Source organism: Chryseobacterium sp. POE27, assembly GCF_039727685.1.
Lineage (GTDB): Bacteria > Bacteroidota > Bacteroidia > Flavobacteriales > Weeksellaceae > Chryseobacterium.
The window spans coordinates 2,545,343-2,603,013 of record NZ_CP152475.1 but is presented as its reverse complement, the minus strand read 5'-3'; the positions used below and the strand labels follow the sequence as shown (position 1 = coordinate 2,603,013).

Below are 57,671 nucleotides of genomic sequence, written 5' to 3'. Positions count from 1 at the left end.
ATGCCTGCGGAAAATACGGAGGCTTCTATTTAGGATCTATTGGTGGTCCTGCGGCTATTTTAGCAAAAGACAATATTCTTTCCGTTGAGGTTGTGGATTTCCCGGAATTAGGAATGGAAGCAGTAAGAAAGATTGAAGTGAAAGATTTCCCTGCATTCATTATTACTGATGACAAAGGGAATGATTTCTTTGCTGATCTTGCCCATTAAAAAAAGTAAAATTATTTTACTATAAATACTACTTTGTATTGCAAGGTATTTTAAAATACAATACATTTGCAATACAAAATAGTATAACTATGAAAAAAATCTTGTTCTTATTAGTATTGTTTATTGCTGGCTGCAATGTATTTTTTGCACAGCTTAATGGGAAGATAGACAGTATAATACAAAAAGAATTCAGCGATCGTAACGGACCGGGCGGTGTATTTCTTATTTCTCAGAAAGGGAAAACGATCTACGAAAAAGCTTTTGGGAAAGCAAACCTGGAACTCAGTGTAGATATGACTTCTGATAATGTTTTTCAGATTGGATCCATGACAAAGCAGTTTACGGCGATTTCAATTCTTATTCTGGAATCTCAGGGAAAACTTAAAGTGAGCGATGCGATTTCAAAATATATTCCGGATTATCCCGCAGGTAATTCAATTACAATACATCACCTTCTTACCCATACTTCAGGGATAAAAGATTTTACCAAAATGAAAACTCTTTCTGACATCGCACAGAAAGAAATGACCCCTAAAATGATGGTCGACTTCTTTAAAAATGAGCCTGTTGATTTCAAACCGGGAGAAAAATTTGAATATAATAATTCAGGCTATGTGGTTTTGGGGTATTTAATAGAAATTGTTTCGGGGGGAGAAGTATGAAGATTTTGTCAAGAAGAATATTTTCGACAAAGCGGGAATGAGCAATTCTCAATATGCAAGCGACAGAAGAGTCATTAAAAAAAGGGCTTATGGATATCATCAGAAAACCGACGGCTATGTCAATAAAACCGTTATAAACTTTAGCGTTCCTTTCGCTTCCGGATCATTGATGTCGACTGTGGAAGATATGGTAAAATGGCAGCAGGCACTCAATAAAAATCTCATTCTTGATGCGGCGCATAGTCGTGAAGCTTTTACCAAATATAAGCTAAATAACGGAGAGGAGTTCACATACGGTTACGGCTGGCATTTGAAGGATATCAATGGTGTTCCAACCAGGGAACATGGCGGAAGTATTTTCGGTTTCAAGTCTATGGGTGTTTATATTCCGAAAGAGGATATTTACGTAATCGGATTCAGTAACTGCGACTGTAATTCGCCGACCCAGGTGGTGAAAGATATTGCGAAAGTTGCTCTTGAGAATTTGGAAACCGGCCCGAAAAAATAGTCATTAGTTTAAAATTAAAATAAATAATAAAAATAGGGCGTATATCTTTTGTGTAAAAAAATAAAAAGTCCTATTTTTGCCTAAAATCTTTTAGAAATGATAATGATTTTATCAGCATTTTGGCCATTTTACCAGTTCCTTTGGACTGTATTCTTCATTATAATGTTCCTTGTAGGATTCTGGTGTATTTTTATGTTCTTCGGTTTTGTAATTCCTTTATGGTTAACGGAAGGCCTGAAAGAATATTTCGGTAAGGTGAAACCTTTTGATCCTGAAGAAGTAAGAAGCAAAATGGTTTTTGAGCAGGAAGGCGCAGAAGTAATCTACAATGAGCCTAAAGGTCATGGTCCATTCATTCACGATCATAGCCACGACAGCCACGGACATCATTAATTGATTGTCATTGTTTTCCCACATGAATTCCGGGAAAGCAATATCAAAGCAAAACAACATATATTAAAACCACTTATCTCGGTAAGTGGTTTTTATTTATTCATTCCTTAATTTTTCAGGAGAAATTCCAAATTTCTTTTTGAAAGCCCGCGTAAAATTCTGTACATATTCGTAGCCGCATTCTATTGCAATTTCTTTGATTAAAACTTCCTTGTTGATGATAAGTTTTTTAGCTTTCAGCATTCTTAATTCTGCAATATAATCATTGACGGTCATATGATATTGCGCCTTGAATTCTTTTCTGATCTTATTCTGATTGATACCAATCATATTACCGATTTCTTCCACTTTGATATTTTTGTGAAAATTTTCATCTACAAACTTTTTAATCATAAAAGGAATTTTAGGAGAGTCCTTCACTGTGTTTTTTTCACTGAACTGTTCGAAAATCAGCATTAAAAGTTTGATGATTTTTGCTTCAATGAATAATTTCTGCAGCATTCCTTTTTTAGAATAGCTTATAATTTCCTTTACAATCATATGCATTTCAACAGTCATATAAGGCGGAGTCTGCTTATGAAGAAAAATATAATTGTTCCGTGTGAGATTCTCCAAAATATCTTCACTTTCTGTATTTGAAACAGGGTTAATAAGGTTAAAAATATAATCATACATGATTTCAATCTGCATATATTTCAGAGGATCATTGTTTTCTGTCCATAGTTCTGCCATGCTTTCATCGTGGGAATAATGGAGTACATATTGATTTTTTTTAAATAAGAAATTAGTTCCGCAATCCTGTGCCTCAAGATTGATATTGGAGCTCAATAAAAAAAGTAAATTAAAACTTGACCGGCTCTCTATCATGTCAATTCTTGAAAATTTTTCATTCACTGAGCCTTTCTGAAACAAAATTTTGATGGCTTCCGAGCTGAATAATACTTCTTTAGATGGCAGATTCTTCATGATGGTACAATTGGATAAGCTAAATATCAGATAACAAAAAGTTCGGAAATGATAACTTTAGACTGAACTTCTGGACTAATTTTGCGCAAAATTAATTATAATTTAGAATAAATAAAAATAATAATCTGTTATGTGTAGAAAAATATTTTTTTAGAATGTTTAATCTCTGCTGCGCATTATTTTCCTTAATTTCGGTTGGTGCATACGCTCAACAATGGGAAAATGTAGGTGGTTTGTCAACTGTTTCCGCTGGGGGCAGCAGTTTTAATAATCTGGTAATAAGCAATGGGAAATATTATGTTTCTTACTACGATACTTCCGTTGCAAAAGGTTCTGTACAGGCTTTTGATGGAAATTCATGGTCGTATGTCGGGGGTAGTCCGGGAATTACGAATAGCTATGCAACTTATAATTCTTTATCATCGGCACCAAATGGAAATATATACTATACCAATCAGGGCAGTGGCCTGGAAGTCCGACAGTTTGATGGATCTGCATGGACACAGCTGCCAAGTGCTACAACGTCTGCGATTAATTACCATGCTTCGGCAGTTTCGGCTTCAAATATTCTGTTTACTTATTCTACAGATAGTTCAGGGATGGTAAGACGATATGTCAACGGTACGTGGGAGCAGGTCGGAAATGCAGGATTTTCCAACGGAGCTACTTTTGCTGAAATGGTGATCGGGACAAACAATAAAGTTTATACCTGTAATGTTTCCGGTGGAGTGCGGGTTTATGAGAATACAATAACCGCAACAACTTCAGACAATTGGATGTTGCTAGGAGGAAGTATTGTGGATGCAGCCTCTTCAAGCGAACAATATAATTCTGATATCGCAATTGATGGCAGCAATAATCTGTACGTTGCTTACGTTTCCAATTCGACAAACGGACAGAAACTGAATGTGAAAAAGTTCAACGGAACAAGCTGGACACAATTGGGAAATGCCAACTTTTCAGAGGGAAAGGTTCAACATGTGGCAATTGCCGTGAGTGCATCAGGAAATCCTTATGTTGTGGCAAGCCGTTGGGAAAATGATGATTTTTTAAAGAATAAGGTTTATCACTTAAACGCTTCATCCCAAACGTGGGAGGCGCTTGGCGGAAGTTTTATTTCAGACGGGCAGGCTACTTATAATGATCTTGCTTTTGATAATTTTAATAATGCTCTTGTGCTGGTATATTCCCAAAATGGAACAAAGGTGAAAAGATTTTCCCTAAATCCAGTTTGTAATAATACAGATCCGGGAACCAATACGGGTGATCTGGGTTGCGTTAAATTTACCTATAACGGGCAGAATGTAAGTTATACAACAGTAAGAGGTGCCGACGGAAAAATATGGCTACAGCAGAATTTGGGCAGTTCCCGGGTGGCAACGGCTTTAGATGATACAAGTGCGTATGGAGATCTTTTCCAGTGGGGAAGATGGGACGACGGACATCAGTTGAGAAATTCCGCCACCACGACAGCTCCTTCTGCGAATTCGCCTGACGGACTTTCAGGAATCGGTTCTTTTATTTTAGGATCAGGTTCTGCTTCATGGTGGGCTACCAACGCCACCAGTGATGCCTGGAATGCTGCCTCGTTATCTGATATGACATCTGCTGTCGGAATAGATCCTTGCAAAGCTGTCGGACAAGGCTGGAGACTTCCTACTCCCGCAGAATGGACAGCACTGGTAGCCGTCGAAGGAATAGCAAATCCCGCTACGGCATATGCAAGTTATCTTAAATTACCCGCAGCAGGATACAGAAGCAATACAACCGGCGGATTTACCTATGAAGGAACAAGAGGCTATTATTGGAGCTCGGGGACAGCCAACAGCGGAGGAAAATACCTTTACATAGGATCATCTATTGCTAATCCCGGATCAGGCGCTCCCAGAGGACAGGGAGAATCAGTGAGATGTATAAAAGATTTTTCAGGTCTGGCAACATCCGATATCCGTCTTACTGTAAATTCAGTCGGATTCTATCCTAATCCTACGAAAGGAATAGTTAATATCAAAGCGGATTCTTCGATTGAAGCGATAAAGGTTACCAATGTCGTTGGGCAACAAATCAATATTCGTTTTTCTCAAAATCTGTTGGATATGAATGGACTTCCTAATGGTTTGTATATAATAGAATTGAAGCTAAAAAACGGACAGTCAGTCTCTAAAAAAATAATAAAAAATTAGGTTAAATAATTTTGCCTGATTATTAATATCAAATAGTTCATTCAATTACATTGAGAATCCGGCGCGGGACGAAGTCCCGCGCCGGATTCTGTTTTTATAAAATATAGTTAACCAAAACGTTTATATTGAAATACATTTTCAATCTGTTGCATAATATTCTAATACGTTAAAATTGATCTTAACAAGTCAACTTCTCTAAAAATAAATTACTTTAGTATTATCAATTAAAAAATATTTATGAAGAAACTTTATTCTGGTATTTTATTGCTTATGATAGCTATAATATCAGGTCAGATAAGCTATACCATTACTCCAAATCCTTTTAATGAAACGGATGCCATAACTTTAACTATTCCCGGAAGCCAGATTGACGAATCGGCCTGGGGCATTTCAAACAATGCGGTCTACTTTTGGTCGTGGTCGCTGGATGCCAATTATCAGAATAGTCAGGATTGCCCTACCAATGGCAGCTGGAACAACTCCAACGAGCTGAATAAGTTTAATTATAATTCCACTGCCGACACCTATTCTTTATCGTTTACGCCAACGGCGTTTTATGGCAGAACCGGCATCGGAAGATTCGGCTTTTTGTTGAAGGATAAAACAGGAGCGCATCAGACTACAGATGTTTTGGTAAACGTAGGAATTCTGAATATCAGTATGACTAATCCTGCGGCAAACAGTCTTACGTCAGTACCTTCAGGAAATTCTATTAATATTGCCGCTACGGCAAATGTTAATGCAACATTTCAGCTCAAGGCTAACGGATCCGTAATAAATACGACTTCTACACCTTCAACCTCTTATTCTTACAGCTACACGGTAACCGGAGATGCCAATATGGAACTCATCGCTACAGATGCTAATTCAAATGCAAAAAATGCGACATTCATTCTTCAGGTTCCCCGTAATGTGGTTTCTGAAGCCATTCCAAGCTGGATCCGACAGGGAATAAATTATCATCCTACAGACCAGACAAAAGTGGGATTGGCATTGTATGCGCCATTCAAAAATTTCGTTCACGTTATCGGAAGTTTTAATAACTGGACGGTAAATGATACTTATCTCATGAAAAGGGATACCGCCAATCCGGATCTGTACTGGATTGAATTGAGTGGTCTTACTCCTCAACAATTATATACTTTCCAATACCGAACCAATGATCTTAAAAAAAGTTGCCGATCCGTATTCTCCGCAGATTCTGTCTTCTTATGATGATCAGTGGATTTCATCTTCAACCTACCCTAATTTACCGGTATTTCCGGCAGGACAAGGTTTTGAAGTTTCTATGTTTAAAACGGGGCAGACTCCTTACAATTGGCAGGTTGCCAATTTTCAGCGACCTGCAAAGGATAATCTCGTAGTTTACGAATTGTTGCTGAGAGATTTTACTCAGGAAAAAAACTGGCAGTCATTAATTAATAAAATAAATTATTTGAAAGGCTTAAATATTAATGCTGTTGAACTAATGCCTATCATGGAATTCGAAGGAAATCTTTCGTGGGGCTATAATACATCATTCCATTATGCTTTAGACAAAGCTTACGGAACTCCGGAAAAGTTTAAAGAATTCGTTGATCTTTGCCATCAGAACGGTATTGCTGTTATTTTAGATGTTGCTTTTAATCACGCAACAGGTCGTTCACCATTAGTAAGGCTGTGGAATGTAGATCCGGATAATGACGGCTATGGCGACGTTGCCTCTAATAATCCATATTTCAATACAGTACCAAAACATTCATATAACGTATTCAATGATTTCAACCATACAAGTTCCTCAACTAAATATTACGTTGAAAGGTGTCTTCAACAATGGCTTACCGAATATCATATCGACGGTTTCCGCTGGGATCTTACCAAAGGATTTACCCAAAGCTGCTCTGAAAATGATGAAACCTGTACCAATGCCTACCAGCAGGACAGAGTAGATATTTTAAAATATTATGCAGACCGACAATGGGCAATAGATCCAAATTCTTATATGATTTTTGAGCATCTGGGAACAGATGCAGAAGAGCAGCAGTGGGCAAATTACAGGATCGCAGAAGGAAAAGGTGTCTTGCTATGGAATAAGCAGACAGATCCTTACAACCAAAATACGATGGGATACAAGGATAACAGCAATTATGACAGGATGAATCATTCACTTCACGGTTTTACCAATATGTCGGCGGTTGGTTATGGCGAAAGTCATGATGAAGAACGATTGATGTTTAAAAATCTGTCCTATGGCGCAGTAAACGGAAGCTACGATGTGAAAAATCTTAATACGGCTTTAGATAGGATGAAAACTTTTGGGGCAACATTTTTTACCATTCCCGGACCAAAAATGATATGGCAGTTTGGTGAGCTGGGCTATGAATTCAGCATCAACAGATGCAGTGACGGATCAATTAATCCGGGTTGCAGAACCGATGAAAAACCAATTGCATTTAACCTGGGCTATGATACTAATGTAAACAGAAAAGACATTTACGATACATGGGCTAAAATTATCAATATTAGAAATACATATCCGGTTTTCAGGTCAAAAACCTACACTATAGAATCAAACAATCTTACAAATGATCCGAATGGGCTTATCACAAGGATCTATGTGTACGACAATACCATTACAAACGGAGTGAAAAACATTGTTGTACTTGCGAATTATACCACCGCTGTTCAAAGTGTGGTTCCTTATTTCCCGTATACCGGACAGTGGCAGAACCTTATGGATACTACGGTTTCAAATGTTACTTCTACAACCGCGGCAATCACATTGCAGCCTGGAGAGTTCAGGATTTTTGGAAACTACGCAGGAAGTTTGTCAACGGCTGATGAAAATGCAGCGTCAAGATTGTCTTTACAGGTTGCAGACAATCCTGTGAAAAATAATATCGCAAAATTAATCTATCATAAAGCTAAAAACGGAGAAATCACCATCTATGAAATGAGTGGCAAAAAGCTTGATCGCTTTAAACTTAAAAATGAAGATGGAACCTATGAATTAAGAATAATCTATCCGCCGGGAACATATCTTATTCATTTAACATCTGATTCAGGAGTTGCCATCCAGAAAATGATCGTAAAATAATACTTAGGCCGCTTTTCAGCGGCCTTTTTTTATGCGAAATAATAATTTATTCATCAGCCGGCAATTATACGTCAGTCATTTCATTCTAAATTAGCACATCTACAAATCAATCCGTATCTTTGCCAACTAAATTTTTACTATGTCTAAGAGTTTAATTCCAAAATTAGAAGCTATAAAACAAAGATATAATGAGGTGGCAGACCTTATTATTCAACCTGATGTTATTTCGGATCAGAAAAGATATTCTTCTCTGAACAAAGAATATAGTGATTTGGGGAAAATTGTGAGAGTTTACGATCAATATAAAGGCGCTTTGGATACGATTGAAGAATCCGACGAGATCATTGCTGACGGGTCCGACAAAGATTTTGTGGAACTAGCAAAAATTGAGAAAAACGAAGCTTTGGAAAAAATTCCCGGCCTGGAAGAAGAATTAAAAGTATTGTTGATTCCTAAAGATCCGGCAGATGATAAAAACGTTATTGTGGAACTTCGTGCCGGAACCGGTGGTGATGAAGCTGCGATTTTCGTAGAAGATATCTACAGAATGTATTCTATGTATTTCAAAACAAAAGGATGGAGACATGAAGTGACAGATTCTAACGAAGCGGCAAAAGGCTACAAGGAACTGATCATGAAAGTGGAAGGAGAAGGCGTGTACGGAATCATGAAATTTGAATCCGGAGTGCATCGTGTGCAGCGTGTTCCTGAAACCGAATCTCAAGGCAGGGTTCACACTTCCGCCATTACGGTAGCGGTCCTTCCGGAAGCCGAAGAGGTGGATTTCGAACTGAATCCTGCGGATATCGAAATGCAGACTTCCAGATCCGGAGGAGCAGGAGGGCAAAACGTGAACAAGGTTGAAACCAAAGTTCAGCTGACGCACAAACCTTCAGGATTGGTGGTGGTTTGTCAGCAGGCGCGTTCCCAGCTGGCTAACCGTGAATTGGCAATGGAAATGCTGAGAACCAAACTCTACGATATCGAGCTTCAGAAAGTTCAGGGCGATATTGCTGCCCAGCGTAAGTCGATGGTTTCCACGGGAGACCGTTCGGCAAAGATTAAAACCTATAATTATCCGCAGGGAAGGGTTACAGATCACCGAATCAACAAATCCATGTACAACCTGGATGCCTACATGAACGGAGATATTTCTGAAATGATCGATGCCGTGATCATGGCAGAAAACGCCGAAAAAATGAAAGGCGAAGAAGAAAATTTATAAAATCTTTATCATAAAATCTTTGTAAAGTCTCCGGGGAACCGGAGATTTTTGTTTTTAAATAAATATTCTGCTGCGAGGTATTTCATTTAGTTTCCTTATTTTTGGGAAAATAGCTTAATATGAAATTCAGACCAATATTACTAACCGCCGGAGTCTTGTTTTCGGCAACATTGTACTCACAAAAAATGATGTATCCCAAAGCCTTAAAAGGAAATCAGACCGATAATTATTTCGGAACTGCTGTGGCAGACCCATTCAGAGATCTTGAAAATGATTCCGAAGCCACCAGAAAATGGGTCGATGAAGAAGTGAAGCATAGCCAGGATTACCTTGCAAAAATTCCTTTCAGAGAAGAAATCAGAAAACAGCTCACCGATATCTGGAACTACGAAAAAATTTCGGCTCCTTTCAAAGAAGGCGATTATACGTATTATTACAAAAATAACGGACTACAGGCACAATCTGTTCTGTACAGAACCAACAACAAAACAAAAGCAACAGAAGTCTTTTTAGATCCGAATAAATTTTCTGAAAAAGGAACAACTTCACTTTCTCAGTTATCTTTTAATAAAAAAAGAAATCTGGCCGCTTATTCTATTTCAGAAGGAGGAAGCGACTGGAACAAGATCATCATCATCGATGCCTTATCCAAAAAACAGATCGATGAAACGCTGGTAGATGTAAAGTTCAGCGGAATTTCGTGGCAGGGTGATGAAGGCTTCTATTATTCGAGCTACGACAAACCGAAAGAGGGAACCGTACTCTCCGGAATGACAGATAAACACAAAGTATATTTCCATAAATTAGGAACCAAACAATCGGAAGACCAGTTGATTTTCGGAGGCGATAAAACACCGAGAAGATATCTTGGAGCCGGCGTGTCTGAAGATCAGCGCTATCTGATTATTTCCGCGGCGAATGCCACCAACGGAAATGAACTCTACATAAAAGACCTTAAAAACGGCGGTGACTTTATTCAGATCAATAAAGGTTTTGATATCAACGTCGATATCGTAGATACACAAGGAGACGATTTATATATTTTTACAGATAAAGATGCACCGAATATGCGTCTCGTAAAAACAACCATTAAAAATCCTTCTCCGGAAACATGGAAAGATGTAATTTCTGAAACGGAAAATGTGTTGGGAATTACAACCGGCGGCGGATATTTCTTTGCTACCTACATGGTGGATGCGATTGATAAAGTTAAACAATATGACAGAGCCGGAAAACTCATCCGTGAAATAGCGCTTCCGGGTAAGGGAAATGTTTCAGGTTTCGGAGGAAAAGAGGATGAGAAAGAACTGTATTTTTCTTTTACCAACTATATTACGCCGGGGACAACCTATAAATTCAGTGCAGATTCCGGAAAGTCGGAGGTATATCAGAAGCCGAAGGTGAAATTTAATCCTGAAGATTATGTTTCAGAGCAGGTGTTTTACACTTCAAAAGACGGCACAAAAATTCCGATGATGATTAACTATAAAAAAGGGACAAAGCTCGATGGTAAAAATCCTACCATTTTATATTCTTACGGAGGTTTTAATATCAGTTTGCAGCCCGCTTTCTCTGTAGTGAATGCCATCTGGATGGAAAATGGCGGGATCTATGCCGTTCCGAACATCCGTGGCGGTGGTGAATATGGAAAAAAATGGCACGATGCCGGGACAAAAATGAATAAGAAAAATGTATTCAATGATTTCATTACTGCCGGAGAATATTTACAGCAGAAAGGGTACACTTCCAAACAGTTTATGGCTCTTTCGGGAAGATCAAATGGCGGACTGCTGGTAGGGGCAACAATGACGATGCGTCCCGACCTGGCAAGAGTGGCTTTCCCGGGAGTTGGCGTTCTGGATATGTTGAGGTATAATAAATTTACTGCCGGAGCAGGCTGGTCTTACGATTACGGAACCGCTGAAGACAGCAAAGAGATGTTTGAGTATTTAAAATCCTATTCTCCAGTTCATAATGTAAAAGCCGGAACATGCTATCCTTCCACGATGATCATCACCAGCGATCATGATGACAGGGTGGTTCCTGCGCATTCTTTCAAATTCGGTGCTGAGCTTCAGGAAAAGCAGGCATGCGATCATCCGATTCTTTTAAGGATTGAAAAAAATGCAGGTCACGGAGCAGGAAGATCTACAGATCAGGTAATCGGAGAAAACGCAGACTTGATTTCTTTCGCTTTATTTGAAATGGGGATAAAAAATTTAAAGTAAAAAGATTAAAAAATTATAAAAACGGATGTTTTTTTTTAAAGTGTTCGTTTTTTTTTTGGTAAAAATTTTACAAATATTTAATTTAGACAATTAATTAATTACGAACATGAAATCTAAAGCTTTACTTATTTGCTCATTCATAAGTCTCAGCACTTGTGTTTTTGCACAAAAATGGGAACCTGCATCACTGAAATTTTCAGAAATAAGAAAAGGAGTGGATGTAAGGTACTCTTACACATTTGATATTGCTGAGTTACGAAATATGCTGCTGAATGCAGTAGAAACTGGAAATGGTGCTAAACCGGTGATCATTTCCCTGCCCACAGCGGAAGGGAAAATTGAGAAATTTGCTGTTTATAGCAATCCTGTTATTGAAAAATCAATGGCGGACAGGTATCAGTTAGGCTCTTATGTAGGAGTAGGAGTTGATGACCCTTCAAAGTATCTGAGATTTAGTACTTCTCCAACTGAAATTCAATCCATGATTATTAAGGATGGTGCATTTCAGTTTATAGAGCCTATCAGCATTGATAAAAAAACCTATGGTGTATTCTATAAAACGAAGAGAACGAAAAGCGACAACGGCTTTGAATGTACTACTGATGAAAAGAATGTCAAAGACATTAAAGTATTAGAAAAAAACGGAAAAAATAGCCTGTCTAATGTAGGAATTACCAACAGGCCTGCTACTACAAAATATAGAACCTACAGGCTGGCATTATCAACTACAGGTGAATACACGAAGAAATTTGACCCTTCCGGAGGAATCACAAACACCGTGATACAAATGAATGCTACGATGACTCGTGTAAATGGTGTGTTTGAAAAAGAATTCGGAATTAAATTAATTATTCAGGATTTGCCAAATATCATCTTCACAGATCCCACTTCAGATCCCTATACAAATAATTTAAATTTACAATTACAACAGACATTAACGTCAGTGGTAGGCAATGCTAATTATGACATGGGACACGTATTTAATGCTTCAGGTGGTAATGGTAATGCTGGATCTATTGGTTCAACATGTGTAAATCCAGCAACATCTACTTCTTTGGCTAAAGGTTCTGCTTTTACTCAAAATACAGATCCTACAGGAGATCTTTTTGATATTGATTATGTTGCTCACGAAATGGGGCATCAATTAGGAGCTAATCATACCTTCTCTCACGTTTCTGAAGGGTCGGGAGTAAATGTGGAACCGGGAGGCGGAACAACTATCATGGGATATGCAGGAATTACCGGAGATAATGTACAGGATTATACTGATGCTTATTTTCACTATTCCTCAATCAATCAGATATTAAACAGCTTAGATAGCAAGACATCTTGTGGAACATCAGAAACGATTACAACAAATGTTCCTCCGGTAATTTCTCCTCTTACGGCTTATACTATTCCTAAAGGGACTGCTTACTATTTGGAAGCATCCGCTACAGATACTAATCCAATTAAATATGCGTGGGAACAGTACGACAGTGTTGATTCTTATAATTCCATTTCCGGGGATAGCGGATGGGGCTACAATGCTCAGGGGGGCTATAGCGAGATCATATTTCGGAACAACCAGCGGAAGAAGATATTTCCCAAGTCTCCCTAGTGTGATGGCGGGTAATCTGACAGATAAAGTAAAATGGGAAACCGTTTCATATATTCCTAGAACACTCAACTATGCAGTTACAGTGAGAGATGAAAATACTACCAGGCCATTGCTTATTTCATCCGAAACTACCGTTACTGTTGGTGGTGATGGGCCGTTTAAGTTTTCGGGCCTTACGCCTTCTACCATTTTGTATAATAATGCATCTAACACTATAACTTGGGATGTGGCTAGTACTAATACAGCCCCATATAACGTAGCCAATGTAAAAATTGAATATACAACCGATCTTGTAAATGGAACAACGTGGACAGAGTTGGTTGCTTCAACCCCAAATACCGGAAGCTATACTTTGCAAATGCCTTCCAGCTTAACGGGTGCAGTCAAACTTAAGATTTCTGCTATTGGAAATATATTCTATGCTGTTTCTCCTCAAGTAACTATTGGTACTGCTCCAACATCAACTTCCGCAGCTCCGACAGGTGTAGCAGCATTAGGCACTGAAATAATGAAAACAACAGCAAGACTGTCATGGAACAATGTGCCTGGAGCAACGTATTCAATACAATATAGAAAAATAGGACAGACCAACTGGTCTAATACGACAAGTACTATAAACTCTGTTTTGCTAACAGGACTTGAGGATGAGTCTGATTATGAAGCTCAGGTCGCAACTGTAGTTAATACTGTGGTTGGAACTTATTCCCCAAATTACACTTTTAAAACGAAAGGATTGAAAACGGGGGTGGATTACTGCTTAATGACTACCGGAGGAAATAGTTTTGCCAGTTTCTCCTACAATAGTGGTTTGGCGCAATTTATTTTAAGCAATTTAACCTATTCAGAGTTGTATTATAGTACCATTTTTAGTACTTATAGAGATTTTACTGAAGATGCAAGCAAATTGATTAACTTAACGAAAGGAACGCAATACACTTTTTCTTACTTTAATGTAGGAACCACAGCTTCAACATATAATGATAATATGGAAGTATGGATTGATTATAATAGAAATGGTGTTTTTGAGGCTTCTGAAAAAGTGGGTTCTGTAAGTACAGATCCGCCGGCAAGTGGTCAATACACAGGGTCATTTACATTTACTATTCCTGCTACAGCTTATTCAGGAGATAAACTTTTACGAATGAGAGTTGCCAATACGTTCTTTAATACAGCTTCAAGCCCTTGTGGTAGTCCTTCTGTTCCGGTAAGTGGTGGTGGAGTTATTTCACAGGGGTCTTTTAAGGATTTTTCTGTTAGAATTTCTGATTCAAACCTTGCGGTTAGCGAAACAAAAGATTTGAAATCTGAAATTTCTATCTATCCAAATCCAGCCGATACATTTGTTGAAATCAAAAATCTAAAAGGAAATGCAGACTATAAAATCTACAGTGCGGATGGAAGATTGGTTCAGTCAGGTAAGATTGATAATCAAAGAATTAATGTATCAGAACTGATAAAAGGAGTGTATATAATCACCATTAAAGATGATTCTAAAACATATACAACTAAACTGATTAAGAAATAGTAAAATTTAATCTTACATTTTAACAGTCCCGGGCGTTCGTCCGGGACTGTTATTTGTTGACGAACAGTTGTTTATGAAAGTTTTCTCTTTCATTTAAAAAAATTAACTTTACACAACAAAAATATTGAAATGCGAAAAACAATTTCTGTTAAAAAGCCGGATTTTAACATATCATTAAAGAATACTGAAATCTACAGTTTCGAAAAAGACGGATTACAATTAAAATCCTCTTACCGGGCAGAAGACGTTAAAGATAAAGATCTAACACACACGACTCCCGGAATCGAACCTTATTTAAGAGGCCCCTATTCTACGATGTATGTGCAGAAGCCTTGGACGATTCGTCAGTATGCCGGGTTTTCTACGGCAGAAGAATCCAATGCTTTTTACAGGAGAAATCTGGCGGCCGGACAAAAAGGACTTTCTGTGGCGTTCGATCTCGCAACACACAGAGGATACGATTCAGACCATGCAAGAGTGGTTGGTGACGTGGGAAAAGCAGGAGTAGCTATTGATTCTGTTGAGGATATGAAGATTTTATTTAATGAAATTCCATTAGATCAGATTTCGGTTTCCATGACGATGAACGGGGCTGTTTTGCCTATTTTATCTTTCTATATTGTAGCTGCAGAAGAGCAGGGTGTCTCACAGGAATTACTTTCAGGGACGATTCAGAATGATATTTTGAAAGAATTCATGGTAAGAAATACTTACATTTATCCGCCGGCACCTTCCATGAAGATTATTGCAGATATTTTTGAATACACTTCTCAGAATATTCCGAAATTTAATTCCATTTCAATTTCAGGATATCACATGCAGGAGGCTGGTGCAACACCTGTACTGGAAATGGCTTACACGCTTGCAGACGGATTAGAATACGTAAGAACCGGAATAAAAGCAGGTATGAATGTCGACGATTTTGCACCTAGATTATCATTTTTCTGGGCTATCGGGATGAATCACTTCATGGAAATTGCTAAAATGCGTGCGGCAAGATATATTTGGGCAACACTTTTAAAACAGTTTGATCCACAAAATCCGAAGTCTTTAGCCTTAAGAACTCATTCACAAACTTCCGGCTGGTCGTTAACCGAACAGGAACCTTTCAATAATATTACCAGAACAGCGATTGAGGCATTATCTTCAGCATTGGGAGGGACTCAGTCTCTTCATACGAATGCGTTAGATGAAGCCATTGCGCTTCCAACAGATTATTCTGCAAAAATTGCAAGAAATACTCAGATTATTCTTCAGCAGGAAAGCGGAATTTGTGATGTGGTCGATCCTATGGGAGGAAGTAACTTGGTAGAAAGTCTTACTCAGCAGATGATCGAAGAAGCCATGAAATATATCGATGAGGTAGAACAGGAAGGCGGAATGACAAAAGCCATCGAAGCCGGAATCCCGAAAATGAGAATTGAAGAAGCCGCAGCGAAAAAACAGGCGAAAATTGACAGTGGTGAAGAATTCATTATCGGAGTTAATTCATTTAAATCAGCCTTAAAACAAGAAGCAATTGAAATCTTAGATATCGACAATACGGAAGTTCGCAGAAAGCAGATCGAAAGATTAAACAAAATAAAAGAAGAAAGAAATCCTGAAGCCGTTGAAGAAATTCTAAATGAAATCCGGGAATCTGCAAAAACAGGAAAAGGAAACCTTTTGGCATTATGTATAGAAGCGGCACGCAGAAGGGTAACACTTGGTGAAATGAGCGACGCCATGGAGGAAAGCTTCGGAAGATATAAAGCTAACATCAGAACAATCTCAGGAGTATATGCCATGAATGCCGGGAAAAATGAATATTTTGAAAAAGCCTTAAACCTTACTCAAAAATTTGAAGAAGAAGAAGGACGTCGCCCAAGATTGATGGTCGCCAAAATGGGACAGGACGGTCATGACAGAGGGGCGAAAGTCGTAGCAACAGCATTTGCAGATATGGGATTTGATGTGGATGTTGCACCATTGTTTCAGACTCCGGGAGAAGTGGCGAAGCAGGCTGTAGAAAATGATATTCACATTCTGGGGGTTTCTTCTCTGGCAGCCGGACACAAAACATTGGTTCCGCAGGTTGTGGAAGAATTGAAAAAACTCGGTGCCGATGATATCACGATCGTCGTTGGAGGGGTAATTCCGCAACAGGATTATGAATTTTTATATGCCAACGGAGCCGACTTTATCTTTGGACCCGGAACCAATCTTCCTAAGTGTGCGGTGGATATTTTAGAAAAGTTTTTAAGTTAAATTAAAATTAAAAAAACAATAAGTTGCACAGCTTTTGTATGGGTTAATGAAAATTTTCATTATGGCTTATACAGTAGTTTCAGTATTTCCGGTGACTGTAGATACAGAGGAAATTAAAAAAGATTTAAAAGAAAACGGTTTCAACGAAGCCAATATTATTATTTCAAAATCAAGCGTAGAAAGTGGCTTGTCAACCGATCATTATCAGGAAGATGAGCAGACGAAAAGTTTTTTCGAATACACTTTTGCTCACGATGCAGAAATGTTAGATGCTTACCGTAAGCACAGCATCGGACGAAATAATGTCGTTGTTTATGCAGATAATCTCGAGCAGGCAACCATCGCAAAATCTATTTTAAATAAAAATGGTGCGTTAGAAGTTTTTAAAAAGCCTTCAGAAGATCAAAAAGATATTCCTGAAGGAATGACAGAAGAAGAATACAACGGAATCATCGCCAAAGCGAGACATAACATTTATTTCCTCGGTTCGGAAAGAGTATATCATTCAAATGAAGTGAGAGGAATGGATGATGATATGGATAGTCTCGGTTCAAAAGATTAATCAATTTCCAAAAATAAATAAGCCTGTCGGAGTTTTTCGGCAGGCTTTATTTTGTTTATATTTTCATGTAATTCTTTAATTTAGATTGTGTCTAAAGAAAATTATTTTATATTTGCATCTGAAAATCAAGTTTAACCATTAAAAAAACGAAGCAAAATGTTCAGATTTACTCAGAATTCTTCAGTAGGATTACCGCTTTTGGTGGTAAGGCTTCGTGGTTTGGTACATTCTTAGAATAACAGTATATGAAATATCAAAACCCGAAGTCGCAAGATTTCGGGTTTTTTATTGCGCAATATTTCAAACTCAAACAGTTTCCCCGAAATCGATTTATAAAATTCAGGAACTTTCTGAATAGCAGACAATTTTTTATTTGAAGCTATTTCCGGCTTTCCGCTATTACTCCTCGCTCGCCTTTCAGGCTCGCTGTGGGGTAGCCGCTGCAATCCGGGCTAGGAAAGTATCCGCTCTGTCATTCTGAAAGTAGCGAAGCGAATTGAAGAATCTCAATATTAAGATAGATTCTTTAAACCGTGTTCACAGACGTTTCAGTTTGTGTCAGGAATGGCAAACCAACCAACTAATATTTAGTTGGAAAGAATGTATGTGATGTATTAAAGTCTAATTTCTAATATCTCACATCTAAAGTCTAAAATAAAAACAATGGGAAATTTAAAACTTAAAGGAAAAGATATATTAAAAATAGGATATCCGAATAATCAGAGTGTAAACATCGCTTTGGAAGTTATGAAGAGAAATTTTGCAACAAAAAATATTCATCATGTGAAATCTCTTTTAAAGGAAATCCTGCAAAATCCGGAACAATTTGAAAAAGATTTAACCTTCGGACAAATTGCGGAAGCATTACTCTCATCAAAGAAAACGGAAAAAAGAATGCTGAATACCAGCCGCGCCTCTTTTCAGATCTTCGGAAGTCATATTTCCGATGAAGCAAAAAGCCAGCTGTACACCGCATTGAAACTTCCAATTTCAACACAGGGAGCTTTAATGCCTGATGCACATAGCGGCTACGGACTTCCGATCGGTGGAGTTCTTGCCGTAGAAAATGTCGTAATTCCTTATGGGGTAGGCATGGATATTGGCTGTAGAATGAGCCTCAGCATTTTGGATACACCGGTTTCATATCTCGACGGGGCCAAAGATAAGTACGAAAAAGCGCTTGCAGAACATACGAAATTCGGGATGTATGAAACGCATAAATCTCACGTCGAACATGAAATTTTTGACAGGGATACATTCGACATGATCCCGATCCTCAGAAGGTTAAAAGGAAAAGCCATCAAACAGATGGGAACTTCCGGAGGCGGAAATCATTTTGTAGAATTCGGAGAAGTGGAAATCACGGAAGAAGATGAGCAGATCGGCCTTCCGAAAGGTAAATATCTCGGAATCCTTTCGCACAGCGGTTCTCGCGGATTAGGGGCAGAAATTGCCCAGTATTATTCCAGGGTGGCTACGGAACAATGTCCACTGCCAAAAGAAGCACAAAATTTCGCCTGGCTGGATTTGAATACGCATCTGGGATTAGAATATTGGACTGCAATGAATCTTGCCGGAGATTACGCATCAGCCTGTCATGACGATATCCACAGAAGATTAGTGAAAGCGGTAGGAGGAAGAGTGAAGGCGAAAATTGAAAACCATCACAATTTCGCATGGAAAGAAATCCACAACGGAAAAGAAGTGATCATTCACCGGAAAGGAGCGACGCCTGCTCATGAAAACGAGCTGGGAATGATTCCTGGTTCTATGACCGCCAAAGGTTTCATTGTGCGTGGTAAAGGTAATCCGGATTCCCTGAATTCCGCCTCACACGGCGCAGGAAGAGAACATTCGCGGGGAGCATGCAGAAGCCTTTTTACGCAGAATGACATTAAGAAAGAACTGAAACTTAAAAATGTCACCCTAATCGGCGGAAATGCAGAAGAGGCTCCGATGGCATACAAAGATATCAACGAAGTCATGAGTGCACAAAGTGAACTGGTCGATATTCTGGGAACTTTCCAGCCGAGAATTGTACGGATGGATAAATAAAAAGTTGTTAGTTTTTGGTTGATTGGTGTTAGAATTTGGCGCGATCAACTGAAAACCATCAACTGACAACAAATCAAACAACAATGGACAAACTTATACAAATCACCTCAGGAAGAGGGCCTTTAGAATGCCAATGGGTAGTGGCAAAAGTGCTGAAGGTTTTCCTTGAGGAAGCAAAAAATAACAACATCGATTACGAGATCATTCACCGGGAGAATGTGGATGAAAATCTTACATTGAAATCTGTAACCCTGCTTTTAAAAGCAAAAGAACTGACGGGTTTTTTAGAAAGCTGGTTGGGAAGTATTTGCTGGACAGGCAAAAGTACATTCCGCAAACTGCACAAAAGAAGCAACTGGTTTATCGGAGTTTTTGAACTGGAAGGTCTGGAGAAAATCAGTTTTAATGAAAAAGATATTCAGTTTCAGACGACCAGAAGCCAGGGCAGCGGCGGGCAGAACGTCAATAAAGTAAATACGGCTGTCCGTGCAACCCATATCCCGACGGGACAAAGTGTTTTTGTACAGGACTCCCGCTCGCAACTGGAAAATAAAAAGCTTTCCATTGCCCGACTGAAAGAAAAAGTATTGGAGCAGAATATTATTCAGATTCAGAATAGAATGCAGGAAACATGGAACAATCATTTGCAGGTGCAAAGAGGAAATCCGATTCGTACATTTTCCGGAACGGATTTTAAAAAGAATTACCAGGAAAAGTCTTTCAAAAAGCAAAGAAATCAACTGAAGAAAGAATTAAAAATTTACAAAAATGACCTTAACTAAAAATAAATACTACTTTGAGGCTTTAGACAATTATCCATATAGCTTGCCGGATTGCCTGGAAGCACTGAATTATGCTTTATCCTATGATCCCGAAGATGCAGACAGTCTCTGCCTGATGGGGAGAATCTACAGTGAGATGCTGAACGATTACGAAAAAGCAAAACTGTATTTCGAAGAAGCCATGCAGTGTGATGTGACCAATCTGAATACGCCGCAGTATTACATCAAATGCCTTCTCGACAATGAAGATTTCCATGAAGCTGATAAGCTGATCGCGTATTCTTTAAAAATCAAAGGAATTGATAAAGCGACATTATGGCTGCACAGATCACTGCTTTCCGAGAAAAGAGGAAGTTTTGCCAATGCCATAAAGTTTCTGAATGAAGCTGAAAAGTACTGCTTCACCGAGTACAGCTTGAACCTGGTGAAAGACCGCAGGAAATTCATAAAATCAAAAATGCCAAAGAAAAGCAAGATGAAAAAGAAGAAGGAGACTAATTAAGGTCTCCTTTTTTTGTATAAGAATCTTCTGAAGAAACCTATTTTTTATTTGCAGAAATCAGATAGTCATAGACCATTTGGTGTTGGTCTTCACTCAGCTTGGCTTTAGGAGCCATTCTGCTCAGTGTTTTCAGCCATCCCTGATCATCGTGTTTTGCGGGATCCGGAAGCTTGTGGCATCTGTTGCATGAGTTTTCGAAGATTGTTTTCCCCTGTGCCAGCTGCTCAGATGAGGTGTACTTCGGCCCTGTTACCGCCATGCTTTTTGGTCCGCACGATACTAACAATGATGCAGAACCGAGAATCATACCCAAAATCAATTTTTTCATACTAATATTTTTGAAGAGATTATTTTTTCGCAGAAACGATATAATCATACACCCACTGATGTTGCTCATCCGTAAGCTTGGCTTTAGGAGCCATTCTGTTCATAACCCCAACCCATTGTACCGAAGTATGGGAAGCCGGATCCGGAAGTTTATGACATCTTCCGCAAGAGTTTTCGAAAATTGTCTTTCCCTGTGCGATTTGTTCTGCAGTAGAAGTTGCAGCTGCGGGAGCAGTTGCTGTAGAAGCTTTTGGTGTACAAGATGCCAGTAAAACAGCAGTAAAGGATGCTACAGCGATTATTTTTTTCATGTTTACATTATTTGATTAAAACAAATGTAGGAAATTCCCCTTCTTATTGATGAGACGGAGGATAATTTAGAAATAATAAAAATTAGAAGATGTCATCAATGATATTCTTAAAGCTTTAAAGTTAATTATTAAAAAAGGTGCGCAGGTTTGCTAAAAAGATGCGCATCTCTTGACCAACTCTTAAGCAAGAGTTGGATGATTTGTGCTTAAGAGTTGCTAAACTCCTAAGCAAGAGTTGTGAAAGTCTTAGGCAAGAGTTACGCAGAGGTTTGTGGCTTTCCTGATTTTTTTAGAGATGACTATAATAAAGTTTATCCTTTCAATTCCTGAAATTCAAAGATAAAGCAGGGGATGTATTAATTTTAAATGAAAATTATTTTCACAAAAATATCAGGTGAAACCGATTGGCTATTGATCGTTCACACTTTAATCCTTATTTTTGAATGAATGAAATTTTCTACAGAAGAGCTAATAGAAGGAATACAGTCAGGCAACAAACGCCTGATTGCAAAAGCCATTACATTAGTTGAAAGTAAAAAGGCTGAGCACCGTCAGCAGGCTGAAGAATTGTTGAAAGGGATCATGTCTTTTACAGGAAATTCGATCAGAGTGGGTGTAACAGGCGTTCCGGGTGCGGGAAAATCAACTTTTATTGAAAATTTCGGGAGGCTTGCGATTGCCAACGGCAAAAAGGTGGCTGTTCTCGCGATTGATCCAAGTTCAGCCATTAATAAAGGAAGTATTCTCGGGGATAAAACCAGAATGGAAGAGCTTGCCAAAGAAGAAAATGCTTTTATCCGGCCTTCCCCAAGTTCAGGATTTCTGGGAGGTGTTGCCAATACGACTTTTGAAACAATGATGATCTGTGAAGCGGCAGGATACGATTATATTTTAATTGAAACCGTTGGAGTAGGGCAATCTGAAGTTCTCGTGGCTGATATTACCGATGTTTTTTTGTTTCTAAAAATTATCGGAGGTGGAGATGAACTGCAGGGAATCAAACGCGGAATCATGGAAATGGTAGACGTGATCTTCATTAATAAGGTTGATAAAGACAATCTCCAGAAAGCGAAGAATACAAGGCTTGAACTGAAAAAAGCTTTAGATTTTATTCCTCCTAAAGAAAAAGGCTGGAAAGTTCCGGTTTTATTGGGATCTGCCTTAAGCAATGAAGGCCTTGATGAGGTTTTTAAAAGAATAAATGAATTTATTTCCCTAAAAAAGAAATCCGGCAGATTTTCTGAAGTTAGGAATCAGCAGGCTGAAAAACGTTTCGAGTACTGGGTTCAGGAATATATTCTATCGGCGATGAAGAAGAATAATTCTCTGGAAGAAGCTTATATTCAACATAAAAAAAATGCTTCAGCACTGGTTTCCAATCCAAGTACCGAAGCAAAATTATTTGTAGACAAGTTTTTATCTGAAGACTAAAGTTAAGGCTGTACTTTCTGCTCTTCATTCTTTGTAATGTATCCGTCATAGGAAATCGGCTGTCTGTCATTGCTTCTTATCGATGTGAAAGCTCTGCCTGATTTCGTAATCTCCATAATAATCTCATCAGCCCTGTTTGTATCGTTTAGCTTTATTCTTACAACCCAGGTTCCTTTTTTTGTTCTGGCTTTTGTTTACTGTGAAATCGTTTGATGTAAATCTATAACTGTTTTGAGAATTATCGCCGTAGCTGGGATTAAATACTCTTCCGAAATAAGGCAATACCACTTCCAGTTTATCCGGCCTTACATCAACACTGTAATTGCTTCCCGAAAGGTCGAGTATTCTCGTCGCAGGGGCATTCGGCATTGAAGTCATGACGTTGATGACATCATAATTCGTAGGGTTTGCCCTTTGTGCATGAAAAGAAAAGTCCTGAGAATTGATTAGTGCCGTAACTGCCTGCGGATCCATATTACTCTGGGATGAACAGTTTTCAAAAAACATCAGAAAACTGAATATGCATATTATTGAAATTAACTTTTTCATAATTAAATATATATTGCTAAATTAAACATCAAATTGTATGCAAATATAAGATCTGAAATTTATTTTGGAATAAAAATTGTAAAGGTTGAACTAATAACACTCGAACTATGAAATTTACACATTTATTAGGAATTGGAGCGATGGCTCTTACCGTTGCAGCTTGTACTACCAATCCGATTACGGGAAGGTCTTCTTTACAGTTGGCGAACAATTCGGAAATCCTGACGATGTCGGCTCAGGAATACAAATCAACATTAGGGAAATCTAAGGTAATCACAGGAACAGCAGACGCAAAAAAAAGTGGTAAATGTAGGATCGAGAATAAAATCTGCTGCTGAAAGATATTATCAGTCGATTGGCCGTTCTGCAGACCTTGCCAATTACAGTTGGGAATTTAATCTTATACAAAGTAATGAGCTTAATGCCTGGTGTATGCCTGGCGGAAAAGTAGCTGTCTATACGGGGATTTTACCTATTACCAAGAACGAAAACGGACTTGCCGTTGTGTTGGGTCACGAAGTATCTCATGCTCTTGCAGGACATGGTAATGAAAGAATTTCACAAGCTATGGTAGCACAATACGGCGGAGCAATCTTAGGAGGAACCATATCAAACGCTCAGTGGGCAAACGTATTTGAAGCCGTGTATCCTATCGGTTCTCAGGTCGCATTATTGAAATACGGGAGAAATCAGGAATCTGAAGCAGATCAGATGGGACTTTACCTGATGGGAATGGCAGGATACGATCCAAGAGAAGCGATTCCTTTCTGGGGAAGAATGGAGGCAGCATCCAAAGGAGCAAGACAACCGGAATTCTTATCTACTCACCCAAATCCTGAGACAAGAATTTCAGACATTAACAAAGACTTGCCAAAAGCTTTAGAGTATTACAAAGCAGCAGGTGGGAAAATATAATATTTATACTACAAAATAATTTAATCTTGAGTAAAGGCCTTATTGAATTTTTATTAAATTTAGTAAGGCTTTAATTTTAAACTTAATATAATACTATGAAAAATTTAACAGTAATAGGACTTATTCTTTTAGCGTTATCGATACTTCTGTTTTATCTGACGGCTAATAATTTCACAATTAATGATTTGGGAATGCCTCACATCATGGGGATTTTAGGAGGTATCGGAATTGGTTTAATTATCGGAGGAATGGTGGGATATGTAAGCAAAGGAAGTGCTATAAAAGCTGAGCAAAAAAGAAAAGAATTTAAACAGCTTCAGTATGAAAAAGAAGAGCTTGAGAAAAAAGCAGCAGACATAGCAAGACGTGAAGCCGAACTTGATATGAGAAATCAAAATCCTCAGCTCTAGAGAGAACTGAGGATTTATTATATTTTTAAATTTAATTTAAAACTTATATCCTACACCTACCATAAACAGGTTGGGTCTGTTGTCATAGCGAATTTCTTCACTCGTGTTTCTGTTGATAAATTCTCGGGAATCTTTACTGAATGCTCCTTCATATCTTGCATTTAAGATCAATTTTGAGATTTCTACCTGAGCACCGAACTGGTATCCTACGGTAAAATTATCTCTTGCATTTTCTTTAAAATCGTTGAAAGTGTCTTCCTTGGCTAAGTTGTAGCTCGCCACCGGACCTACAAAAACTCCCAAGGTATTTCCTAAAATGTTGTATCCTAAAAGAACGGGAAGATCAATTCTGCTGCTTTTAATGTCAAAAGTTGTATTGGCTGTAGTGAATTCATTTTTAAAATTGGTATAATACAATTCCGGCATCAGATAAAATGAAGTCGGCAATCCTACTTTTAAAGACAAACCTACGTTAAAGCCTGCGTTGTTCTTTCCTTCTCCTTCAATTGCCTGGTTTACTGTTCCTTTAATATTCTGCCACGAAGGAGATCCTGTAGGGAATATTATATTTGCTTTTCCTGCCAGAGAAATCTGTGCGGAAGCCAACATGGAAAAACCTATTAATGCTATACTAAGAATCTTTTTCATTATCTTCAATTTTTGTAATGGTATTATCAATGGTTTTGTTATTTTCAAGCATATATTCTCTCAGCTCTTTAAATAACTCTGATGAATAAACGAAATCAATAAGATTTTTATTGCCTGCTGTGATCAGGATATCTTTGTTGCCTTCCCACTCTTTAATTCCTAATCTCAGATATACAATTTTCTCACCAATCGTCATTACAGAATTCATATCGTGTGTATTGATGATGGTTGTCGTGTTGTATTCCTTTGTAATTTCCAGCAACAGATCATCAATTACATTGGATGTATAAGGATCCAGCCCGGAATTCGGCTCATCACAGAAAAGATATTTAGGATTGTTGACAATCGCTCTTGCAATCGCCACACGCTTTTGCATTCCCCCTGAGATTTCAGATGGAAATTTTTTATTGGCTTTATCGAGATGCACTCTTCCGATTACTTCAAAAACACGTCTTTTCTTTTCCCTGAATGTTAAATTAGTAAACATATCCAGCGGGAACATGATATTTTCTTCAACCGTTAAAGAATCAAACAAAGCACCTCCCTGGAAAACCGTTCCGATTTCTGAGCGCAGATGCTGCTTCTCATCTCTTGACATAACGTTGATGTCTTTACCTTCAAACAGGATTTCACCTGAAGTAGGTTGATAAACATTAAGCAGACTTTTCAGGAAAACCGTTTTTCCGGAGCCACTTTGCCCGATGATCAGATTTACTTTCCCTTTATCAAAACAAGTTGAAATTCCTTTAAGTACCTCAACCTGGTCAAAACTTTTTTTTAAGATCTTTTACCTCAATCATTAGCTTAATATTAATTGGGTTAATAGTAATTCTGAAAGGATAATGAATACCATCGTCCAAACTACCGCCTGGGTACTTGCTCTACCCACTTCCAGTGAACCGCCTTTTACATTGTATCCATAATAAGAAGGTACTGTTGCTATAATAAAAGCAAAAACAATTGTTTTGGTAAATGCATAATAAATAAACAGGTTTGGCATATACATCTGGATTCCCACAATATAATCATTGGTCGTCCAGTTTCCAGTGAGAATCCCGGCGATATAGCCTCCTCCAATTCCGAATACAATGCTTATTGCAATTAATAAAGGATTAAATATAACACAGGCAACGATTTTCGGCAAAATCAAAAAGTTAGGAGAATTTACTCCCATGATATCAAGGGCATCGATTTGCTCAGAAACCCTCATCGTTCCTATACTTGAGGCTATATAAGATCCTACTTTCCCTGCCAGAATAAGACTGATGATGGTAGGTGAAAATTCCAGTACCAAAACTGCTTTTGTAGCATAACCGACAAAAGAAGGCGGAATAGGAAATGAAGAGGCATCAAAGTTATTGAACATCTGGATAGCGACTACGGCTCCTACGAATATAGAAGTAAAGATGACGAGCCCAAATGAATTAACACCCAAATCATTGATCTCTCTCATGAGAAGTTTCCAGAAAACCTTCATTTTCTGTGGCTTCTGCATAGATTTACCGAGAAGGATGATGTATTCTCCGACTGCTGTAAAAAACTTTTTTAACATTCTGCTAAATTAGACTTTTTTTTATTTAATTCATTAAAGATTGAAACCAGATCCAGGCTCTGTTCACGATCACATTTTAGTATATCATAATGTAGACCAAAATATTTACTTTGCGTTTTTATCTCCACCGATTACCAGGAAAACAGTTTTTAAAATGATGACCATATCCAGTGTAAAACTCCAGTTTCTTACATAGAAAGAATCTGCAAGGACTCTTTTATTCATTTCAACTTCCACATCACCGGCGTCACCACGCAGTCCATTTACCTGGGCAAGTCCCGTAATTCCGGGGTTTACCATGCTTCTCAGGCTATATCTTCCTATTTTAGGCTTGTAATAATTGTCTACTGCCAGCATATGAGGACGCGGCCCTACAATTGACATCTCACCTTTTAAAACATTAATAAACTGTGGCATCTCATCAAGACTTGTTTTTCTTAAAAATTTCCCGAAGCGGGTAATTCGTACGTCATTTTCCTCAGTTGTTTTTGTTGAAGACTCGTCATTAACAATCATTGTCCGGAATTTAATGCATTTAAAAACTTCTTCGTGAAAACCATATCGCTCCTGAATAAAAAATACAGGTCCTTTTGAGGAAATTCTAATTAAAACAGCAATGACAGGAAACAGCCATGAACAGATCCCGATGATGACGACAACGGAAAATACAATATCAAAAGCTCTTTTCAGTAAATAATTGGAGTAAAAATCCAGCGGATATTTTGCCTGATTAAGAACCGGCTGTGTCTGAATGTACCCTAAATCATAGAGGAAAAAGTCGCTTTGAGTGATGCTTGGGATTAGTGAAATGTGTACTTTATGGGCTTCTGCCAATTTGAAAATCTCTTTTTCGGTACCGGGGCTGTACGTATTTTCTATAGGGATAAAGAGTGTGTGAATTCCGTTCTTTTGCCAGAATTCTATCAGCTCATCCGTTTTTATTTCTGTATGCTTGTATTCAAAAATTTTATATCCGTAATCTTTTCTTTCCTTTAAAATGTTTTTTAAAACTTCCGTAGAGCTGTTTTCATTTAAAAACATGATATTCCGGTGATTGATTCCCAGACTTCTGACGTATTTTATGCCAAAGAATATCAATGATTTAACAAAGAAAATGAAGAAGAATAAATAGAATGAAAGCCAGTAAATATCTGAGTTGAAAAAAACATTATAGCTGACTTTTCCAATCAGCAGAACGCCCAGAATAAACAGTAAAAAATGAATCAGCAGACGTTCCAGAAACAAGGTATAGGTGAGATTCCTGGGAATATTATAAATTCTTGTTCTGCTACTCAGAAGCATCCAGAACAAAAACAATAATATCAAGGAAAACGAATTCTGATACCATATCTCCGGGCTTTGTTTAAGATTCTGATTCCTCGTTATATAAAAGAACATGAAGATAGATGCAATAACCAAAAGGTCAAGCAAAGCGATGATCGATTTCAGGTATCTGGAGTATCGGATTCTCTGCATCTATGATAATAACGGATACGAAAAGCTAATTTACATATTTTTACGGGATATTCAGATATTTGTGTGTCTGAACTGATGCTCTCCATTCCGGATGTTCTAAAATGAAGTCTGTGATTTTCGGATACATCTCATCACGCTTACTCCATTCGCTTTGAAGATATAATGTACAACTATCCGATACCTTAGCTGCCTGTTCCTGTGCAAATTTCAAATCATTATTATTAAATACAATGACCTTAAGTTCATGAGCTTTCTGATAAATTTCTTCTTTTGGCAGTCCCGTTTTTTTAGGAGAAAGCGTGATCCAGTCGATCTGCCCGCTCAGCGGATAAGCTCCTGAGGTTTCTATATGAATAGTACAGCCCAGCTCTTTTAATCTTGATGTTAAAATATCAAGATTCCACATCAGGGGCTCACCACCTGTTAAAACTATTGTTTTGCAGTGTTTTGCAGCTGTTTCTGCTATTTCTTCCGAATTCATTAAAGGGTGCAGATTCGGATCCCAGCTTTCTTTTACATCGCACCAGTGGCATCCGACATCGCATCCGCCCAATCTGATGAAATAAGCTGCCTTTCCGGTGTGCGCTCCTTCTCCCTGAAGAGTGTAAAAATGCTCCATTACAGGGAGCATTTTACCTTCTTTTAATAAAATATCTTCTTCTATTTTCATTTTAAATTTAGTCATTATAGACCGAAGTCTTATAGGCAATGATGGTATTTTTCATCAACATCGCTCTTGTCATGGGGCCCACACCTCCGGGAACAGGCGTGATCCAGCTAGCTTTTGCAGCACAGCTGTCAAAATCTACATCACCTGCCAGATAATATCCTTTCGGAGAGTCATCGTCTACTCTTGTAATGCCTACGTCAACGATCACTGCTCCTTCTTTGATCATATCTCCTTTCAGGAAATGAGGGTCACCTAAAGCCGTGATTACAATGTCTGCTTTTTTAGTATATTCTTCAATATCTTTGGTATAAGAGTGTGTAAGAGTAACGGTTGAATTTCCGGGGAAATCTTTTCTTCCCATCAGGATGCTCATCGGTCTTCCGACGATTTTACTTCTTCCGATGATTACACAGTCTTTTCCTTTTGTTTCAATATTGTATCTTTCCAGTAATGTTAAAATACCGAATGGAGTTGCCGGCAGGAAAGTATCCATTTCCAATGCCATTCTTCCGAAATTTTCCGGATGAAAGCCGTCAACATCTTTTCTTGGATCAATAGCATTGATGATTTTTTCCTGATCGATCTGATCGGGTAAAGGAAGCTGAACGATAAATCCGTCAACGGCTTTAGACTTATTTAATTCATCAATTTTTTCCAATAATTCGGACTCGGAAACCGTACTTGGAAATTTAATTAAGCTTGATTGAAAGCCAACTTCTTCGCAGTCTTTTACTTTTGAATTGACATACGCTTTGCTTGCTCCATTGTTTCCTACAAGAATGGCTACCAGATGCGGCGCTCTTCTTTTACCTGCAACGATCTTTTCAACTTCAGCCTTGATTTCCTGTTTTATTTCTTTGGATATTTTTAATCCGTCAAGAATTTCTGCCATTTTTATTTATTACTTTTATTATTAGATTTTTAAGGATATTTTTCCGGATTCTGATGAGTACAGAAAACGGAAATTACATAAACGTGTTTTTGAATTTCATCTATGTGAAATAAAATAATGTAAGGAAACTTTTTTTATAGGAAGTACTCTTACGTCATCATAACGAATTTGAAAAAAAGGATTTCCTTCCAGCTGATCATATGCTTTTGACAATTGCTTTTCAAAATTTGATACTATTGAATTAGAAATCGTTTTATAATAATCTATGGCGTCTAAAATATCCTGATTTGCTTCAGGATATTGGAAGATTTCAAATGCCATGATTTTTTTTTATTTTTTTAAGAAAATCTCTAGCTGGCGTAAATTCTTTATGATTTTTAGCCTTCCGTTCATCAATCACTCTTTTCATTTCATCGGTTAACTCAAATTCATCCTCATTTTTCTCAAAGTTGATTTTCATTCTTTTTAAAAGATTCTCCATTAAAGTTTCCTCTTCTTTATCTTTGAGATGTATCGTAATGGTACTCATATCTTTATTTTTAATCAAAATTAATGAAAATCTGCAACAGTTATCTGTTGGCTTTATAATAATTAATCAATCCGTTTGTTGAAGTATCGTGAGAGCTAATGTTCTCATTATTTTCAAGTTCCGGCAAAATTTTATTGGCTAAAACTTTTCCTAATTCCACACCAAACTGGTCGAAGCTGAAAATGTTCCAGATTACACCCTGAACGAAAATTTTATGCTCATACAACGCAATTAATTGTCCTAGTGAAAAAGGAGTTAATTCATTGAATAATATAGAGTTGGTAGGCGTATTTCCCTGGAAGACTTTATAATTTAATAAAAACTCAATTTCCTCGTCAGATTTTCCGGAAGTTCTTAATTCTGCTTCTACTTCTTGCTCTGTTTTTCCGAACGCAAGTGCCTCGGTCTGAGCGAAAAAGTTCGCTAATAATTTATCCTGATGATCAGAAACTTTATTTGGACTTTTTGCATAGGCAATAAAATCTGCAGGAATCAATTCTGTTCCCTGATGAATTAATTGGTAGAAAGCATGCTGTCCATTAGTTCCCGGCTCTCCCCAGATAATTGGTCCTGTCTCATATTCTACAAATTCACCGTTTCTATCGACACACTTTCCGTTACTTTCCATATCTCCCTGCTGAAAATATGCCGGAAATCTATCTAAATATTGAGAATATGGAAGGATTGCGACTGTTGTAGCGGCATAAAAATTACGGTACCAAATACCAATCAGACCCATTAAAACTGGAACGTTTTCAGCAAAATCTGCTGTTTGAAAATGCTGGTCTGTATCGTAAGCTCCTCTTAATAATTGTTCAAAATTTTCATATCCTACAGCAAGAACAATGCTTAAGCCGATTGCACTCCAAAGCGAATATCTTCCGCCAACCCAATCCCAGAATTCAAAGATATTCTCTTCCGCGATTCCGAAGTCTTTAACAGCTTGAATATTAGTGGATAAAGCAACGAAGTGTTTGGCTACATCTTCTTGTTTTCCAGCCTTTAAAAACCAGTCTTTTGCTGAATGGGCATTCGTCATTGTCTCCTGTGTCGTAAATGTTTTGGAAGCCACAATAAATAAAGTGGTTTCAGGATTTAAATTCTTTACAACTTCTGCAATATGATTTCCGTCTACATTAGAAACAAAATGAATGTTTAACCTTGTTTTAAAATGCTTCAAGGCAGAAACTACCATAACAGGACCCAAATCTGAACCTCCGATTCCGATGTTCACAACGTCAGTAATTTCTTTGCCGCTGAAACCTTTGTGAGTTCCTGAAATAATACTTTCCGAGAAAGATTTCATGTGATCCAAAACCCTTTTGATCTGAGGTTTGATGTTTTCTCCGTCTACTATAATTTCTCTATCGGAAAAATCCCTCAAAGCTGTATGCAGAACTGCTCTTCCTTCTGTTTCGTTGATTTTATCACCGGAGAACATTTTGGAAATAGCATCTTTCAATTCGCATTCTTCCGCAAGATTTAATAAAAGATTCTTTACTTTAGAATCCATTAAGTTTTTAGAATAATCAAATAAAAAATTAGTTCTTTTAATAGAAAATTCATTAAAACGATTTTCATTATCTTTAAAAAGACTTCTTAAATCAAAATCATTATTAGTAAATTCTTCGTCGAGCGCTTTCCAGCTGTTGGTTTGGGCAGGATTTATTTTTGATAGCATATATTTAGAATTAAGGTTTTAAGACAGGAAATTCAGCATCGCTGATCGCTAAATCTCCGTAACGGATTGTTGATTTGCAAATTTACGGAATTTTACTCCAATGATGTTAATGGATAATTAAAAATGAATTGACAAGTTCGCATTACGTTTAAAATTATTATTTTTAAAATCAAATTTTAATCAACACAATGATCAACAGACGAGAATTTATAAAAAAAGTCAGGAATAGGATTCGGTTTTCTTGCCATACCAACATCTGCAAAATTTTTAATCATAAACGATTATGTTTCTAAAAGACCCCATCCGGATCATAGGAAGTTTACCTCCGAAGCCGTTGAGAAAACAATTAAAACCATAAAAAAAACAATTGCTGATGAAGAATTGGGCTGGATGTTCGAAAACTGCTTTCCCAATACATTAGATACGACTGTAAAATTTTATTATAAAAACAATAAACCGTACACCTATGTCATTACAGGAGATATTGATGCGATGTGGCTTCGGGATTCTTCGGCGCAGGTTTATCCTTATTTGAGTCTTGCCAACGAAGATGAAAAACTGAAACAACTGCTGAAAGGAGTCATCAATAAACAGATTGAATGTGTTCTTCTTGATTCTTATGCCAATGCATTTTTCGATGATGCCCATAAAATAAGTGAATGGAAAGAAGATCTCACCGATATGAAACCGGGAATTCATGAACGGAAATGGGAAGTAGATTCTTTATGCTACGTGATGCGTTTGTCTTACAATTACTGGAAAGCAACCGGAGATTCTTCTGTCTTTGATGCAGATTGGAAGAAGGCGATGCACCTGATTTTACAGACCTTTAAAGATCAGCAGCGAAAAGATTCAAAAGGGCCATATAAATTTCAGCGTGCAAATGGAAACCCTTTGGATACGCAATATGCCGGTGGCTACGGAAATCCGACAAAGAAAGTCGGACTGATTCATTCTATGTTCAGGCCTTCCGACGATGCTACTTTCTACCCGCTTTTAGTTTCTTCGAATATGTTTGCAGTGGTTTCTTTACGTGAAACTGCTGAAATTTTTTCTAAAGTTTTAAAAGATGAAAATTCTTCCGCTCAATTCAATGCGTTGGCTGCTGAAGTGGATGAAGCCATTCGGAAGTATGCAATTTTGCAGCATCCTGAAGCCGGAAAAATTTATGCTCTGGAAATTGATGGTTTCGGAAATGCTTTATTTATGGATGACGCGAATGTTCCGAATTTGTTGTCGATTCCTTATTTAGGTTACGCTTCAAAAGATGATGAGATTTACCAAAATACAAGAAAATTTTCTTTAAGTAAGACAAATCCGTGGTTCAGTGAAGGAAAATTTGCTAAAGGAATCGGCGGGCCGCACATCGGAGAACATAAAATCTGGCCGCTCGGATTAATTATGCAGGCTTTAACGACCGATGACGATGAAGAAATTGTTTCCTGTTTAAAAATGCTTAAAGCCACTCATGCCGGAACAGGATTTATTCATGAATCTTTTGATGTCGACAATCCCAAAGATTTTACAAGATCGTGGTTTGCATGGGCTAATACGCTTTTTGGTGAACTTATTCTCCATCTTCATAAAACAAAACCAGAAATTTTAAAGAGAAAATTTTAAGCATAAAACCTCCGGACTTTTCCAGAGGTTTTAAGTTGAAATATATATTGATAACCCGAAGGTTAGGATAGCTTATGTTTCAGTGGTAGGCTGGTGCTTTTTAGCAGGTTTTCTTTTTCTTACAACATAAACGATTACCGCTCCGATTAATATAATTGGCCAAATAGTAATCAATCCGACTACAATTTTTTGTATTAAGTAAAAGCCTTCCACAAATGCTGATTTTGCGCCATATACAAAATCAAACTTATATTGATCATCAATGCTCTTGGTGTTGGTAATAGCGATTGTGGCAACTCTTACTTTAGGTTCTTTAATGTAAATATCGACGGTACTATATTTTAAATTATCGGTTACATCCATGTTTGCCAGTTGCTGTTGATTGGCTTCCTCCATATTTTCATTGCTCATATTGACTTTATCTTTATTGGTCTTCAGTTTGTCAATATTTTCTTCGGTTTTTTTAATTCTTTTTCCTTCCAGCTCAGCATATTTTATCCCTGAAGTCACATCTTCTGCATGAATGGATCTTGAATTAAGAAATAGCTTTTTGTCATTTATTAAAGTTAGTAATTCACCAAGCTTAGCAGTCGGAACTCTTACCTGCATCATGTTTTCTGATTGATATTTTTTGATCAGCATGGCTTCCTTATCCGATGTATTATAAGTGTCTTCCGAAATAACAGTACTTTTCAGATCACTGTGTGTTACAAATCCTCCAAGTTCCTGTACCGATTTTTCAATGGAAATAGTCGCGTTATAAACATCTTTTACTTCCATATTTACATTAGCGGTTTTAATGAACTGTTTGTCTTTTACGCTCATCGTTGCTGCAGATGAAATACTGTCTGAAACAATTGCAGCTGTAGAATCTGCACTCGTGCTAGCATCATAATCTGCCGTTGTTTCTCCTTTTTTACATGAATAAATTCCCAATAAAAGAGCGCTTGCTAATGATAGTCTGATGTACGTTGTTTTCATAGATTTATTTTTTTAATGTTTTGCTTAATCCAAAGTTCAGGCGGAATCATTTGTAATATTTGAAAATCACACGTAAAAGCTTTGTAAATAAATATATAATAATTAAATGTCTTTAAATCAGGTATTTGTAAATTGATCTCTCTGTATTAATACCACGTCGGATTGATTTTTGCTGATGTTTTACAAATTAAATTTCAAATAATATGTCTAATACCTTTTCTAAAATCCGAAACGCTATAGAATTATTCAGATCCATTGATTTTGATCAGCTGAGTACTATTTCCCAAAAAGTAAATCTTCCCAAATTAATGGAGAACTTTTCTAAGCTGGATGATAAGCAATTGAAAGGCATGATGAAAATGCTTGATCCTGATAAAAAAAGAAAGATCTTCCGCCGATCGATGGAGATTTTTACGATATCTATCATACCTTAAGCCCGGAGCAAAGGGAAATTCAGCTTAAAGTAAGAGACTTCATGGAAAAAGAAGTGAAACCTCTGGTGAACCATTACTGGCTGAGAGACGAATTTCCGCATGAATTAATTCCTAAATTTCAGAAGCTGAATATTTGTGGTGTTACTTATGAAGGTTACGGTTGTCCGGGAATGCCTTTTTTGATGGAAGGTGTTTTGGCCATGGAAATGGCGAGGGTTGATGCTTCTATTGCGACTTTCTTTGGGGTGCAGTCCGGGCTTTCCATGGGCTCGATTTATATCTGCGGATCTGAAGAGCAAAAACAGAAATGGCTTCCTCAAATGCAAAAGTTTGAGAAAATCGGTGCATTTGGCTTAACGGAACCTGAAGTGGGTTCCGGAGCAGCAGGTGGATTAACGGTAACCTGTAAAAAAACTCCCAACGGATGGATTTTAAACGGACAAAAAAAATGGATCGGAAATGCGACATTTGCTGATATTATTATCATCTGGGCGAGAGATTTGGATGACGGAGAAGTGAAAGGTTTCATTGTTGAAAAAGATAATCCCGGTTATTCCGTGGAGAAAATTAAAGGAAAAATGGCTTTAAGAATTGTTCAGAACGGATTGATTACTTTAAAAGACTGCTTAATAACGGAAGAAAACCGTCTGCAAAATGCCAACTCATTTAAAGACACGGCAAAAGTTTTGAGAATGACGAGGGCCGGCGTTGCGTGGATGGCAACAGGTTGTGCAAGAGGTGCGTATGAAAGTGCATTAGACTATACCCGAAAAAGAGAACAGTTCGGGAAGCCGATTGCTTCTTTCCAGATGATTCAGGGGCATCTGGTGGAAATGCTGTCGAATTTAACGGCGATGCAGACGATGGTTTTCAGACTTTCAGAAATGCAGGATGAAGGAATTTTAAAAGATGAACATGCTTCTTTGGCTAAAGTTTTTTGTACCATGAGGACAAGGGATATTGTTTCCAGAGCCCGCGAAGTTATGGGCGGAAACGGAATTTTGCTGGAATATGATGTGGCGAGATTTGTTGCCGACGCCGAAGCGATTTATTCCTATGAAGGAACAAAAGAAATCAATTCACTGATTGTCGGAAGATCGATTACCGGTTTCAGTGCGTTTGTTTAATATCAATGGTCAATTGTGAATTTTGCTTCGCAAGTCGATTTTTAAAATTGACAAGCAAAGCGAATTGACAATTGACCATTCACATTTTTATCAGCTTACGAGATGCTTATATTTCTCTTTATTATCAACAATCATCCAGAGGTTGATAAGAAACATGACTCCAACAGTAGCCATCATACTTGTTGATTTATCCAAAGTAAACACATGTGCTACAATTCCTACCATGACAGGCAAAATAACAATGGCTCCCAATGCTCTTGTTTTTGGAAAGATAAAAAGTATGCCTCCAATTATTTCAACAATTCCTACAAGAGGCATTAGCCAGCCAATCTCGCCGAAGGCACTGAAGATTTTCATTTGCTCGGGAGTAGGCTTTTCCATTGGCATATAATTAAAAAACTTGTTTAATCCGGCATTAATAAACATTAAGCCAAAAAGAAGCGACAGAATAAATTTAACAGCTTTCATAAAAATTATTTTTTATTAAAGTTAAATAAAAATATAATCCGCTGATTCAAAATTAGATAAATTTAGCGGACTCTCTGTTTTGGGAAATATTTTTATTTTTTGTATCAATTGATTTTATATATTTGTTTAGATTACAATTAAAAAATTTACTATGAAAAATCTTCAAAAGTTAAGTCGTAAGAATTTAAAATCAATTAAAGGAGGTGATGATCCGAATATAGGATATTGCCCGGATTCGCAAACTTATATTCCTTGCGATCAGCTGTGTCCTAATAGGAGAAATCCACTTTGTGCACTTCCTGCTTAAAAAGAACAAAAGCCTTCATGAAATTTGAAGGCTTTCTTTATATTTTAAATGAAATTTAATTACTCACGATATAAATTGTTAATCAATCCATTTCCTTCAAAGTAATATTTTTAGAAATTTTGTAGGTTTTTTTCTTTTTATTGATTTTTTCTTCTTCGCCAAGTAATTTTCCCCAAGGTTTTAATCCTTCAACTCTTTCAAAAATAATTTTAATAATAGCAATGGCCGGAATACACAGAAACATACCTGCTATCCCCCAAAGATGTTCCCCAACCAGAATTCCGATAAAGGAAAACAAAGCGTTGATTTTCACTTTCGATCCTACTACAAAAGGAAGTATAATATTTCCGTCGATAGCATGTACAATCACATATCCTATTGCTACATAAATACATGTGGATGGAGTAGTGGTTGCAAAGGCAATGAAACATGAAATAAGAAGCGAAATAAAAACACCTATGTAAGGAATTACATTTAATAAACCGGTGAGAACGCCCAACAATATGGCGTATTTTACTCCCAGAATGGTAAGAAGTATAGTTGTAAGTACAGAAACAATAATAATCTGAAGACACAGGCCTATGATGTATCTTTTTGTCATTATTCTGACTTCTGAAACTACTTCCTGAACACTGCTTTTGTGCTTTTCGGTAAAAACATTGACGATGAAATTATTTAAAATTCTCCTGTAATTTAAAATAAATATAAAAAACAGGATGAAAAATGCCAAAAAACCTAACCCACTGGAGAAAATTCCGAAAGTAAATCCTAAGATAATTCCGGTAGAGGATAAGAGTTTCTTTAATCCCTCATCCAAATAGGTAAACTGCTCATCAATTTTTACATTGAATGTTTTAGAAACCCATCTTTGCAGATCATGAAAAACATTGGTTGCCTGTTCGGTAAGCTGGGGAATGTCTCTGCTAAAGCTGGAAATCTGGGAACCAAAGAAAAAAATGAGTCCTGTAATAACAATCAGCAAAATCATTACCGAGAAAATAGTAGAAAATGATCTGGGGAATTTTAATTTCTGTTCCAGAAAATTGGCAAGCGGCAAGAATATCATGGCCATAAGAAATGCCAGGAAAAAAGGTGCCAAAATGCTTTGTCCAAGAGCCAGAAGATATCCGATACCAATGATGGAAATTACAACCAGCGTAAGCTTTACAAGAAAAGGAAGTCGAAGAAAATTCATAATTTCAAAACTGTTGTATAAAAATAACAAAACCCTCCCGATTAGAAGAGTTTTATTGTGAATTATTTTGAGATCAGAAAATTCCATGCCACATCATGCTTTCGTTTGAGTTTACACAATAAAAAAACACATCCTAGTGTGAGATGTGTTTTTTTATTAAGAAAGTGAATATGTTATTTTTCCAGCGCTAGTTCCAGAACTTCATTCATCCAGTTTACATAATGAACTTTCAGATTTTTCAGATAATCTTTTTTGATTTCCTCTACATCCTTTCTGTTAGCTTCACAAAGAATGACTTCTTTTATTCCTGCTCTTGTTGCAGCAAGAAGTTTTTCTTTGATTCCGCCCACAGGAAGTACTTTTCCTCTCAGTGTGATTTCGCCGGTCATCGCAAGATGAGGTTTTACTTTTTTATTTTTAAACGAAGAAACCATTGATGTCAGCATGGCAATACCTGCAGACGGACCGTCTTTGGGAGTTGCCCCTTCAGGAACGTGAACGTGGATGTTTTTCTTTTCGATATCATCCTGCGAAATTCCCAGGACATCATGTTTTGCCTTAATGTATTCCAGTGCTATGGTTGCTGATTCTTTCATTACTGTTCCCAGATTTCCTGTCATGGTTAGTGCGCCTTTTCCGTTGCTGATAATACTTTCTATGAACAAAATATCTCCACCTACACTTGTCCAGGCAAGACCAGTGACTACTCCGGGAACATCTGTAAGTTCCGACAGGCTTTTAGGCCTTGGCACTCCCAGAATTTCATCTATTTTTTCAATAGAGATTTTTGAGTCATATTCTTTTACCAAAGCAGTTTGAAGGGCAACCCAGCGTGCAATAGCCGCGAGTCTTTTTTCTAAGGTCCTAACACCGCTTTCCGAGGTGTGTGCTTCAATAATGTGCTTAAGCTCATTATTTCCAAGCTTAAACGATTTAGAATCCAGTCCGTTTTCTTCCTGCTGTTTTTTTATTAAATGTCTTTTTGCGATTTCAATTTTTTCTTCCAGCGTATATCCTGCAATCTGAATGATTTCCATTCTGTCCAGCAAAGGCGTCTGAATGGTAGAAAGTGAATTTGCCGTTGCAATAAACATTACCTTCGACAAATCGTATCCCATTTCCAGGAAGTTGTCGTAAAAAGATTTATTTTGTTCAGGGTCAAGTACTTCTAAAAGCGCTGAGCTGGGATCGCCATGCATGCCTTTTCCTACTTTATCAATCTCATCAAGCACAATCACAGGATTAGAGGTCCCGGATTTTTTTAATAGATTGCAGAATTCTTCCTGCCATTGCTCCAATATAGGTTTTTCTATGGCCACGGATTTCACTTTCATCATGAAGCCCGCCCAAAGAAACGCGCACATATTTTCTTCCCAAAGCATCGGCAACGGATTTTCCAAGAGAGGTTTTACCGACTCCCGGAGGCCCTACCAAAAGAAGAATCGGAGATTTCATATTGTTTTTAAGCTTTAAAACAGCCATATGTTCCAGAATTCTCTTCTTGATATCTTCCAGTCCGAAATGGGCTTTATCTAAAATTTTCTGAGCCCTTTCGATGTCAAAAGTATCTTTTGTAAAAGTATCCCACGGAAGATCGGTGAAGAAATCCAGATAGTTTCTCTGAACATTATAATCCGGAGAATTGGGATTCTGACGTTGAAGTCTGCTGATCTCTTTCTGAAAGTGCTCTTCCACTTCTTCGCTCCATGATTTTTTTCTTGCTTTTACAACAAGCTCTTCAACATCGCTTTCAGGGCCGCCGCCAAGTTCTTCCTGAATGGTTCTGATTTGCTGGTTTAGAAAATATTCTCTCTGCTGCTTATCCAGGTCTTTTGAAGTTTTCTGATGAATTTGATTTCTCAATTCCAGCTTTCTGAAATCTTCATGCATCATTTCGTAGCACTTGTTTGCTCTTTCCATCAGGTTTTTTTCCTCAAGAAGTTTCTGCTTTTCGAGCGACGGAAAGTTTGAATTGGTACAGATGAAATTCAGCAGATCATCATTATTGTTGATGTTTTTAATAGCAAAATTTGCAGCGTTCGGAATGTTCGGATCTAGCTCAATAATTTTTAAAGCAAGATCTTTTACATTTTCAAGTAAGGCGTCATATTCTTCCTTGTTCTTCGGTTTTGAATCTTTTAATTTTGAAATTTCAGCTTTAAAATAAGGCTGCGTTGAAACAATTTTTTTTACCTTAAATCGGTGAAAACCTTTTGTAATTGCCGTAATATTACCTTCCGGGAGCTTAATGATTTTAATGATCTTCGCTAAAGTTCCTATCTGGTAAATATCTTTTTCGGAAGGTTGCTCCAGATCTGAATTTTTCTGGCTTATAATCCCTATAAAATCGCCGTTTTTCTGAGCTTCCTCAAGAAGCTGTATGGATGCCTTTCTTCCTGCAGTAATAGGAATGACAACATTGGGAAACATCACCATATTTCTTACCGGAAGTATAGGAAATATTTTTTGTCCGGAATTCTTCTCTGTTTCTGAAAGATCAGAAAGATTGATCTCTTCGGCTACAATATCAAATCCTTCGCTTATCATTTCTTCTAAACTTATATCTTCAAATTCTGTCATAGTAAATCGAATGACAAATTGTCATTGCCGTTTTAATTCGTTAACGTAAAATGCTGCAATATATGTTAAAAAGCATATTGCATACGATGTGAGTTTTTATGACACAAGAGCTATGCCATTTGTTTTTTACTAAAAAATACGGTCAAAATTTCCTTTTTTTACAAAAATTAAATTTTAAAAATTAAAATAAAGAACTAGGATTTCCGTAATTTCTTAAAAATGTGTATTTTCGCACACTGATAAAAAACTATAATTTATATAATGGCAATTTTAGGACAAATTAGGAGTAAGCCTTGGCTTTTGATGGGAGTAATTGCATTGGCGCTTTTGGCGTTCCTTGTAAACCCGGATAGTATCGATAAGGTTTTTGGTAAAAATCCTGATGTTTTAGGAAAAGTAAATGGTGAGAAAATTACCCGGGAAGAGTTTAACGATCAACTTTTCGTGCTACAGCAGCAGGCGGAACAACAGGGGCAGCCGAAAGCTGGTCTTGAAGAACAGGCCTGGCAGTTGTTGGTACAATCTAAATTGATCAAACAACAATTCGAAAAACTTGGCTTTGAAATGACGGAAGATTATTTCTGGAATCAACTTCAGTATGATCAGATGTTTGCTCAGCAGAAGCAATTTTTCGATGAAAAAGGTAATTTTAAGACCCAGGAGCTTAAAAAACAGATCGAAGACATGAAGGCTACATCGCCGGAAGGATACAACCAGTGGTTGAAAACCAGAAAATCAATCGAATACCGATTGATGGCGAGACAGGTGTTTGCTAATATTTCTACAGGGATCACAACAGGAAAGAAAGAAGCTGAAGAATTGATGAAGCAAAGAGATCAGCTGGCTGATATCGACTTCGTAAAAATTGATTATGCGACTTATCTTCAGAAAAACAACATTAAAGTTACCACTGAAGATCTGGCAAACTATATCAAGCAGCATCCTGTAATGTTTAAAGCTGAAGAAAGCAGAAATCTTGGAATTGTCTTTTTTTCCTTCTCAGCCAAGCGCTGCGGATGATGCGGCGGCACAGAAAGAAATCAATAAACTGTTTTCCGGAGGTACTGATGCGAGTGGAGGTACCGAGAATTTCCAGAATACTAAAAACGATTCTATGTTTGTAATGGCAAATTCTGATATGCCTTACAATCCTCAGTATATGAAGCCTAATCAATTGCCGCAGACTATTCAGGCGCAGATTCCTTCTGCTGCTATCGGGCAAACTTTTGGGCCTTACAAAGAACAGAACTTCTATGTAGTTTCTAAACTTTTAGATAAAAAGACTTCAGATTCTACATTATCAAGACATATCCTAATTGCTTTTAAAGGAAGCCCGGCAGGAGAAGGTGTTACAAGATCTAAAGAACAGGCTAAAAAACTTGCAGATTCTATCGGAGCTATTGTAAAAGCCAATCCTGGTAAATTTACAGAATTCCTTAAGCTTTCAAACGATCCAAATTCTGCGGCTCAGGGCGGAAGCTTAGGATGGACGACTCCTGAAACGCCTTTCGTTCCTGAATTCTTAACGTATTTAGCGAACAATCCTAAAGGTGCAACAGGTGTGGTAGAAACTCAGTTCGGATACCATATCATTAATATTGAGGATAAAAAACCAGGAGCAATGAGCTATAAAGTTGCTAACCTTGTAAAAGCAGTTAAGCCTTCAGATGCTACAGAAGCAGATACAGATAAAAAAGCAAGAAGATTTATTCAACAGATTCAGGGGAAATCTTTCAACGATTTCGTGAATATTGCTAAAAAAGGAAATTATCAATTCTCCAATCCAAAACAGGCAAAAAGATTTGACGGTCAGCTTCAAGGTCTAGGAACAGAGAAAGATGGTGAAATTCTGGCTTGGGCTTTTGATAAAAAGAGAGAAAAAGGAGATACTGAATTCTTTACCGTTGATGGAACCGGTGATAAAATTGTGGTTTACTTAAACGGTAAACAGGCAAAAGGTACCGCAGATCCTGAATCTGTAAGAGATCAGATTGAAATTGTCGTAAAAAACAAATTGGCGGCAAAACAGATTTCTGAGAAAATTGGTAAGGCAGGAAACCTTGATCAGATCGCAAAACAATTCGGGACAACCAAGCAATCTGCACAAGTTAATTTATTGAATCCTTCAGTAGCAGGCTCCATGGAACCTAAAGTAGCCGGAGCTGCATTTGGTGTAGCGAAAGGTAAAATCTCTAATCCTGTTGAAGGTGGAACCGGAGTTTATGTTTTGATTAAAAAGAATGAAACAACAAATAAACAACCTGGAGATCTTAAACAGTTCACAGAGTCTGTTACCCAGAGAAATGCAGGTATGTTCGGACAGGCTTGGTTAAAGAGCTTGCAGGATAATGCTGATATCGATGATTACAGAATTGAGATCTGGAACAAATTGGGTTCTCAGCAACAATAAAAAATTATTTTTCAAAAAGATAAAAAAGCGGCAAAGTTTTTGCCGTTTTTTTTGTGTTTAACGCAGAGCAATAGAGAAAAACATTAATTTAAATGTAGTATATTTGCTCATTAGAAAAAAATTAGCAAGTGAAGTTCAGTAAAGAATTAAAAGCTGGTGTGATCGCACTTCTAGCCATAGCTGGCTTTGTGGTGTTATTTCAATTTATGAAAGGCAGAAGCCTTTTTACTACCGATAATATATTTTATGCAAAATATGATAACGTGGAGGGGCTGGCTCAATCTGCACCTGTTTCAATCAACGGATTGAAAGTCGGGCAGGTTGACAAGATTATTCCGCATACCTCCAAAGATGGGAAAATTGATTTTCTTGTAAAAATTACGGTTGATAATAATTTTGAATTTTCTAAGAATTCTACCCTTGAAATTTTTGAACCGGGATTAATGTCCGGAAAAGAAATGAGAATCAACCTTATGTATGGTGGTGTTACTGCCAAGGATGGTGATACATTAAAGGGTGCCTTCAAATTGGGGACATTAGGAAGTCTTTCTTCTCAGGTAGGTCCTGTAAAAGATCAGCTGCAAACTGTTCTTTATAGAGTGGATTCTTTGATGTCTAATGCCAATCAGGTGGTTAATGCACAGAACAGAGAAGAAATCAGATTATTATTGGCTAATCTTAATAAAACGGTGGCTGCTTTACAGACTACTGCAGGTAGTGTGAACAGTCTTGTAGGACATAATGATCCTAAGCTTCAGAAGGTTTTGGATGATGCAAGTCTTACGATGCAAAGTGGAAAAGTTACTTTAGATAAATATGGAAATTTAGCGGAAAGTATCGATACCAAGAAGCTTAATGAGACCATTGCCAATCTTGATGAAACTGTTGGTAAGCTTAACAATGTTGTTGCCGGAATTAATAATGGAGAGGGTAGTTTAGGAAAGCTTATGAAAGATGAGCAGTTGTACAATAATCTTAATTCTGCATCCACAAATCTGAATTCTTTAATCGAGGACGTAAAAGCAAATCCTAAGAGATATGTAAATTTCTCGGTATTTGGGAAAAATAGTAAAGACTAATAAGTAATCCATGCAATATATCGCTCATATTATTTTTCTGATTTTATTAGTTGCTGGTTTTGGGCTGTTTGCAAAAAGTCTGCAAAAGATATACAGAAACATCAGATTAGGACGTGAAATAAAGCGCAACGACAGAAAAGGCGAACGTTGGGAAACCATGGCCAGAGTAGCAATGGGCCAAAGCAAAATGACAAAACGTCCTGTAGCAGGAATTTTACACCTTTTCGTATATGTTGGTTTTATCATCATTAATATAGAACTTATTGAAATTGTTGTTGACGGAATTTTCGGGACTCACAGATTCCTGGCAACCATATTTGGAAATACTCTTTATGGCTATTTTACGGCAACACTTGAAGTTCTTGCACTTTTAGTGGTTATCGGAGTAGTCGCTTTTTTCATCCGCAGAAATTTTTACGGTGTTAAAAGACTCAACATGAAAGAGCTTTTCGGTTGGCCGAAAGAAGATGCAAACTGGATTCTTATCATTGAATTCGCCTTAATGATGGCCTTCTTTACCATGAATTCGTCAGACTTTATTCTACAGACAAGAGGTTATGACCATTTTGCACAGCTTGGATCTTTTCCTGTAAGTCAGATGACTTTAGTTCCGTTATTTGAAGTTTTCAGCTTTGACAACGGATTTTTATTCGGAATAGAAAGAGCGGCCTGGTGGTTTCACTTTGTAGGAATTTTGTTCTTCATGAATTACCTCTATTATTCTAAGCATTTGCATATTATTTTAGCGTTTCCAAGTACGTGGTATGCAAATCTTGAAAAGAAAGGGAAATTCAATAATCTGGATTCTGTTACCAAAGAAATTAAATTAATGATGGATCCGAATGCAGATCCATACGCTGCTCCGGCTGAAGGTGAAGAAGCTCCTTCAAAATTTGGAGCGGAAGATATTTTTGATTTGAACCAGGTACAGCTGTTAAATGCTTATTCATGTACTGAATGCGGACGCTGTACAGCCGTTTGTCCGGCCAATATTACAGGTAAAAAATTATCTCCGAGATTGATTCTGATGAAAACCAGAGACCGTCTGGAAGAAGTTGGTCGAAACATCGATAAAAACGGAAAATTTGAAGATGACGGAAAAAAACTTCTGAATGATTATATCACAAAAGAAGAATTATGGGCCTGTACTACATGTAATGCATGTACAGAAGCTTGTCCGGTATTGCTTGATCCACTTTCTATTATTTTCGAAATGAGAAGATTCCTGGTAATGGAACAGTCTGCTGCACCACAGGAACTGAATCTGATGATGACCAATGTAGAAAACAATGCTGCCCCATGGCAGTACAATCAGGCTGACCGTCTGAACTGGGCAAAAGATAATTAATATAACAATGTAAAAATGTAACGATGTAACAATCATTGGTAAACTGTTACATTGATATATTGGTAAACTGAATTAAAATGGATTTCAACATAAAAACAATGGCAGAATATGCTGCCGAAGGAAAATCACCCGAAGTTCTGTTTTGGGTTGGTTGTGCGGGAAGTTTTGATGACCGTGCCAAAAAAATTACGAAAGCATTTTGCAAAATATTAAATAAAATTGGCGTTGAATTCGCTGTTTTAGGGCAGGAAGAAAGTTGTACCGGAGATCCTGCGAAACGGGCGGGAAATGAGTTTGTTTTCCAGATGATGGCTTTAACGAATATTGAAGTTCTTAATGCATATGAGGTGAAAAAAATTGTTACCGCCTGTCCGCATTGTTTCAATACACTCAAAAATGAATACCCCGGACTTGGTGGAAATTACGAGGTGATTCATCATACGCAGTTTCTGAGAAATTTAATGGAAGAAGGCAGACTGAAAATTGAAGGAGGTGCTTTCAGCGGTAAGAAAATTACCTTCCATGATCCATGTTATTTGGGAAGAGCAAATAATGAATACGAAGCACCAAGAGTTTTACTGGAAAAACTTGATGCAGAACTTGTCGAAATGAAGCGCTGCAAATCCAACGGACTTTGCTGCGGTGCCGGGGGCGCTCAGATGTTTAAAGAACCTGAAAAAGGAAATAAAGATATCAATATCGAGAGAACTGAAGAAGCTTTGTCTTTCGGGCCTAAAGTAATTGCTACCGGTTGTCCGTTCTGTAATACAATGATGACGGATGGCGTAAAGCATTTCAATAAAAACCATGAAGTTGAAGTAAAAGATATTGTGGAACTTTTGGCAGAAGCCGAAGATTTATAATCCAAATTTCAAGAATTCCATGAAGTCAAAATGGAAGATTTCCTTTTTCTTTATTGTAATCATTGTTGCTGCGCTTAGCTTCTGGAACTATAAAAACAGAGTCTACGATTGGGATATGCCGGGATATATCGGATGTTTATATACCTTAAAATTTCCCGATTCTCCGGATAAAATTCGCAGACTTACCTATACGGAAATAAAGAAAAAAGCTCCTGAATACGAGTTCAGAGATATTTTAGGAATACTAAAGCCTGCCGACAAAGCCCGACAGGCTTTTGCAAATAATACGCAAGCTTTTATCGAACAATTGCCTTATTTCCAGATCAAAGTTGGCTATAATCTGGCGATTTTACTTCTGTATGAGGTCGGCTTTTCCTCACCGGATTCTGTGACATTATTAAGTGTCTTTTCCTATTTTATTTCCGGGATCATGATCTTTTTTATATTAAAAATCATTTTTCCCGAAAACTATATTCTTGCTGTAATATTGACTGTAGGAGTACTGCTTTTACCACCAATGACGTATATGTCAAGAGTCGCGACGCCCGATATGTTCATTGTTCAGATTCTTTTGCTGTTCATTATCGGATTATTAAAAAAGTGGAATTCGTGGGTCATGTTTTCAGTTCTTTTTGCCATTACTTTCACAAGACCCGATTATATTCCTTTCACATTAACCTATCTTGCGGCAGCAGGGATTTACAGATATTTCCAAAACAAAAAGCCGGATTTTATTCTGATACTACAGGGAATTATTCTTGTTGTTGTTTATTTTATCATCATAAAACTTTTCCATTATCCTGGTTGGAAGCATCTTTTTTTATGATACTTTTATTCATCGGCGTTCATTTATTTCTGCTCCGGCACCAAATTTCGGTTTGAATGAATATCTTCATATCATCTACATAAAAATCATTTATTTTAAAAGGGTAACTGTTGTATCGGTAGGGCTTCTCTGTCTTACTTTTTATTGTTCAAAAGACTTATGGACAAGAATTTGCTCGGTTTTGATATTTGTAAATATTTATATTAAATTTTTCTTTTTTCCACATTCTTCCAGTCTCAGATTTTTCTTTCCTTATATCCTGATGCTCTTAATGATAGCTTTGTATGCACTGAGCAAAAAGTATAATGGTTTCAAACTCAGGAAAATTGCGTAATTTTGAACTTTAAAATGTATCAGAAATGAAGATCGAAGAATCAAATATAGTAGAGACAAACGATTACAGAGTTGTTATATATCCCGCATCAAGACCTTTTGAAACAAAGGAGGCAAAAGTAATTACCGAAAAACTTTTTGATTTTCTGGCGACTTGGGCTGCACACGGAAAGCCACTTTCATCATCCTTTAAAATTGAAAAAAATCAATTTATCATCATCTGTGTAGATGAAGAGAAAGAAATGGCTTCAGGTTGTAGTATTGATGCCTTGGGGAAAGTAATGAGGGAAATAGATGAAGAATATCAGCTCGGTCTTTTCGACAGAATGAAAGCCAGTTTTATTGAAAATGGAGAAGTAAAAACCCTGAAACTTATTGATTTTAAATCAAAAATAAAAAGCGGAGAAATTTCCAGAGATATTCAGGTTTTTGATTTTTCAAAAAATACATACCTGGAGTTTTTAGGAAATTTTCTATTACCTTTCGAAAGAAGCTGGGCTGCTGGGATTAAATAAAAGTTCAGCATAGAATCAATAAAATAAAAAGTGGAGTTTTCCACTTTTTTTTGCTTTAGTTATATTTGTTAAAAATTCTGAAATAAAATTCAGTTTAATATCGGATCAAAATGCCTAAAATTCTTTTTTTAACGACCGCACACCGACATGATGATGACAGGATTTTTTATCATCAGGCAAAGGCGTTAAAAAAAGAAGGGTATCAAATCAAAATAAGTAGTCTTTCGTCAGAATTTCAGGGAGCAGTTGACGGAATAGAAATAGAATCTTACGCCGTGCTTGAAAAAAGCATTGCAGAAAAAAGAAAAATTCTTGAGGTTATATGCGAGGGCTATATGCCGGATATTGTTATCTGTTCGGAACCCTTAGCTGTTATTTCAGCAAAGAAAATCAAAAGAAGGAAGAAACTAAGCATTATCTACGATATTACAGAATGGTATCCTTCGATGAGAATGGTTGAGCAATTTTCTTTTCCTCTCAATATTATCCATGCGGTAAAATTCTTTCTTATTCAGTTGTATGCAGGTTTTATAAGTACACATTATATTATTGGGGAAAATACCAAAAAATTTCCGCTGGCTTATTTTTTTCCGTTTAAAAAGTCTGTCATTTTACCTTATTATCCTGATGATATTTATATTCGCCAAAATATCAAAACATTAAAGCCCGGTGAAATAACACTTTGCTATACCGGTCAGTTTTCCGAAGAAAAAGGAATTGGTAATTTTTTTGGAGCAATAGACTATTTAAGAAAAAAAAGGCCTGAACTTAAGATATCAATTCTTTTGATTGGTGGCTCCCGAAAAGAAAAAGATGAAAAATATTTCTCTGGGCTACTCAGAAAGTATCAGTTTGAAAATGTCAGAATAGAAAAACCGACATCTTTTGAAACTTTTACTGAATCTTATGCAGATGTCGATATCTGTTTTGATCTCAGGATATTAAATTATGAAAATCATCACTGTCTTCCGATCAAAATATTTTATTATGCAGCTTCCGGAAAACCGGTAATTTATACTGATTTAAAAGCAACTCGACAACATGTCGATGTTTCACAATTTGGATTTCTTGTTGATCCTCAAGACTCGTACAGCATTTCAGATATGATTTTGAGATACATTGAAAATCCACAATTGTATTCTGAGCATGCACACAACGCAAGAAAAGAATATGAAACCAAGTACAACTGGAATGTGATCAGAAATTCTTTTCTAAACTTCGTACGAAAATCATTAGAATAACATGAAGCAAAACACAATTTTAAAAACTTTTGTTTCAAGATTTTTAATTCTGATATTAAATTTCGGACTGGTAATCTATTCTACCAACATGTGGGGAAGCGGTGGGAAAGGGGAAATATCGATTATTATTGCAGACCTTACAATCATCAGTTTTTTTGGGAATATTTTTGTGGGAAGCAGTATGAGCTATTTCGCAAAAAAATTCAAAATAGAGGAGATATTGCCTTTCGCATATATTTGGGCAATTCTTACGGGGGTTTTTATTCCTGTTCTTTTCAGTTTCAGCCACAATGCAGAATATTCTTATTACCTTATTTCGCTCTGCGTCATGTCTTCACTTCTGACCGCCAATATAAATCTGTTTGTCGGGCAGCAGAATATCAGAATGTTCAATTTATATACGATTCTACAGCAGGTTGTTCATATTTTATTTATTATAATCATTGTTTATGTCATTAAAATTACTTCCGTTAATGCTTATTTCATTGCTCAAATAAGCTGTTTTGCTTTGTTGTTTATCATCAGCACCGTTCAGGTTACCAGGCATGTGCATTTCAATACATTTTCCTTTCCTAAAAAAATTGGGAAACAACTGTTCAATTATGGTTGGAAAACACAGCTCAGCGCATTTCTGCAATTTCTGAACAACAGATTATCATTTTATTTCCTTGAATATTTTAAAGGAATAGTAAGTGTCGGTATCTTTTCCGTCGGAATTGCTTTTTCCGAAGCGATATGGACGGTAAGCCGCAGCCTTTCTGTCGTGCTTTATGCAGATGTGGTCAATAATACCAATTCCAACGATGCTATTGAAAAAACGAAGATCTCGCTGCGTATCGGCTTTCTGATTACTTTATTATTTATTCTCATCATGTTGCTCATTCCTGCGGATCTGTATGCTTTTATTTTTGGAAAAGATTTTAGCCAGACCAAAGAAATTGTTCTGTTTCTTTCTCCCGGAATACTGGCTATTGCCGTAAGCAATATCATCGGATATTATTTTGCAGGAATCAATAAACTAAGAATATTAAATGTAAAATCACTGATAGGGCTTATTTTCACCGTGGTTTCTTCATTTTATATCATACCGAAATGGGGAATTCGGGGAGCTTGTATGGTGAGCTCTATTTCCTATTGCCTGTCATCAGGATTGCTGTTCTGGCGATTCTATCAGATCACAGAATTTCGCGTTCAGGATTTTATTCTTTCAAGAGCCGAAATTAATCTTTTATGGAAAAAAGTTCTGAGAAAATAATGTGTTAAATAATCCTGAATCTCAAGAATAAATCAGAACAAAAATTAAAAATAAGTTTTTATCTTTGCTGGACATGAAGAATATTTTTTTCGGACTTTTGGTTGTTTTTTTTGCCTTTCTGAGCTGCAGTACAGGTGATGATGAGTTGCAGAGAGTTGACCAGATCTTAAATATTTATATGAAAAACAAAGCAGGGCGAGATCTTTTCCATCAAAAGAAAGACCTCACCTATTTTACCTATTCATTTAATGATGTAAACGGAGTGGCAGATCTTGCGCCCGTAAGCAGCACTTTGAAAGCAACCACAGACTCTACACTTTTCATAGAATATATTGCCGGGGCAAAAAGGATTGGCATTGATACCTTAAACCCTGATAATAAAATCTATCGTTCCCAAATCACTGTTGCCCTGATCAAAAGGCTGAATAATACCATTCTGGATACCATCACCGAAGATCTGAAAATCGATTATCGTATGACTCCTTCGGTATTTGAAGTCTCGAAAGTGTATTATAACGATACTTTAAGATTCTCAAAACAGGAGGGTTCCCCGAATGTAGTTACAATCGTAAAATAATTTATACATTTGCAAAACTGTTGACATTCTGATGTTCAACATTCTAATAACTAACATCTAAATAAAATGTTACAAGTCAATTTTTTGCGCGACAACAAAGAGCGCGTTTTAGAAGGTCTTAAAAAAAGACAATTCAGGAATCTTGAGTTGGTAGACGAGGCTATTGCTACTGACGACGAAAGAAAAAGAATTCAGTTTGAGCTGGATTCCCAACTTTCTGAAATTAACAGAATCTCCAAGGAAATTGGGATTTTAATGAAAGATGGAAAAAGAGAAGAAGCCGAATTATCAAAATCTAAAACAGCGCAATACAAATCGTCCAGTAAAGAATTGGAGCAGGAATTGGATAATGTTGAACTGGATTTAATGAATATTTTATACCAGATTCCCAACATTCCGAATGAGCTGGTTAAAAATGGAGCCACTGCGGATGATAATGAAATTATTTATCAGTCTCATGATGTAAAAGGCCTTGGTGAGGGCGCAATTCCACATTGGGAGCTTGCAAAAAAATATAATATCATTGATTTTGAACTTGGAGTGAAAATAGCCGGTGCCGGTTTCCCTGTTTATCTTGGAAAAGGTGCAAGATTGCAGCGTGCTTTGGTTCAATATTTCCTGGATAAAAATGTTGAAAAAGGGTATTTGGAAGTTAATCCTCCACATGTTATCAATGAAGCTTCCGGTTACGGAACAGGGCAGTTGCCTGATAAGGAAGGACAGATGTATTATATCGAAGAAGATGATTTATATTTAATTCCTACTGCAGAAGTTCCGGTGACGAATTTATACCGCGATGTTCTTTTTAACGAAAAAGATTTACCGATCAAAAATACGGCTTTCTCACAATGCTATAGAAGGGAAGCCGGAAGCTACGGTGCCCACGTAAGAGGATTGAACCGCCTTCATCAGTTTGAAAAAGTGGAGATTGTAAGAATTGAGAAACCTGAAAATTCTTATGCGGTTTTAGAAGAAATGGTAGACCACATCAAAGAAATTCTTACTGATCTTGAATTGCCTTACAGAGTCTTGAGACTTTGCGGCGGTGATACCGGTTTTGCTTCTGCAATGACCTATGATTTTGAAGTATGGAGTGCGGCTCAGGAGATGTGGCTGGAGGTAAGCTCAGTTTCCAATTTTGAAACGTTCCAGGCTAACCGATTGAAATGCCGTTACAAAACAGACGGAAAATCTCAATTGGTTCATACGTTGAACGGTTCTGCGATGGCTTTGCCAAGAATAATGGCGGCTTTGCTTGAGAACAATCAGACCGAAGAAGGGATCAGGCTTCCAAAGAAGATCGCTGAATATGCGAGATTTGATGTGATCAATTAACAATTTAATTTTACATAAAAGACCACCGGAATATTCCGGTGGTTTTTCTTCATTAGAGTTTCCGGAAAGTTTCTTACGAGGGTGCAACAAGGTTTCCTGCTTTCCGGAAAGTTCGCCGCAGGTTGCAGGAGACTTTCCGGAAATATTCACTTAGCTTTAATGATAATGCATAGATTGTTAAAATGACAACCCCTTCGAATGATTGTTAGAAGGGGTTGATATGATTTAAAAGTTACTTTAAAATTTAATGACAGTTTGTATTGGTGTGATTGTGCGTACTGTGATCTCCCGATAAGTGGCAATCACCCTTATTGTCTTTGGATATTGTCATCGCTTCTGCTCTTGGAGAAATATAGGGAATTCCTAATTCTAAACCTCTTACGATAAACAGACCTCCTAAAATAATCATCACTACAGGAATCACTTTTAAAACTTTCACCCTGAAGGCCTGGCTCATAAGATTGCCAACCAAAACTACTGCAAACATGAAGGGTAGCGTTCCCAAACCGAACAGCGCCATATATAAAGCTCCCTGCCATATTCCACCGCTGACAAGGCTTGCCGTTAAAGCCATATATACCATGCCACAGGGTAAAAACCCGTTCAGCAGGCCGGTAGTGAATCGTGAGCGGTAATCTGCCTTCTGAAGCAACCTTCCCAAATTTGATTTAACCTTAAATAAAAATCGTGAAAAGAACGGTACTTTCGAAGCGAAATCTTTACCTCCGAAAGAAAATATAGCCATAATAATCAGAAGTATTCCCACCGCAATCGTAAGGTATTTCTGAATTCCTGCCATCTCAAAGCCTTCACCAATAATTCCCAGGATAGCTCCTAAAATAGAGTAGGTGAAAATTCTTCCGAACTGGTAAGTAAGATTCTGCAGGTAATAATTGGTCGCCTGTTTTTTGGTCAGTCCCATCGACAGGGCAATTGGTCCGCACATTCCGACACAGTGAAAGCCGGAAGCAAACCCCAACCCGATGGCCGATATTATCAGTGCTATTTCCATATCACATCATAATCCATTCGATAGTCTGTTTTGTCTTTGGTCCAGTTTAATCTTAATGTATAATTTCCCACCTTTAGTACCTGACCGGGAATTAAAAAAGATTTGCTGGCATCAAGCTGTACAGATTTGCGTATATCTAAATTCTGATCGTCGGTTCTGTTTAAAACAAATTTTACCGTTGTATTGGAATTGTCATAATCTTTCGGGAAAGTAATTTTAATCCCGGATTTATCCTGACTGTAAACCGGTTTTTCCTGCAGCTCATCGGCTCTTTTCTTGGCATCGATAACGTCCTGATACTTCAGCTCCTCTTCATAATAATTATCAGTTACCATTTCAGAATTCTTCTGCCCGTTCGGGAAGAGAAACAACATGGATAGAATAAAGATCATGAAAGCTGCTAATGCGATTACAACACCGTGCCCCCAACTGAATTTTTTCATTTCTCGGAATTATATATGGTTTAAGAAACCTCAATCACATGGGATTTTTCCTGATCGACTGCGGTTTCTGAAAATTAAAATTGTAATTTGAATGGTCCTTCAAAATAAGTCTGATAAGAGTCGACCAGTTTACCTTTCATATCATACACCCCAATGGTGATATTTTGCTTGGAAAGATTCATTTCACTTTCCGGGAAGCTGATATTGATAGTTCCTTTGGAAATCTTATCGCGGTCTACGGTGATCTTGCTGGATGCACTGTAAATTACTTCTCCGTGTTTCGGTTCAATTACTTTTACGGTTACGACTTTCTTTTCATTGGTTTTATTCAGGAAAGTATAATTGTAGGTATTGGTAATTTTTCCATCTCTTACAAAGAATGTACTTCCTGCGGGTTTAATGAACTTAGCTTCCATTTCACCTCTGTTATAAAGAAGATATCCTAGAAAGGCTGTCAAGAGTACAAGAATTAAGGCAAAGCCTTTCATTCTTCCCGTAAATTTGAATTTGGTTTCCTTCTCTATTTCGTTCTCTGTAGCATATCGGATAAGACCTTTCGGAAGACCCACTTTTTCCATCACTTCATCACAGGCATCAATACATGCGGTACAGTTGACACACTCAAGCTGCTGGCCATCTCTGATGTCAATTCCTGTAGGGCATACAACCACACACTGATGACAGTCTATACAATCGCCTTTTCCGGCAGCTTTTCTGTCTTCGCCTTTTCTCCATTTCGCTCTGTTTTCACCTCTTTTAAAATCGTAGAAAACATTCACGGTATCTTTATCGATCAGTACGCCCTGCAACCTTCCGTAAGGACATACCAAAGTACAAACCTGCTCTCTGAACCATGCAAATACAAAGTAAAATGCTGCCGTAAGCAAGATCATTACAATGAAATTTGTAGGATGGGCAAACGGTCCTTCAGAAACGATTTTTAAAACCTCTTCATATCCCACAATATACATGAACATAAAGTGGGTGATAACCAGCGAAATGATAATGTAGATTGTCCATTTAAGGCTTCTTTTCCAGATTTTCTCTGTATTCCATTCCTGACGGTCAAGTTTCATCTGCTTATTTCGGTCTCCTTCAATCGCATATTCTATTTTACGGAAAATCATTTCAAGGAAAATTGTCTGAGGGCATATCCAACCGCAGAAAATTCTACCGAAAGCAATCGTAAATACAATAATGAATATAAGAGACGCAATAGCTCCAAGCGTAAGGATGAAGAAATCCTGAGGATAGAAAGGCTGTCCGAAAATGAAGAACTCTCGATCAATTACATTAAACAAGATAAGAGGGTTGCCATTAATTTTAATAAATGGTACCGAAAAATAAATCAATAATAAAATACAGCTTACAAGATATCTATAGTTGGTGTATTTTCCTCTAGGCTTTCTGGGATATACCCATTTCCTTTTACCGGACTGATCCATCGTGCCTATAGAATCTCTGTAAGTCTCAGGGTCCAGAACCTGTCCCTGTCCGCCACGTGCTTCTATTTCTTCTATGTCTGACATTTGTAATAATATTTAAAAAAGAAAAAACATAATTCGTTACTATTTTTTAATGTAATAACAAATTATGTTTTTTCATATGTTTCTAATTTTTAAATTAAATTATTCTTTTTCCCAATGCGCTTCAGTTCCCTGAGGAGCGGCACCACCCTGAGCAGGTGTCACCGGCGGTAATTCCTGGTTGATGTGATATACATACGCCGCAATTTTTTCAATTTCAGCTCCTGATACTTCACCATTCTTACCGAAAGGTCTCATCGCAGGATTGGTAGGCGAACCGTTCCAGTCCATATGGAATACATTTTTGAATAATGTTTTCTCAGGCTGATTGATCCAGAAATTATCTGTAAGGTTAGGCCCGATACCACCACTACCGTCTTCCTTGTGACAAGATGCGCAGTTTGTTTTAAAGAGTTCTTTACCTTCCGCAATATTATCCGCCGAATATTTTGCCGTTTCAATAGTTACAGGAGGCTGTGTTTTCTGATATTCTTCAATACTGGCCAACTGCTCCTTATATTCCTGTTCATATTCATTGATAGGATGTGCAAAATTGGTAAACGAGAATGCTGCTACATATACAATACAAAAAGCAGTCCCAAAGTAGAATAAACCTAACCACCATTTTGGTAATTGATTGTCCAATTCCATGATACCGTCGAAACCATGGTCAATAAGGATATCTTTCTCTTCAGCAGCAGATTGTTTTTTAAATGCGGCATTATATAATCTTGTAAAGTAAGGTACTTTCTTCTCTGCAAGATAGGCTGCTTTCTCTTCAGGAGATAATCTTTTGAATTTATTGTTCTCAATAAGATCTCCGATAGCATTGTGAATGTATGCTAAAATACCAGCAATGATTACAGTTCCCCAGAAATATGGTGAACCCAGGAACTCATAGCTTTGTACAAACAGATAATAAAAAACTATTAAAAGTCCGATTATGATTAAGATGTTTATAAAAACCGGTGTTCTTTGTTTCATAATAAATAGATTAATTTTTTAAATTAAAATCATCATCCTGATCGTCACTCAGAGGAGCTTCTTCTTCTTCTTTATAATATTTTTTAGGCTTGCTAAAAACATAGATTACCAGAGCTACGAAGAACAGCATAAAGAAAATCAAAGCCAGAGTCTGGTAAAAACCAGCGTTATCGGTATTGGATAATATGTCTTTAAAGTTCTGAGGTATCATGATGGGAACGTTTTAATGTTAGTTATTACTTGCTGTTTTAATTTCAGTTGTTTTGATATCCGTTCCTAATCTCTGAAGGTACGAGATAAGAGCTACAATCTCTTTTTTCTCCAATTCTCCTTTAGGTCTTTTTGCATAGGCATCTTTAAGGTCGGCCGCTTCTGAGAATATATCTCTTACAATTTTAGAAGCCTGGTTGTCTGCCCATGAATTGGCAGAATCAATTTCTGACTTAGTGTAAGGTACTTCAAATGCACTCTTCATCAGCTTCATTTTATCAACCATTTTAGATCTGTCTAAGTTGGTGGCGATCAGCCAAGGATAACGAGGCATGATAGAACCTGCGGAGGTAGATCTTGGGTTGTACATATGTTTGTAGTGCCAAGAACTAGGGTTTTTACCACCTTCTCTGTGCAAATCCGGCCCTGTTCTTTTTGATCCCCAAAGGAACGGTCTGTCATATACGAATTCTCCGGCTTTGGAATACTGTCCGTTTTTACCGTTGAATCTTACAATCTCATCTCTGAATGGTCTTACCATCTGTGAGTGACATGCATTACATCCTTCTCTGATATAAATATCTCTACCTTCCAGTTCCAGCGGAGAATAAGGTTTTACTGCTGAGATAGTTGGTACACTTTTCTTAAGGGATAATGTAGGAATAATTTCCACCATACTACCGATTGAGATCGTCAGTAAAGATAGAATACCCATCAATACAGGAGTTCTTTCCAGCCAAAGGTGAGTTCCTTCTCCTTCTTTACGTTTTGCATTAATGTTTGCCAAAGCCGGAGCTTCTGCAGGAACATCTTTCTGGAATGATCCTTTTCTTACTGTGGCAATAAGGTTTACCACCATTAAAAGAGCTCCTGAAAGGTATAGTAATC

At 37.3% G+C, this 57,671-nt stretch carries 50 protein-coding genes and 5 pseudogenes (2 of these 55 running past the window's edge); 31 read left to right on the top strand and 24 right to left on the bottom strand.

The genetic code is table 11. The features are described from left to right. The 4 genes from AAHI02_RS12300 to AAHI02_RS12285 all read left to right on the top strand — a co-directional run. Positions 1-209 carry the end of a fumarate hydratase gene (locus AAHI02_RS12300; RefSeq protein WP_346983492.1) on the top strand. It extends 1,399 nt beyond the left edge of the window, so 209 of the gene's 1,608 nt are visible here — the last part of the coding sequence; its start codon lies beyond the left edge, outside the window; its stop codon occupies positions 207-209. 89 nt (positions 210-298) lie between these two features. Continuing rightward, entirely contained in the window at positions 299-871 is a 573-nt protein-coding gene (locus AAHI02_RS12295; RefSeq protein WP_346983491.1) for a serine hydrolase domain-containing protein, read from the top strand. Then, on the top strand, positions 849-1,379 hold the full coding sequence (locus AAHI02_RS12290) for a serine hydrolase domain-containing protein (protein WP_346983490.1): 531 nt from the start codon (positions 849-851) through the stop codon (positions 1,377-1,379). The genes AAHI02_RS12295 and AAHI02_RS12290 overlap by 23 nt, the downstream gene beginning before the upstream one ends. Positions 1,380-1,481: 102 nt before the next feature. Continuing rightward, positions 1,482-1,772, top strand: a complete 291-nt coding sequence (locus AAHI02_RS12285) for a hypothetical protein (protein WP_346986618.1) — start codon at positions 1,482-1,484, stop codon at positions 1,770-1,772. A gap of 96 nt (positions 1,773-1,868) precedes the next feature. On the opposite strand, the gene AAHI02_RS12280 is transcribed toward AAHI02_RS12285, so the two are convergent. Next, the gene (locus AAHI02_RS12280) at positions 1,869-2,738 is read right to left on the bottom strand and encodes an AraC family transcriptional regulator (RefSeq protein WP_346983489.1); all 870 of its coding nucleotides are present in this window, start codon (positions 2,736-2,738) and stop codon (positions 1,869-1,871) included. 155 nt (positions 2,739-2,893) lie between these two features. Here AAHI02_RS12280 and AAHI02_RS12275 point away from each other — a divergent pair, with 155 nt between their 5' ends. From AAHI02_RS12275 to AAHI02_RS12220, 12 genes are all read left to right on the top strand, one after another. Then, the gene (locus AAHI02_RS12275; protein ID WP_346983488.1) at positions 2,894-4,921 is read left to right on the top strand and encodes a T9SS type A sorting domain-containing protein; all 2,028 of its coding nucleotides are present in this window, start codon (positions 2,894-2,896) and stop codon (positions 4,919-4,921) included. 237 nt (positions 4,922-5,158) lie between these two features. After that, entirely contained in the window at positions 5,159-6,136 is a 978-nt protein-coding gene (locus AAHI02_RS12270; protein WP_346983487.1) for a hypothetical protein, read from the top strand. Beyond that, a complete protein-coding gene (locus AAHI02_RS12265; protein ID WP_346983486.1) occupies positions 6,081-7,997 on the top strand; it encodes an alpha-amylase family glycosyl hydrolase in 1,917 nt (638 codons plus the stop codon). Before AAHI02_RS12270 ends, AAHI02_RS12265 begins: the two co-directional genes overlap by 56 nt. Before the next feature lie 139 nt (positions 7,998-8,136). Continuing rightward, complete coding sequence (prfA, locus tag AAHI02_RS12260) at positions 8,137-9,222, top strand: peptide chain release factor 1 (RefSeq protein ID WP_089858019.1); 1,086 nt, start codon at positions 8,137-8,139, stop codon at positions 9,220-9,222. 119 nt (positions 9,223-9,341) lie between these two features. Beyond that, entirely contained in the window at positions 9,342-11,450 is a 2,109-nt protein-coding gene (locus AAHI02_RS12255; protein ID WP_346983485.1) for a prolyl oligopeptidase family serine peptidase, read from the top strand. A 106-nt stretch (positions 11,451-11,556) separates the two neighbouring features. Then, complete coding sequence (locus AAHI02_RS12250) at positions 11,557-13,050, top strand: reprolysin-like metallopeptidase (protein WP_346983484.1); 1,494 nt, start codon at positions 11,557-11,559, stop codon at positions 13,048-13,050. Continuing rightward, on the top strand, positions 12,932-14,575 hold the full coding sequence (locus AAHI02_RS12245) for a T9SS type A sorting domain-containing protein (RefSeq protein ID WP_346986617.1): 1,644 nt from the start codon (positions 12,932-12,934) through the stop codon (positions 14,573-14,575). Before AAHI02_RS12250 ends, AAHI02_RS12245 begins: the two co-directional genes overlap by 119 nt. Before the next feature lie 129 nt (positions 14,576-14,704). After that, positions 14,705-16,822, top strand: a complete 2,118-nt coding sequence (scpA, locus tag AAHI02_RS12240; protein ID WP_346983483.1) for a methylmalonyl-CoA mutase — start codon at positions 14,705-14,707, stop codon at positions 16,820-16,822. 61 nt (positions 16,823-16,883) lie between these two features. Further along, the gene (locus AAHI02_RS12235; RefSeq protein ID WP_346983482.1) at positions 16,884-17,384 is read left to right on the top strand and encodes a hypothetical protein; all 501 of its coding nucleotides are present in this window, start codon (positions 16,884-16,886) and stop codon (positions 17,382-17,384) included. A gap of 663 nt (positions 17,385-18,047) precedes the next feature. Next, positions 18,048-19,439: an RtcB family protein gene (locus AAHI02_RS12230; protein ID WP_346983481.1), complete on the top strand. Its 1,392-nt coding sequence runs from the start codon at positions 18,048-18,050 to the stop codon at positions 19,437-19,439. An 83-nt stretch (positions 19,440-19,522) separates the two neighbouring features. Further along, positions 19,523-20,221, top strand: a complete 699-nt coding sequence (prfH, locus tag AAHI02_RS12225) for a peptide chain release factor H (RefSeq protein ID WP_346983480.1) — start codon at positions 19,523-19,525, stop codon at positions 20,219-20,221. Continuing rightward, on the top strand, positions 20,208-20,723 hold the full coding sequence (locus tag AAHI02_RS12220) for a hypothetical protein (RefSeq protein WP_346983479.1): 516 nt from the start codon (positions 20,208-20,210) through the stop codon (positions 20,721-20,723). Before prfH ends, AAHI02_RS12220 begins: the two co-directional genes overlap by 14 nt. 37 nt (positions 20,724-20,760) lie before the next feature. On the opposite strand, the gene AAHI02_RS12215 is transcribed toward AAHI02_RS12220, so the two are convergent. Both AAHI02_RS12215 and AAHI02_RS12210 read right to left on the bottom strand, forming a co-directional pair. Beyond that, a complete protein-coding gene (locus tag AAHI02_RS12215) occupies positions 20,761-21,051 on the bottom strand; it encodes a cytochrome C (protein ID WP_346983478.1) in 291 nt (96 codons plus the stop codon). A gap of 19 nt (positions 21,052-21,070) precedes the next feature. Continuing rightward, positions 21,071-21,361 (bottom strand): cytochrome c, encoded by a 291-nt coding sequence (locus AAHI02_RS12210; protein ID WP_042722567.1) that lies wholly within the window; start codon positions 21,359-21,361, stop codon positions 21,071-21,073. Positions 21,362-21,808: 447 nt separating this feature from the next. Between AAHI02_RS12210 and meaB the strand changes: the two genes are divergently transcribed. Further along, the gene (gene meaB / locus AAHI02_RS12205) at positions 21,809-22,792 is read left to right on the top strand and encodes a methylmalonyl Co-A mutase-associated GTPase MeaB (RefSeq protein ID WP_346983477.1); all 984 of its coding nucleotides are present in this window, start codon (positions 21,809-21,811) and stop codon (positions 22,790-22,792) included. Positions 22,793-22,794: 2 nt separating this feature from the next. Here meaB and AAHI02_RS12200 read toward each other — a convergent pair whose 3' ends face one another. Then, positions 22,795-22,947: a DUF4251 domain-containing protein gene (locus tag AAHI02_RS12200; RefSeq protein WP_346986616.1), complete on the bottom strand. Its 153-nt coding sequence runs from the start codon at positions 22,945-22,947 to the stop codon at positions 22,795-22,797. Then, positions 22,919-23,341 carry a DUF4251 domain-containing protein gene (locus AAHI02_RS12195; RefSeq protein WP_346983476.1) on the bottom strand — a complete coding sequence of 141 codons (423 nt, stop codon included), beginning with the start codon at positions 23,339-23,341 and terminating at the stop codon, positions 22,919-22,921. The genes AAHI02_RS12200 and AAHI02_RS12195 overlap by 29 nt, the downstream gene beginning before the upstream one ends. A gap of 107 nt (positions 23,342-23,448) precedes the next feature. On the opposite strand from AAHI02_RS12195, the pseudogene AAHI02_RS12190 reads away from it, so the two are divergent. Continuing rightward, positions 23,449-24,256, top strand: a pseudogene (locus tag AAHI02_RS12190) (M48 family metallopeptidase). Positions 24,257-24,351: 95 nt separating this feature from the next. Next, entirely contained in the window at positions 24,352-24,666 is a 315-nt protein-coding gene (locus tag AAHI02_RS12185) for a hypothetical protein (RefSeq protein WP_346983475.1), read from the top strand. A 36-nt stretch (positions 24,667-24,702) separates the two neighbouring features. Here AAHI02_RS12185 and AAHI02_RS12180 read toward each other — a convergent pair whose 3' ends face one another. The 9 genes and pseudogenes from AAHI02_RS12180 to pgi form a co-directional block, all read right to left on the bottom strand. Continuing rightward, positions 24,703-25,314 (bottom strand): outer membrane beta-barrel protein, encoded by a 612-nt coding sequence (locus tag AAHI02_RS12180; protein ID WP_346983474.1) that lies wholly within the window; start codon positions 25,312-25,314, stop codon positions 24,703-24,705. After that, positions 25,298-26,114: pseudogene (locus tag AAHI02_RS12175) on the bottom strand (ATP-binding cassette domain-containing protein). The gene AAHI02_RS12180 and the pseudogene AAHI02_RS12175 overlap by 17 nt, the downstream one beginning before the upstream one ends. Further along, the gene (locus AAHI02_RS12170) at positions 26,114-26,866 is read right to left on the bottom strand and encodes an ABC transporter permease (RefSeq protein ID WP_346983473.1); all 753 of its coding nucleotides are present in this window, start codon (positions 26,864-26,866) and stop codon (positions 26,114-26,116) included. Before AAHI02_RS12170 ends, AAHI02_RS12175 begins: the two are co-directional and overlap by 1 nt. Positions 26,867-26,971: 105 nt before the next feature. Then, complete coding sequence (locus tag AAHI02_RS12165) at positions 26,972-28,342, bottom strand: exopolysaccharide biosynthesis polyprenyl glycosylphosphotransferase (protein ID WP_346983472.1); 1,371 nt, start codon at positions 28,340-28,342, stop codon at positions 26,972-26,974. Positions 28,343-28,382: 40 nt separating this feature from the next. Further along, the gene (locus tag AAHI02_RS12160; RefSeq protein WP_346983471.1) at positions 28,383-29,012 is read right to left on the bottom strand and encodes a 7-carboxy-7-deazaguanine synthase QueE; all 630 of its coding nucleotides are present in this window, start codon (positions 29,010-29,012) and stop codon (positions 28,383-28,385) included. Positions 29,013-29,019: 7 nt separating this feature from the next. Beyond that, the gene (locus AAHI02_RS12155; protein WP_089856500.1) at positions 29,020-29,904 is read right to left on the bottom strand and encodes a bifunctional 5,10-methylenetetrahydrofolate dehydrogenase/5,10-methenyltetrahydrofolate cyclohydrolase; all 885 of its coding nucleotides are present in this window, start codon (positions 29,902-29,904) and stop codon (positions 29,020-29,022) included. A 96-nt stretch (positions 29,905-30,000) separates the two neighbouring features. After that, positions 30,001-30,225: a hypothetical protein gene (locus tag AAHI02_RS12150; RefSeq protein ID WP_346983470.1), complete on the bottom strand. Its 225-nt coding sequence runs from the start codon at positions 30,223-30,225 to the stop codon at positions 30,001-30,003. After that, positions 30,215-30,433 carry a hypothetical protein gene (locus AAHI02_RS12145; protein ID WP_346983469.1) on the bottom strand — a complete coding sequence of 73 codons (219 nt, stop codon included), beginning with the start codon at positions 30,431-30,433 and terminating at the stop codon, positions 30,215-30,217. The genes AAHI02_RS12150 and AAHI02_RS12145 overlap by 11 nt, the downstream gene beginning before the upstream one ends. Before the next feature lie 40 nt (positions 30,434-30,473). Continuing rightward, positions 30,474-32,114: a glucose-6-phosphate isomerase gene (gene pgi, locus AAHI02_RS12140; RefSeq protein WP_346983468.1), complete on the bottom strand. Its 1,641-nt coding sequence runs from the start codon at positions 32,112-32,114 to the stop codon at positions 30,474-30,476. 390 nt (positions 32,115-32,504) lie between these two features. Between pgi and AAHI02_RS12135 the strand changes: the two genes are divergently transcribed. Continuing rightward, positions 32,505-33,734, top strand: a complete 1,230-nt coding sequence (locus AAHI02_RS12135; RefSeq protein ID WP_346983467.1) for a glycoside hydrolase family 125 protein — start codon at positions 32,505-32,507, stop codon at positions 33,732-33,734. A 72-nt stretch (positions 33,735-33,806) separates the two neighbouring features. On the opposite strand, the gene AAHI02_RS12130 is transcribed toward AAHI02_RS12135, so the two are convergent. Further along, a complete protein-coding gene (locus AAHI02_RS12130; RefSeq protein WP_346983466.1) occupies positions 33,807-34,715 on the bottom strand; it encodes a DUF4349 domain-containing protein in 909 nt (302 codons plus the stop codon). Between the two features lie 203 nt (positions 34,716-34,918). Here AAHI02_RS12130 and AAHI02_RS12125 point away from each other — a divergent pair. Next, positions 34,919-36,276 (top strand): annotated as a pseudogene (locus AAHI02_RS12125) (acyl-CoA dehydrogenase family protein). A gap of 90 nt (positions 36,277-36,366) precedes the next feature. Here AAHI02_RS12125 and AAHI02_RS12120 read toward each other — a convergent pair. The 3 genes and pseudogenes from AAHI02_RS12120 to lon form a co-directional block, all read right to left on the bottom strand. Then, entirely contained in the window at positions 36,367-36,744 is a 378-nt protein-coding gene (locus tag AAHI02_RS12120) for a DoxX family protein (RefSeq protein WP_346983465.1), read from the bottom strand. 389 nt (positions 36,745-37,133) lie between these two features. Next, positions 37,134-38,246: an AI-2E family transporter gene (locus AAHI02_RS12115; protein ID WP_346983464.1), complete on the bottom strand. Its 1,113-nt coding sequence runs from the start codon at positions 38,244-38,246 to the stop codon at positions 37,134-37,136. Positions 38,247-38,419: 173 nt separating this feature from the next. Next, positions 38,420-40,826 (bottom strand): annotated as a pseudogene (gene lon, locus AAHI02_RS12110) (endopeptidase La). 261 nt (positions 40,827-41,087) lie between these two features. Between lon and AAHI02_RS12105 the strand changes: the two are divergent. The 10 genes and pseudogenes from AAHI02_RS12105 to serS all read left to right on the top strand — a co-directional run bounded on the left by AAHI02_RS12105 (position 41,088) and on the right by serS (position 52,608). Next, a pseudogene (locus AAHI02_RS12105) lies at positions 41,088-43,236 on the top strand (peptidylprolyl isomerase). A gap of 128 nt (positions 43,237-43,364) precedes the next feature. Next, positions 43,365-44,315 (top strand): MlaD family protein, encoded by a 951-nt coding sequence (locus AAHI02_RS12100; protein ID WP_346983463.1) that lies wholly within the window; start codon positions 43,365-43,367, stop codon positions 44,313-44,315. A gap of 10 nt (positions 44,316-44,325) precedes the next feature. Then, entirely contained in the window at positions 44,326-45,663 is a 1,338-nt protein-coding gene (locus AAHI02_RS12095) for a 4Fe-4S dicluster domain-containing protein (RefSeq protein WP_346983462.1), read from the top strand. 77 nt (positions 45,664-45,740) lie between these two features. Continuing rightward, entirely contained in the window at positions 45,741-46,526 is a 786-nt protein-coding gene (locus AAHI02_RS12090) for a (Fe-S)-binding protein (protein WP_346983461.1), read from the top strand. 19 nt (positions 46,527-46,545) lie between these two features. Next, positions 46,546-47,352: a hypothetical protein gene (locus AAHI02_RS12085; RefSeq protein WP_346983460.1), complete on the top strand. Its 807-nt coding sequence runs from the start codon at positions 46,546-46,548 to the stop codon at positions 47,350-47,352. Between the two features lie 359 nt (positions 47,353-47,711). After that, entirely contained in the window at positions 47,712-48,200 is a 489-nt protein-coding gene (locus AAHI02_RS12080) for a hypothetical protein (RefSeq protein WP_346983459.1), read from the top strand. Between the two features lie 110 nt (positions 48,201-48,310). Then, positions 48,311-49,441, top strand: a complete 1,131-nt coding sequence (locus tag AAHI02_RS12075; RefSeq protein WP_346983458.1) for a glycosyltransferase — start codon at positions 48,311-48,313, stop codon at positions 49,439-49,441. 1 nt (position 49,442) lies between these two features. Beyond that, the gene (locus tag AAHI02_RS12070; protein WP_346983457.1) at positions 49,443-50,696 is read left to right on the top strand and encodes a polysaccharide biosynthesis C-terminal domain-containing protein; all 1,254 of its coding nucleotides are present in this window, start codon (positions 49,443-49,445) and stop codon (positions 50,694-50,696) included. A 73-nt stretch (positions 50,697-50,769) separates the two neighbouring features. Beyond that, positions 50,770-51,273: a hypothetical protein gene (locus tag AAHI02_RS12065; protein ID WP_346983456.1), complete on the top strand. Its 504-nt coding sequence runs from the start codon at positions 50,770-50,772 to the stop codon at positions 51,271-51,273. Positions 51,274-51,339: 66 nt separating this feature from the next. Further along, positions 51,340-52,608, top strand: coding sequence for a serine--tRNA ligase (gene serS, locus AAHI02_RS12060; protein ID WP_346983455.1), 1,269 nt, complete (start codon positions 51,340-51,342; stop codon positions 52,606-52,608). A gap of 244 nt (positions 52,609-52,852) precedes the next feature. On the opposite strand, the gene AAHI02_RS12055 is transcribed toward serS, so the two are convergent. The 6 genes from AAHI02_RS12055 to ccoN all read right to left on the bottom strand — a co-directional run. Beyond that, positions 52,853-53,620 (bottom strand): sulfite exporter TauE/SafE family protein, encoded by a 768-nt coding sequence (locus AAHI02_RS12055; RefSeq protein ID WP_346983454.1) that lies wholly within the window; start codon positions 53,618-53,620, stop codon positions 52,853-52,855. Continuing rightward, entirely contained in the window at positions 53,611-54,063 is a 453-nt protein-coding gene (locus AAHI02_RS12050) for a FixH family protein (RefSeq protein ID WP_346983453.1), read from the bottom strand. Before AAHI02_RS12050 ends, AAHI02_RS12055 begins: the two co-directional genes overlap by 10 nt. 74 nt (positions 54,064-54,137) lie before the next feature. Next, a complete protein-coding gene (gene ccoG, locus AAHI02_RS12045; RefSeq protein WP_346983452.1) occupies positions 54,138-55,592 on the bottom strand; it encodes a cytochrome c oxidase accessory protein CcoG in 1,455 nt (484 codons plus the stop codon). Between the two features lie 99 nt (positions 55,593-55,691). Further along, positions 55,692-56,573: a cbb3-type cytochrome c oxidase N-terminal domain-containing protein gene (locus tag AAHI02_RS12040; RefSeq protein ID WP_346983451.1), complete on the bottom strand. Its 882-nt coding sequence runs from the start codon at positions 56,571-56,573 to the stop codon at positions 55,692-55,694. A 10-nt stretch (positions 56,574-56,583) separates the two neighbouring features. After that, the gene (locus AAHI02_RS12035) at positions 56,584-56,784 is read right to left on the bottom strand and encodes a cbb3-type cytochrome c oxidase subunit 3 (protein WP_042720415.1); all 201 of its coding nucleotides are present in this window, start codon (positions 56,782-56,784) and stop codon (positions 56,584-56,586) included. 18 nt (positions 56,785-56,802) lie between these two features. Further along, positions 56,803-57,671: the end of a cytochrome-c oxidase, cbb3-type subunit I gene (gene ccoN, locus AAHI02_RS12030; RefSeq protein ID WP_346983450.1), read on the bottom strand. The gene runs 1,390 nt beyond the window's last position; 869 of the gene's 2,259 nt are visible here — the last part of the coding sequence; the start codon falls outside the window, past its right edge; its stop codon occupies positions 56,803-56,805.

Excerpts from the sequence above, each read along its gene's own strand:
- AAHI02_RS12295 (WP_346983491.1), top strand. The coding sequence starts at position 299 with ATGAAAAAAATCTTGTTCTTATTAGTATTGTTTATTGCTGGCTGCAAT.
- AAHI02_RS12285 (WP_346986618.1), top strand. The coding sequence starts at position 1,482 with ATGATTTTATCAGCATTTTGGCCATTTTACCAGTTCCTTTGGACTGTA.
- AAHI02_RS12280 (WP_346983489.1), bottom strand. The coding sequence starts at position 2,738 with ATGAAGAATCTGCCATCTAAAGAAGTATTATTCAGCTCGGAAGCCATC.
- AAHI02_RS12275 (WP_346983488.1), top strand. The coding sequence starts at position 2,894 with ATGTTTAATCTCTGCTGCGCATTATTTTCCTTAATTTCGGTTGGTGCA.
- AAHI02_RS12270 (WP_346983487.1), top strand. The coding sequence starts at position 5,159 with ATGAAGAAACTTTATTCTGGTATTTTATTGCTTATGATAGCTATAATA.
- AAHI02_RS12265 (WP_346983486.1), top strand. The coding sequence starts at position 6,081 with ATGATCTTAAAAAAAGTTGCCGATCCGTATTCTCCGCAGATTCTGTCT.
- prfA (WP_089858019.1), top strand. The coding sequence starts at position 8,137 with ATGTCTAAGAGTTTAATTCCAAAATTAGAAGCTATAAAACAAAGATAT.
- AAHI02_RS12255 (WP_346983485.1), top strand. The coding sequence starts at position 9,342 with ATGAAATTCAGACCAATATTACTAACCGCCGGAGTCTTGTTTTCGGCA.
- AAHI02_RS12250 (WP_346983484.1), top strand. The coding sequence starts at position 11,557 with ATGAAATCTAAAGCTTTACTTATTTGCTCATTCATAAGTCTCAGCACT.
- scpA (WP_346983483.1), top strand. The coding sequence starts at position 14,705 with ATGCGAAAAACAATTTCTGTTAAAAAGCCGGATTTTAACATATCATTA.
- AAHI02_RS12235 (WP_346983482.1), top strand. The coding sequence starts at position 16,884 with ATGGCTTATACAGTAGTTTCAGTATTTCCGGTGACTGTAGATACAGAG.
- AAHI02_RS12230 (WP_346983481.1), top strand. The coding sequence starts at position 18,048 with ATGGGAAATTTAAAACTTAAAGGAAAAGATATATTAAAAATAGGATAT.
- prfH (WP_346983480.1), top strand. The coding sequence starts at position 19,523 with ATGGACAAACTTATACAAATCACCTCAGGAAGAGGGCCTTTAGAATGC.
- AAHI02_RS12220 (WP_346983479.1), top strand. The coding sequence starts at position 20,208 with ATGACCTTAACTAAAAATAAATACTACTTTGAGGCTTTAGACAATTAT.
- AAHI02_RS12215 (WP_346983478.1), bottom strand. The coding sequence starts at position 21,051 with ATGAAAAAATTGATTTTGGGTATGATTCTCGGTTCTGCATCATTGTTA.
- AAHI02_RS12210 (WP_042722567.1), bottom strand. The coding sequence starts at position 21,361 with ATGAAAAAAATAATCGCTGTAGCATCCTTTACTGCTGTTTTACTGGCA.
- meaB (WP_346983477.1), top strand. The coding sequence starts at position 21,809 with ATGAAATTTTCTACAGAAGAGCTAATAGAAGGAATACAGTCAGGCAAC.
- AAHI02_RS12195 (WP_346983476.1), bottom strand. The coding sequence starts at position 23,341 with ATGAAAAAGTTAATTTCAATAATATGCATATTCAGTTTTCTGATGTTT.
- AAHI02_RS12185 (WP_346983475.1), top strand. The coding sequence starts at position 24,352 with ATGAAAAATTTAACAGTAATAGGACTTATTCTTTTAGCGTTATCGATA.
- AAHI02_RS12180 (WP_346983474.1), bottom strand. The coding sequence starts at position 25,314 with ATGAAAAAGATTCTTAGTATAGCATTAATAGGTTTTTCCATGTTGGCT.
- AAHI02_RS12170 (WP_346983473.1), bottom strand. The coding sequence starts at position 26,866 with ATGTTAAAAAAGTTTTTTACAGCAGTCGGAGAATACATCATCCTTCTC.
- AAHI02_RS12165 (WP_346983472.1), bottom strand. The coding sequence starts at position 28,342 with ATGCAGAGAATCCGATACTCCAGATACCTGAAATCGATCATCGCTTTG.
- AAHI02_RS12160 (WP_346983471.1), bottom strand. The coding sequence starts at position 29,012 with ATGAAAATAGAAGAAGATATTTTATTAAAAGAAGGTAAAATGCTCCCT.
- AAHI02_RS12155 (WP_089856500.1), bottom strand. The coding sequence starts at position 29,904 with ATGGCAGAAATTCTTGACGGATTAAAAATATCCAAAGAAATAAAACAG.
- AAHI02_RS12150 (WP_346983470.1), bottom strand. The coding sequence starts at position 30,225 with ATGGCATTTGAAATCTTCCAATATCCTGAAGCAAATCAGGATATTTTA.
- AAHI02_RS12145 (WP_346983469.1), bottom strand. The coding sequence starts at position 30,433 with ATGAGTACCATTACGATACATCTCAAAGATAAAGAAGAGGAAACTTTA.
- pgi (WP_346983468.1), bottom strand. The coding sequence starts at position 32,114 with ATGCTATCAAAAATAAATCCTGCCCAAACCAACAGCTGGAAAGCGCTC.
- AAHI02_RS12135 (WP_346983467.1), top strand. The coding sequence starts at position 32,505 with ATGTTCGAAAACTGCTTTCCCAATACATTAGATACGACTGTAAAATTT.
- AAHI02_RS12130 (WP_346983466.1), bottom strand. The coding sequence starts at position 34,715 with ATGAAAACAACGTACATCAGACTATCATTAGCAAGCGCTCTTTTATTG.
- AAHI02_RS12120 (WP_346983465.1), bottom strand. The coding sequence starts at position 36,744 with ATGAAAGCTGTTAAATTTATTCTGTCGCTTCTTTTTGGCTTAATGTTT.
- AAHI02_RS12115 (WP_346983464.1), bottom strand. The coding sequence starts at position 38,246 with ATGAATTTTCTTCGACTTCCTTTTCTTGTAAAGCTTACGCTGGTTGTA.
- AAHI02_RS12095 (WP_346983462.1), top strand. The coding sequence starts at position 44,326 with ATGCAATATATCGCTCATATTATTTTTCTGATTTTATTAGTTGCTGGT.
- AAHI02_RS12090 (WP_346983461.1), top strand. The coding sequence starts at position 45,741 with ATGGATTTCAACATAAAAACAATGGCAGAATATGCTGCCGAAGGAAAA.
- AAHI02_RS12085 (WP_346983460.1), top strand. The coding sequence starts at position 46,546 with ATGAAGTCAAAATGGAAGATTTCCTTTTTCTTTATTGTAATCATTGTT.
- AAHI02_RS12080 (WP_346983459.1), top strand. The coding sequence starts at position 47,712 with ATGAAGATCGAAGAATCAAATATAGTAGAGACAAACGATTACAGAGTT.
- AAHI02_RS12075 (WP_346983458.1), top strand. The coding sequence starts at position 48,311 with ATGCCTAAAATTCTTTTTTTAACGACCGCACACCGACATGATGATGAC.
- AAHI02_RS12070 (WP_346983457.1), top strand. The coding sequence starts at position 49,443 with ATGAAGCAAAACACAATTTTAAAAACTTTTGTTTCAAGATTTTTAATT.
- AAHI02_RS12065 (WP_346983456.1), top strand. The coding sequence starts at position 50,770 with ATGAAGAATATTTTTTTCGGACTTTTGGTTGTTTTTTTTGCCTTTCTG.
- serS (WP_346983455.1), top strand. The coding sequence starts at position 51,340 with ATGTTACAAGTCAATTTTTTGCGCGACAACAAAGAGCGCGTTTTAGAA.
- AAHI02_RS12055 (WP_346983454.1), bottom strand. The coding sequence starts at position 53,620 with ATGGAAATAGCACTGATAATATCGGCCATCGGGTTGGGGTTTGCTTCC.
- AAHI02_RS12050 (WP_346983453.1), bottom strand. The coding sequence starts at position 54,063 with ATGAAAAAATTCAGTTGGGGGCACGGTGTTGTAATCGCATTAGCAGCT.
- ccoG (WP_346983452.1), bottom strand. The coding sequence starts at position 55,592 with ATGTCAGACATAGAAGAAATAGAAGCACGTGGCGGACAGGGACAGGTT.
- AAHI02_RS12040 (WP_346983451.1), bottom strand. The coding sequence starts at position 56,573 with ATGAAACAAAGAACACCGGTTTTTATAAACATCTTAATCATAATCGGA.
- AAHI02_RS12035 (WP_042720415.1), bottom strand. The coding sequence starts at position 56,784 with ATGATACCTCAGAACTTTAAAGACATATTATCCAATACCGATAACGCT.